Raw genomic sequence first — 57,671 nt, 5'->3', positions numbered from 1 at the left:
ATGCCGTAAACCCAGTTATTTCTGGATTGCAGCGGAGTTTTTCCGATGATCCGGAAATCGTTGCCGACTTTGCTGAATCTTTTATTAATGGCCTGCATAGTGAGAATGTCTTTTCGTGTTTGAAGCATTTTCCCGGACATGGCAGTTCTGTCGGTGACAGCCATAAAGGTTTTACTGATGTCAGTGAGACATGGTCATCAAATGAACTCTATCCATTTAAAAAGCTGATCAAAGACGGTAAAGCGGATATGGTTATGACTGCTCATATTTTCAATAAGAAACTGGACCGTGACTATCCAGCTACATTGTCGCGCAAAGTCATAACCGGGTTGTTGCGCCGTAAATTGGGTTTTGAAGGGATTATTATTACAGATGATATGCAGATGGCAGCAGTAAGCAGTCAGTATGGTTTTAAGGATGCTATAGATAAAGCTGTCCACGCCGGAGCAGACATACTACTTTTCGGAAACAACTTGATATATGAGCCCGCATTAGGAACTAAAGCTGTAAATGTGCTTAAAGAACTTGTTCTGGAGGGGAAGATTACCGAGCAACGTATTAAGCGATCTTATGATCGTATCATGTTCTTCAAAAACCGTCTTAATTAAAATTTACAACCATTCTTTACAGGAAGAATTATATTAAACGTTGTTCCTTTTCTGGGACTTGAGTGTACGTTAAATTTTCCTCTGTGGTTTTGCGTAATTATAAAATAAGATACTGAAAGACCTAGTCCTGTTCCGGAGCCTGGAGATTTGGTCGTGTAAAATGGTTCAAAGACTCGTTTGCGGGTTGTTTCACTCATGCCTGGACCGTTATCAGAAATAGAGCAGAGGATCACGTCTCCACAATTTTTTATCTTTATAGATATTTCTGGTTGTTTTGGCATTTGATCCCATTCAGCCATTGCCTGTGCTGAATTACGCAGGAGATTGAGAAAGACCTGCTCTATCTCGGTTTCAGTGCAGTTGGTGAGACTTAGGTTCTCATCATACTGTTTAATAATTTTAATTTTTTTAAAATCATATTTTTTTCCTAAATCGTAGTCCTGTGTAGCCAGGACTTCTGCTTTATCCATCATTTTACGCAGGTCACATGGAGCCTTGCGGGAGTCACTTTTACGGCTGAATTCAAGCATACCTGAGACAATTTTTGCTGCGCGTATTCCTGATTCTGTGATACCTTCAAGTGTTTTAATTATCTTACGGTCTTCCATGTAGCTATGAATTGAGTTGAGCGTACAACCGGCTTTTTCAGCTGCTTTAATATTAGCAGGGATATCCGGTGACATACGGCGAATAATATTTTGAATTCCTTGAATGATACCACCAAGAGGGTTATTTATTTCATGTGCCATTCCTGCGGCAAGTCCTCCGACAGACATCATCTTTTCAGTCTGAATCATCATCTCTTCAATGCGCACGCGTTCAGTTGAATCGTCAATGCGGACAACAGCACCTTTGAGACCACCTGTGAGGGGATAGATTATTATGTCCTGATAGCTTTCTGGATTTAAAATATCCTGCGTTCGTATACCCGTTTCCGGTATGGCAGTTTCAATCGCTTTGCTGATTCTATCAGAGTATTTGGATATAGATGGAAACGCTTCATCAATATGTGCGCCTACAATTCTGTTCACTGGAACAGCTGACATTTTCTGAGCAGTTATATTAAATTGTGTAACCAGCTTTTCACTGTTAAGCCCGATTATTGCTGATGGCATGGAATCTATAATATTTTTGATGTAATTTCTGGTCTTTTCGAGTTCGGATTCTGCAATGGTTTTAGCCGTTACATCTGTTCCTACTGAAAGAATTTCAACAAGGTTCCCTTTTTTATCATATATAGGGCTATTAGACCAATATACGCATACAATACTTCCATCCTTACATACATTTTGATTTGTACCAGTAGGCCTCTTTTCTATCAGGTCACCGATTGATTTCATTATTATTTCAATCTCGGAATCTCCGTTTGATGTTTTCGGTATAATAGTTCCGACAACTGGTTGCCCCAGTATTTCATTTTCTGGAAAACCGAAAAATGATTGTGCATATTCATTAAAAAATGTGCATGTGCCAGATAAATCTATTCTTAAAATAATACTGCGGGCTGTTTGAACGAGATCATGATATTCCTGCCTGGATTTAGCAATATCCTTTGAGTGTTCAGTTATTTTATCAAGAAGCTCTAGAATGTTATTAGAGAAAAAAGCAGTTGCTGCAATATATTCTCTGTTTTCTGAGAAGGACATTGCAGCTATCTCTGCGTCCCAATCGACTTTTCGTATGTTTTCAGCAGTGTACTCAATAGCTGGTATATGGCTCATATTTTTATCAGGCATTTTTGAGACACGTGCCAGAAGGCGGCCAATGCGTGCAAAGTCATTCTCATTTTCATTCAGGTCGGACGTCAGGAAGGTAGAGCGTTTTAATATTATTGCCAGGCAAATTGCGGTCATGGTTAAGAGTAATATTGCTACGTAGAATTCAGGAGAAATATCTTCGGCCAGATAAATAGTAATCTCGTCAAAACGAGATGGTTTCGCTTTTGCTGTTGCGAATACATGCATGCCTGAAAAAATTAGTCCGTTAATTTTTTTTTCTTTAATGTTGTATTGGTCTTCTGTAAAAAAAAAGTAGTGGTTGTCCTTATCTTTGATGAATAATTCTGTGTCGTGCGGTTGTACTGGCAGAAGGCTTTTAGCCGGAATATCTGCAATAAAGAAACTATAGTCCATGCGCATAACCAGAAAATTTTTCTTTAAAGATTCCTTTTTTCTACCTGGTTCTTTAATTAAATGAACTTCACCGGGAACATAATCCTTTATTACTTTGAGAAGTTCTGTGTTATTAATGTTTTTTTGGTCTATGGGGAAAGGTCTGCTGTTAATAATTTCTCCTTCAGGAAGTACTTTTAATATGGATGTAATTCCATGATCGACAGTAGTACGTGAAGCAATGACATCTTCTAGAAAAATAATACGTTCAGTAAAATAGCTGCCCCATGTTTTTGCTTTTTCATTTACTTCAGCAGATACAGACCAAAAAAACAGACAGAATGATAGAATAGAGCTTACAATAAAAATTATTATAAAAATACAAAGGTAGTTTTTTATTTTGTTGTTTAATTTGTATATACTTCTATTTTTCATTTCAAATCTGCTTTCTCTTTAAACGATATAGTTTACTTCTATAAATTATTCCCTCTACTCTCTATGGGTGATATAATTGTTGGTTAATTATGTAAATAATTGCTTTGCGTATAATTGGTTATGCATAAGCTCATGTATTTTTAACTAAATTTTTTTCTCTCCTCCGGTCTATATTTTTAGCACAGACATTTTGTGGATGATCTACAGGAATCTTTTTCCTCTCACATGGGCAGAAGTTGCCTGCTTTTTGATGTCACAAAACTTCTATTAATTAAAATAAAGTAGTCTTTAGTTTTAAAAACACTGTCTATACATATAGTTATCAATTCTCTTCATAAATAAATAAACGCTAACTAAAAAATAGGCACACCCGTTGCAAAGCTTTTGGCAGAGTTTTTTATAATCAACAGGAGGTGTGAGTCTGGATAGTTTAACCTGATTTCTTTTCAGAGCACTAAAAGGCATTTGGTTTAGGTGCGATTCTCGGAGGTTGGTAATGTGCGGATTAGTTTTCCGTATAAGAATATTTCCCAAATGGGACATGTGAGAATCGCTACTGCTTGGAGACCATGCCTGTAACAGAGTCGCGGACTCGCACTAGAGTCCTGCGTATCGAGAAGATTAAGCGGACCTGCGTGAGTCCATATGCAGGTAGTGTCTTTAACTGCTCTTAAAATGATATGACGGCGATTTTCCGGATTCATTGGCTTAACGCCTTTAGTCTAATTGTTCCGGAGGGTATTTTATGAAGTAGGCCAAAAGCAATTTTTATACTCTAGTTAACCAGTAAAAAATTAATGGTCAGAGTGGAAGGACCCACTCAGGCGAATTTTTCAGATAATTCAAGGAGGAATTATTATGTCGCTCGTAATTAATCACAACATGATGGCAGCTAACGCGTCTCGTAACCTGCAGGAATCATACGGTAACCTTGGTGTGTCGACCCGTCGTCTCTCCTCAGGTCTTCGTGTAGGAACTGCAGCAGATGATGCCGCAGGGCTAGCAATTCGCGAACTTATGCGTGCGGATGTCAAATCCCTTAATCAGGGTATTCGTAACGCTAATGACGCCATCTCAATGATCCAGACTGCTGATGGAGCACTTGGAGTTATTGATGAAAAGTTAATCCGTATGAAAGAGCTTGCAACTCAGGCTTCAACTGGTACCTACAACTCAAGTCAGCGCCTTATTATCGACTCTGAATATCAGGCAATGGCTTCAGAAATTACCCGTATCGCCAATGCAACAGACTTTAACGGTATTCATCTGCTTAACGGTAATATGTCAGGTTCTGTATCTTCTCACGATGGTGGAGGACTGACTTCAACTGGTCCGGTAAAGATTCACTTCGGTACCGGTAACGATTCGGCAGAAGACTATTATTATATCGCAATTAATACATCGACAGCTTCTGCTCTTGGTGTAGGTCTTGCCGCCGGTAACTCCATTTCTACTCAGCAAATGGCACAGGAATCTCTGGACAAGCTGACCAACGCGATCACTTCCAAGGATAAGATCCGTGCTAATCTTGGTGCACTTCAGAACAGATTGGAGAATACTATTACCAACCTCTCAATTCAGGCTGAAAACGTTCAGGCTTCGGAATCACGCATTTCCGACGTAGACGTTGCGACTGAGATGACTGAGTTCACAAGAAATCAGATCCTCACACAGTCCGCAGTCGCTATGCTATCTCAGGCAAACGGAATGCCCAGGATGGCAATGCAGCTCATCGGTGGCTAGCACAGGTGAGTTTATGACAACTCAAAAAAGGGAGGACCGAATTTTCGGCCCTCCCTTTTAATTTATACTTATTGTGAATAGTGTGCTCTATAATATTCTTTTTTTGATGTTAAATTTTCTGTTTTTACTTTTCTGAGAATAAGATGCATTTGTTGGTTGTTGATTCGGCCAATCTTTACTTTTTTGCAGGAATGGCCTATATCTACCGCCTGAATCTGCAAATGCGGATACTGAATTGCTGTTCATATTTTTTGATACTCAAATATAATTTTACCCATATACTCAATTCAATGAACAGCATCTTTGCACGGTTGTGCAGAGGCCTTGCAACTTTCTTGAAACTGCCTTGATTTTCTTGCCGGGATCTCCCGATAAATATTATTTTTCAAGCGGAATTCATTGTGTTGCTTCCATGTTCCGGTGTGGTCCGTCAGATGATTCACACCTAATCAGGTCAGACATGGCTTACGGTGTGAATTTATTCAGCATTTACTTTTAAATGTAGATTTTGCTGAGCAAAGTTTTCCGGTTCCGTTTTTTATTTCTAATAAAAGAACCGCCGCCAAACCGTGTCACAAGCTTATCCACCTGCACAGTCTTTTGGAACCGGAACTGTGCTCATCACCAAAGGAGATCATTTTGTCTGCAAAAACTGTATATTTCATTGAAGGTGACGGTATTGGTCCTGAAGTTTGGGGCGCAGCACGTCCTGTGCTTGATGCTGCTATAGAAAAAGCTTACGGCGAAAAGAAAATTGAATGGAAAGAACTGCTGGCAGGTGAGAAAGCATTTAAGGAAACCGGAAGCTATCTTCCTCAGGAAACTCTGGATGCTCTTGCTGCAGCTGAGCTTGCAATCAAAGGTCCTCTCCAGACTCCAGTAGGAAAAGGTTTCCGCTCTCTTAATGTTACACTTCGTCAGACTTTTGACCTTTATGCCTGTATCCGTCCTATCCGCTATTTTGAAGGTATTGAATCTCCTGTGAAACGCCCTGATCTTGTAGATGTAGTCGTTTTTCGCGAAAATACTGAGGACGTTTACGCCGGAATCGAGTGGAGTTCTGAATCTGCAGAATCCAAACGTGTGATTGATTTTCTCGTTGGCGAGATGGGAGCTAAAATTGATCCTACCGCCGGTATCGGAATTAAACCGATTACCCCTGCAGGGTCCAAGCGTCTTGTTCGTCGTGCTCTTGATTATGCTCTTGATCAGAACCGTGAATCCGTAACTCTGGTTCATAAAGGTAATATCATGAAATATACTGAAGGCGGTTTTCGCCAGTGGGGATATGATGTTGCTGAAGAAGAATATGCTGGAAAAGTTGTAAAAGAAGGTGAAGAAGCTGATGGCAAGGTTATAATTAATGACCGCATTGCCGATGCTATGTTTCAGGAACTTCTTATGCGTCCAGAAAAGTATAGCGTTGTAGCTACTACTAACCTTAATGGTGATTACATTTCTGATGCTCTGGCTGCGCAAGTCGGCGGTTTAGGACTTGCTCCCGGTGTTAATATGGGTGATAAGCTTGCTATTTATGAAGCAACTCACGGAACAGCTCCTACCATTGCAGGTAAAGATATGGCCAACCCCGGAAGTGTAATTCTTTCAGGAGCCATGATGCTTGAAAATAATGGTTGGGGTGATGCCGCTGCTCTTATTAAAAAATCTGTTGAAAAAGCTCTTGCAGCTAAAAAAGTTACCGTTGATCTGGCAAGTCAGATTGCCGGTGCCGAGACTGTTGGCTGTAAAGAGTTCGGCGAAATAATTCTCACTAATTTGTAATTTGGTATTTTGAAAGTACTGTAGTTACTTAAGCAACTTAGGCTGAAAGTTAAAGCCCTTCCTGTGAGATTACGCAGGGAGGGCTTTTTTTGCTCTTTATCTGTAAAAAATTATTCAATTTTAACTTTAATACCATTTTTTCCGTTTCGCAGTTCTATAAAACAGTTTGGATCATCAATCTCCGTTTCATATATGGCAATTTTTGTGAGATCATAAGTGTCAGGAGTCATCCGCAGAAGTAACTTATTCTTATCAAAGGTTTTAAGTAAGTGAACTTTTTCTCCAGGGATTATGCGAAATTGGACAAGGTTTACATTGCTGTCGGCCATGGAGATAGACCCAGCTATGGGATACTGACAATTATTTCTAATTGTAACAGCTTCCGTTGATAGAGTGGTTGAACAGAATATAAGAATAGTAAGAATAATAATGAAATATTTCATGTTACAATTTTATATTTGAAAGAAATATTAAGTTGTTTAGTTAATCTTGAGACTTAACGGATATATTTTTAATACTATCCTATTTTTGAGTGGTATTTATATTATAAAATATGTGCCCGTGTAACAAACTAATGCCATATATTCCTCTAAATCTTCTTGAAATCTTTCACTATTTTACATTCCCAGTTCATACTTTTTGCTGATTAAGTGAGCGTTTACCTATGTTAAGTCTGCTCTAAGATTGTTGACTAAATCAGTATCTCAAGTAAAGTTGGCCTCGCCAAAAGATAAAATAATTTAAATCGGAGTCGATGTATGCGTAACTTAATATTTTTTATTGTTTTTTTACTTTCAGCAATTCCTGCAATTGCTTCTGATAAAAAGCAAGCGCCTCAAATGCCACCAGCTCATGTTGTTGCGGCTAAATCCTTTTCAGGGCAGGTAGCTCCTGAGTCTGCTTACATCGGCTCTGTTTACTTTTCCGAAGTTTCAGACGTTGCCTCTGAAGTCAGCGGAAAGATAGTGAAAGTGAATGTTGAGGAAGGAGATATTGTTAAGAAAGGAGATGTGCTGATTACCCTCGGTTCTGACCTGCTTAATACTGAGATCATCGCTGCAAAGGCCGCATACGCAGAAGTTAAGGCTAATTACGATCTTGCTAAGCGTGACAGCAGCAGGATTACAAAATTATTTCAAAGCGGCTCGGTTCATGAAGGTGAATACGATAATAAACGCTTTAAAGCTCTTGCTATGGAAAGTGAGCTTGCCTCATCCATGGCAAAGTTGCATCGCCTGCAGATTCAGCATTCAAAAAAGACAATCCGTGCTCCTTTTGACGGTGTGGTCATCAATCGTTCGGTGTATCTTGGTGAATGGTTATCCACAGGCTCAGAAATTGTCAAACTCGGTATGAACACCCAATATGATGTTGTGGTTAACGTTCCACAGGATGTTGCACAGGTGGTTAAGCCTGGACTTGAAGTCGGGATTAATATCGGTGGTAAAGATTACAAGGGTGAAGTCTTTGCAGTGATTCCTCGTGGTGATGTAGCCAGTCGTACCTTCCCTATTAAAATAAGAATTGAGGGTAAGAAGGGATTTGCTCAAGGAATGGAAGCCAGAGTTTCTCTGCCATCCGGCATTGCAAGCAATACCGTTGTTGTGCCACGTGACGCTGTAATTACTCTCCGCGGAACAACAATGGTTATTGCTGTTGTAGATGGTAAAGCAAGCCCTATTCCGGTACAGGTTGTCGGTTATAAAGGGATGAATGCCGGAGTTCGTGGAAAAGGTCTTAAAGCTGATATGGACATTGTGGTTAAAGGAAACGAAAGACTTCGCCCCGGACAGTCCGTGGTCATTGATAACAAATAACCAGCTGTTCGGAGTAACTTATGGATTTTGTAAAATTTTCAATCGAAAAGCCTGTATCAATTCTGGTAGGTGTCATTCTACTGGTTCTTTTTGGCGGGCTTGCGCTTTTCGGGCTGCCTTATCAGTTGTCACCTTCTGTAACCGAGCCTGAGATTACAGTTGAAACTTCGTGGACTGGTGCAACTCCATATGAAATCGAGCGTGATATCATTGAGGAACAAGAAAAGGTTCTCAAAGGTGTTACTGGATTGATGGAAATGGAATCTGAGTGTTTTGACAGTTTCGGACGTATTTCACTGCGTTTTAAAATCGGGACTGATATCGATAATGCTCTGCTCAGAGTCTCCAATAAATTAAACGAAGTTAAAAAATATCCGTCGGACTCTGATCGTCCTGTTATTTCAGCAACTGGAGCCGCGACTTCACCTGTCATCTGGATGATCTTGAGGACCCTGCCGGAGAACAAACATAGCATAGATGAATATGCGACTTTTTTTGAGAATGATGTACGCCAGTATCTTGAGCGTGTTGACGGTGTCGCAGATCTTTTTGTCGGCGGCGGTACTGAAAAAGAGATGCATGTCATAATTGCCCCTGAGAAACTGGCAGCTTACAATCTGACTATTGCTAAAGTTGCGGAGGTTTTGAAAAGTGAAAATGCCAACGTTTCCGCCGGAAATCTTGGTGTTGGAAGGCGCGATTATCGTATCCGTACCACTTCTGAGTATAAGACTCCTGAAGACATTGAAAATGTTGTAATTACGTCATCAGGTCAGCAGCGTGTGACTATTGCCGATGTCGGAAAAGTTGTTTCGGGTTTTGAGAAGGCTACTGTGGCTATGCTACATAATGGTAATCCCGGTATCGTTGTCGGGGTTAAGCCTGAACCAGGCGCTAACGTTCTGGACGTAACAAGTGATGTCCGCAAAGTTGTTGAGGAGCTGAATTCCGGAATTTTAGCTAAAGAAGGAACTCATCTTGACTGGGTGTACGATCAGGCTCCGTATATCAACGGCGCAATTGATCTTGTTAAGCAGAATATTATAATCGGTGGTGTTCTAGCTGTAATTGTATTGCTGATATTTCTGCAGTCTTTTTCCGCCACGGTTATTGTTGCTATTGCCATTCCTATTTCTGTAATCGGATCGTTTATTGTTTTCGGCGGACTGGGGAGAAGTCTGAATATTGTCAGTATGTCGGGTATTTCCTTTGCCGTGGGTATGCTGGTGGACAACGCTATTGTTGTACTGGAAAATATCGATCGTCACCGAGCGATGGGGAAAGGCCCGTATAGAGCCGCATATGACGGAACCAGTGAAGTTTGGGGAGCTGTTCTTGCTTCGACTTTGACAACAGTAGCAGTATTTTTACCTGTTGTTTTTATCGAGGAGGAAGCAGGGCAGTTATTCAAAGATATCGCTATTGCGGTTACGTGTGCAATCTCCCTGTCCATGTTTGTTTCTGTCTCGGTTATTCCTATGCTGGCTAAGCAGTTTTATTCTTTCTCCAAAGGTAAGAAGAAAGCTAAGCTTAATGTGCTAAATAAAATGGGAAGCGTTGCGTCTGACTGGATTATGGGATTACTCGAACTTGCCATTCGCAACTGGGCAACTCGTCTTACAACGGTATTTATTCTGGTTGCATCTTCTGCTTTGCTTGTATTTTCTTTTTTCCCGAAAATGGAATATCTGCCACAGGGGAACCGGAACCTGATTCTGTCTATTCTTATTCCGCCGCCGGGCCTGTCGTATGAAGAACGTGATTCTATCGGAGAATATATCTCCGCACAGATAGAACCCCATATGAAAGAAGAAAAAGACGGCTTTCCGAAAGTGGATCAGCTTTTCTATGTATCGGCTCCAGATATCAACTTGTTTGGTGCAATGTCCGCGGATGAAGATCGTCCGGCTAAGCTTATTCCTTTATTTAACCGTATAATGAATTCTATCCCCGGTATGTTCGGAGTAAGTATTCAGGCTTCAATTTTTGAAGCAGGTATAGGTAAGGGGCGTATGGTTGCGGTTGATTTCAGTGGATCTGATCTTGATAAATTAATGGCCGCTGCCGGAACAATGTTCGGCATGGCGCGGCAGGCTATACCGGGTGGGCAGGTTCGTCCTATCCCTTCACTGGAAATGCTGTATCCTGAAGTACGTATTGTGCCTGACCGTGATAGATTGCGGGCAGCAGGCATGTCCAGTCAGGAAATAGGTGAAGCTCTTGATGTTCTTATGGACGGGCGTAAAATCGGTGATTTTAAAGAAGATGGTAAGAAGAAAATTGATCTGAAGCTAATGGCATCTGAGCAAAGAGTGAGTACTCCTGAAGATTTGTACAATTCACTCGTTGCCACTCCGCAAGGATGGGCTGTTCCTGTTTCATCTCTTTCAAATCTTGAAAGGACCTACGGTATTACCCAGATCCGTCATCTTGAGCGACGGAGAACTGTTACGCTGCAGATTACACCTCCTAAATCCATGCCCCTTGAAGAGGCAATGGATATCGTACAGACTAAGCTGATTCCAAAAGTTAAAGAAATGGGACTGATGGATGGTGTTACTGTGCGTATGTCTGGAGCAGCTGATAAGCTTACTCAAACCCGTCACGCCATGCAGTGGAACTTTCTGCTGGCTGTTGTAATTACTTATCTACTCATGGCTGCTTTATTTGGAAACTTCATTTATCCGATAATTATTCTGCTGACCGTTCCGCTTGCAGGGGCTGGAGGTTTTCTTGGCCTGAAACTGGAAAACCTATTCATTGCTCCGCAACCGCTGGATGTTTTGACTATGCTTGGTTTCGTTATTCTAATCGGTGTTGTTGTTAACAATGCGATCCTTATCGTTCACCAATCTCTTAACAATGTGAGAGAGGGGGGGATGGATCACAAAGAGGCCGTGCTTGAAGCGACCCGTTCAAGGCTCCGCCCGATCTATATGTCTGCAACAACATCTGTTTTCGGGATGTTACCTTTGGCAATTGCTCCCGGTCCGGGGTCAGAGCTTTATCGCGGTCTTGGAGCTGTTGTGCTTGGTGGTCTGGCTTTGTCCACAGTCTTTACTGTGTTCATGATTCCTGCTTTGTTGATGTTCTTCATTAAGATGGAGAAAATAGGTGGTAAAGAAGCTGAGGCTTAAAGACAGTAATAGATGATTAGTAAAGCCCCCTATGAACTATGTTCACACTGGGGGCTTTCTTCGTTTTGGAGAACAAACAAGCTTAAGATGTCAGTAAAATGATTTTATAGTAGTCAGTTCATCAATAGTTTTCTAACTGTTCATCTTTACATAATTTTCCAGTCTGTCCATTCCTTCGGCAAGGTTTTCGATTGAGTTTGCATATGATAACCGGATATATCCTTCAGCACCATCGCCGAAATCAATACCGGGAGTAACGCCGATTCCGGCCTGCTCAAGAATATCGAAAGCCAGTTTAAGAGAGCTGCCGTCAAACTTTGCAGCGAGATGTTTCATGTTAACGAGTACGTAGAATGCCCCAGTCGGCTCTACTTTAATATCAAAGCCCATCTCGCGCAGGCGTTTGAGCATATATTTACGGCGTTCATCATAAGTATTTTTGATGCGATTAACATCATCCCAAGATTCAGTCAGCGCTGCAACTCCAGCCCGTTGAGCCATTGAATTGGCAGATATGAAAAAATTCTGACAGAGTTTTTGCAATGGTCGTACATATTTTTCAGGCGATATTATGTACCCAAGTCTCCATCCTGTCATGGCAAATAATTTTGAGAACCCGTTTAGAACAAATGCATGGTCAGTGTATTCAAGAATTGAATGTTCTTTTTCTCCGTATACAAGCCCGTGATAGATTTCGTCTGAAATAATCCACGGTCCCATGCCGGCTATCTCCTTCATGCGTTCAGGTGAAAGAAGGGTTCCTGTCGGATTGGAAGGTGAGTTGATCAGGATTGCTTTAGTTTTGGTATTGATTGCCTTTTTGATTGCTTCAGGTCTGTATTGAAATCCATCCTCTTCGAAAGTGGTGATGCGATTGGCTTCTGCTCCGGCAAAAGAAATGAAGTTGCTGTAACAGGCATAGCAGGGATCAGAGACAATGACATTATCCCCTTTATCCAGAATAAAAGTAAACAGGAGTAGCATTGCCGGAGAAGTTCCCTGAGTGATTATTACCCGATCCGGATCAACATCAACATTATATCTGTCTTTGTGATATTTGCTGATGGCCTCTCTAAGTTCAGGTATTCCAAGACTATGTGTATAATGGGTTTCTCCTTTATCCATAGCTTCACAGCATGCTTTTTTTATGCAGTCCGGAGTGTCAAAGTCAGGCTCACCTATTTCCATATGGATAATGCTGCGGCCCTCTCTTTCCATCTGCTGTGCCTTTTCAAGGACATCCATCACCAGAAAGGGGGTGATCTCACATGCTCTTTTAGATATGCATTCCATGCTGTTCTCCTAATATATAGGGTGGGTATCCACTCTTGATTATTGGTGTAATTTTAAATCTTATATACAACCTGAATACTGGAAGAGCAATAGTTGCCTTTTGTACGCAATTTGGATGCTTGCTCCAGCATAGTTGCTGGGGTAATTAAGGACGCTGCACAATTCAGCAGCAGTACAATTTTAAAAAATGAACAACATGAAAATTCTGATTATAGATAACAATGACAGTTTTACAAACAACCTTATGCACTTGTTTGCTAAGGAGATCAGCAGTGTAGAAATTTTATCCAAATCCTGTGACCATATTCTTTCACAAGATTTTCAGTCATCAGAATTAAACGGGTATGATTTGCTGATTATTTCTCCCGGGCCCGGGTGTCCTGCAGATTATCCAGGATATGAAGCTGTAATCAAGTCCGGTAAACCTGTGCTTGGTGTCTGTCTGGGGATGCAGATAATTAATGAATATTGTGGTGGAAAGACATCTCGGCTGAAAGGCTGTTTTCATGGCAGGACCGAGAAAATCAGTTTTGCAGGATTACAATTAAATGTTGCAAGATATCATTCTCTGTTCTGCTCAGAAATAGGGGATGGACTGGAAGTTATTTCAGAGAATAATGAAGGCATACCTATGGCTGTCAGTCATGGTTCTTTGCCGCTTTTAGGTTATCAGTTTCACCCTGAGTCATTTTTAACTGAGCAGTCCGGAGTATTTATAAAGTATGCCTTCGATTTTTTTAAATTCAGTAAGTTTTGAGAAGTTCAGGGAAATTGCACTGTACTTTGTAAAGAATGGTAATGCAGATGTACTGCTTGGATCTCCTCTGTTTCCTGATTCATGCACAAGTTACATAGGCCTTACTCCAACTAACGAATTGATTTTGGAAGCCGATATACCCGCTGATGAGATTGCTTCGGCGATGCGTAGTTTTTCCTTTTCAGATGCAAACCCCACTATCGGTTACTTCACTTATGAATGCGGCTTTGCCCTGCGCGGAGTTACAAGCAGAAAAGATCGACAATATCCTTCCGGTCACTTGAAAAAATATGCTGCTGTACTAACGCATGATGCTTCAACCGAAACAATGGAAGTTGTCGCCGTAGAAGAGCAGTCTCTTTCAGATATTTTATGTCTGATAAAAAAAATATCTCCTGTTCCGGAAGTAGAACTGCCTGATTTTAAACCGGAATATATTAGCATGTCGTTGGGCAAAGAATCCTACGAGAAAGGTGTTGCTCAAACTCTTGAGTATATTAAAGACGGACTGACCTATCAGTTGAATTTATCAACTCAGTTCACAATTAATGATATTAACTTTGATCCGTTGCTCTGGTTCTTCACACTTAATAAGAGATATCCGGCTCCTTATTACGCTTTATTTAAAAGTTGCGGGAAGTTGATAATCTCAACCTCGCCGGAACTTTTTCTGAAGGTGGAAAATGGGTGTGTTCGATCTGAGCCGATTAAAGGAACTCTGCGTTTTGATGAATACAGTGATGATTTGATAAAGCAATTGACATCATCAGCTAAAGAAGATTCAGAGCTTTCCATGATAGTAGATCTTGTACGTAATGATATTTCAAGAGAATGCAAATATGGTTCTGTTACCGTTGAAAAACATAAGTCTGTCTTCGCAGTAGATAACCTCCTTCAGATGTATAGCGTTGTGCATGGTGAGCTTGCTGACGGTAAAGACTGTATTGATTTATTTCTAAGCGCTTTTCCGGGTGGTTCAATTACGGGATGTCCAAAAAAGAGTTCTATGGAGCTTATTGATATGCTGGAGCCTCATACACGGGGGCCATTTTGTGGAAGCATAGTTATGATTAAGGGACCCAAAGATTTAGTCTCATCCATAGCTATCAGGACAGCTGTTTATGATGAATCTGAAAATAAACTTACTTACTGGGCTGGAAGTGGTATTGTCATTGATTCCGATCCGCGAGAAGAGTTTCTGGAGACAATGGCTAAGGCTGGCAAAATTATAGATCCGGAGGGGATGTGATTTATTTCAGTAAAGGTGAATTATGTGAAGGACCGATTGGTCTTGATCTGTCACAGCCTGCTTTTAGAACCGGATATGGTTTTTTTGAAACCTTAGCCTGGAACGGAAGGAAATGCTGCCATCTGAGTTTGCATTTAAAGCGCGCATATCGGAGTTTTGCACAATATAACATTATCGATGAAAAAATTGATTATGAGAAAGTTATTAACCAAGTCATTGAAGTTAATAATCTGGAGAAAAAATTTGCCCGTTTGAATATTTTTTATCCAGTGGAAAGCGGTAAAACTTTTCCTGTAGTTTGTGCTGTGCCTTTTGAATATCTGCCGGATAGGATTTGGTCTTTATGGCCTAATGATGAAATTTTCATGTCTTCACTGATGCAGCATAAAAGTATGAACCGTATGTCTTATCTCAGCGCATGGGAGAAGGCTGCTGACTATGGATATGATGATGCATTGCTGCTTGATTTTGAAGGTAATATTCTTGAATCATCGGTTGCTTCACTTCTTTTTAAAAAAGGAGATGTCTTTTTTGAACCACAAACAGAGTATAAACTTCCCGGAACTGCACAGGAGGTTCTTGCTGATTTCATAGAAATTAAAGCTCAGCCTATCCCGCTGAACACTATTCAGGAATATGAGCATATATACGCTCTAAATTCATTGGGGGGAGTTATTCCCGTTTCCAGAGTGGGGGCTGTAAAATTCGAAGTAGATGTTGAGTTCGCAGTATGTATGGGCAGAAAAATTTTAGAACTTGATTATTCTTAACTAAACCTTTTTATGGATTATCAAGATTGGCAGCCTGCTGAAGACCAAAAAAATCCCCTCGTTGTTTATCAACGAGAGGATTCTATCTTTAAACAAATTTGGAGTCAGCTTAATATTTGAATCCTATTCTTTCACGAATCTCTTCCATGTTCTGCTGAGCTTTGGCACGTGCTTTAGCAGTTCCTTCTGCAAGAATCTGCCAGACTATATCTGGATTTTCATCCATCTTGCGGCGACGCTCCTGCATAGGTTCAAGGAATTTTGCCATGCTTTCTGCGAGCATCTTTTTACAATCTACGCAGCCGAGAGAAGCATTACGGCAACCTTCCTCAATCTCATCACATTTTGAGCTGTCAGTCATCAGCTTGTGATAAGGATAGAGGTTACATATTTCAGGATCGCCCGGATCTGATTTTCTGAGTCTGTTCTTGTCTGTCAGCATGGACATAACCTTAGGGCGGACTTCATCCATAGCTTCACCGAGAAAAATACCGTTGTTATAGCTCTTGGACATCTTGCGACCGTCAAGTCCAGGCAGCTTAGCGTCTTCAGTAAGCATTGCCTGCGGTTCCGGAAAATATTCGCCATTTATGCTGTTGAAGCGGCGGGCAATTTCACGGGTAAGTTCCAAGTGTGGAAGCTGGTCCTGTCCAACAGGAACAAAAGATGGCTTATACATGAGGATATCAGATGCCATGAGTACCGGATAACCAAGGAATCCGTATGTATTAAGTTCCTTCTGGATAAGTTCCTGACGGATTTCTTTGTAAGTAGGGTTTCTTTCCAGCCAGCCAAGCGGAGTAATCATTGAAAGCATAAGATGCAGTTCAGCATGCTCTTTAACTTGAGACTGATGAAAGATTACACATTTCTCAGGATCAAGTCCTGCCGCCACCCAGTCTTTTACCAGTTCAGGGACGAATCCCTTAATTTTTCGTGGATCAGAGTATTCACTGGTGAGTGCGTGCCAGTCGGCAACAAAGAAATAACATTCATTATCTTCCTGAATATTGATCCAGTTCACCAGAACACCGAAGTAGTGACCGAGGTGAAGGCGGCCGGTAGACCTCATTCCTGAAACTATGCGATTGTTTGTTTTAGTCATTGTGAAAACTTGTAGGTTGATGATTTTAATGAATCAGCAGGTTATAAAATATACTTATGGCCGGACTGATAATTGTACCAAGTAGTCCCAGCATTGCCAGAACAATGACAATAATAAAACCGTACCTGAAAGACATAAATTTATAAGCTGTCTCACGGGGCATGAAGCCTGCAATTATCTTGCTGCCATCCAATGGAGGAATAGGCAAAAGATTGAAAAAGCACAAGGCCAGGTTGATTATAACTCCGGCATTGGCAATCTGCACAGTCGGCTGAAGTACCCTGAGCATAATATTGGAGTAACCGCTGATGTCCAGCGACAGGATTACTTTTACGATAATTGAAAACATTATAGCAAGTGCCATGTTTGCTGCAGGTCCAGCCAGCGCCACAAGCATCATATCCCGTTGGGGATTTTTAAAATACATGGGATTAATAGGAACAGGTTTGGCCCAGCCGATCATGCGGGTCAAAACAAGTGCAATAGTACCCAGTGGATCAAGATGCTTTAAGGGATTTAAGGTAAGCCGTCCGGCTTGTTTTGCCGTTGGATCGCCTAGAAGATATGCAGCAAAGCCGTGTGAGGCTTCATGGCAGGTGATTGCTAGAAGGAATGGAACAGCAAGGATGCTGATTTCTTTTATTGTATTTGCTATGTCGAACATGGGGTATTCACTTGTTCGCTTTTTAGAAGTGATAAATGGCAGGCCAGGAGGGATTCGAACCCCCAGCATTCGGTTTTGGAGACCGACGTTCTAGCCGTTGGAACTACTGGCCTGCATTTATAGGTTTGGGACATCTCTGTCGTCAAATCCAAGTGGTTGCTATCACGAGGTTTTGCGCTTGGCAAGAAAAAAGGAGCTTGTTTTTCACAAACTCCTAAAAAAGTATAAAAAAACTGTTTTCAAATTTTTTAAAAAACTCTTTTAACCGAGAGCCTCAGTCACTTTGGCCTTCAACTGACTTAAATCCACAGATTTAACTACATAGTAGTCTGCTGCAATGGATTTCATGTCATGTTTAAAGCTATCGTAAGCTGTACTCAGTATTACTGGGATTTTTGTGTCTTCCTGACGGATTTCCTGTAGTAAGTCCAGTCCGGAACGGGCAATGCCTAGTTTAATGTCGAGGATGACCAGATCTGGCGTTTCTCTTTTTATAACGGCAAGTATATCTTCTGTACCGTCTGAGGTAGCAACCTGATAGCCACTGGCTTCAAGTTCTTCTCGGTAGAGCATCCTTATATGCTTTTCATCGTCAACAACTAAGATAGTTTTCTGAGTCATATGAAACTCCTTGAAAGTCATGTTTATCTATTTATACTTTAATTCAACAATCAACTTCTGGTCAACATTTATAGAAAATTTTTTGCGTGTATTTGCTGATTAGCAGACAAAGATTGGTTAACTAGTTAAGATTGTATCAAATTAAAAATATACATTGAGTTGTACTCCATCTATTAAGTTTATCCGTTGCTGGCATTAAGCAAAGCTTAATTCTGGTGACCAAGTTTTAATACTCATCATACCATAACATGAAATAATAATATTTTGTTGTAATTTTTTTAGAAATATTTCCATTTTGTTTAACTGAAAAAAAGTTATAAAAATATCCCTTCGTTTAGGTCTGAAAAGCTTGCCCTAAACAGTCTTAAACGTTAAATCCACAGCTCAAAGAGATAAATAATTATATAATTAAAAGGAGTCTGCCCATGGTAACTGTCAGGCTTGAACCGGAAGACAAGATAATTGAGTTTACAAAATTAAACACTGTTTTGCAGTTGCTTAATAAGCTTGGACTCCACCAGACTGATGCTTTGGTCATTAGAGATGGAGAACTGTTGACTCAGGATTGTCGTATTTTTCAAGGTGATGAAATAATTTTAAGAAAAGTAATTTCGGTCGGGTAAATATATGAAGTGTAAGGTTTGTAAAGCCGAGGCAGTAATATCACTGCCCAGTCATAATGCTGCGTTCTGTAAAGAACATTTTGAGAACTTTTTTATGAAGCAGGTTGCTACGGGAATCCGGAGGCGCAAGCTTCTTGAACCAGACGACAAAGTCCTTGTGGCTCTTTCGGGTGGCAAAGATTCTCTCGGGCTTATGTATGCCCTTTCGGAGTTAGGCTACGATGTAACCGGATTGCATATTGATCTTGGGATTTTTGATTCGTCAAAGAAAGCCCGGTCTGTTGTAGAGGATTTTTGTAAAGATAAAGGTTATCCGTTGCGGGTGGTTGAACTTGAGAAAGAAGGCGTTCCCATGCCACTTATCAAGAAACACATCCGTCGACCTATTTGCTCTATATGTGGGAAGTTTAAGAGGCATTATTTTAATAAGATTGCGCTTGATGAAGGGTTTACCGCTCTTGCCACAGGCCATAACCTTGACGATGAAGTTGCCAGACTTTTCGCTAATACCTTACGCTGGGATCAGGGTTATCTTTCTGATCAAGGGCCAGTTCTGCCTGCTGAGAATGGTTTTGCTAAAAAGGTTAAGCCTCTTTTCAGGGTTTCTGAATTTGAATCTGCCAACTTTTCATTTTTAATGGGTATTCCATATCACCACCTGCCATGTCCATACAGCGGCGGAGCGAGCTTCACAGGACATAAGTTGCTCTGGCGTGATCTTGAGTTGCGTAGCCCGGGGTCTAAGAGGTCCTTTTATAAAGGTTTTCTTGATCGTGGTCAGCCTGCTTTTGCAGCAATACATCAGGAAAAGAAAAGTTATGAAGTTGTCCCTTGTACTGAGTGCGGATGTCCTACTTCAGCCGGAGTATGCAATATATGCAGGCTTAAAAAGCAGCTTCGTGAATCCATTGAGGAAAACGGAGAGTGATTAATCCAAAAGTTTCAGTGACCATGCCCTGCTACAATTGTGAGAGCAGTGTAGGGATGGCCATTGAAAGTATTTTAGACCAGTCTTATACTGATCTTGAGCTGATTGCTGTAGACGATGGTTCTGTTGACGGAACTGCTGATGTCTTAAAAGAATACGCAGCAAAAGATTTTCGTTTGAGCCCTGTATTTTTAGACCATCAAGGTGTTGTTGGGGCTGCCAATGCAGCAATTAGTGCAGCTTCAGGTCAATACATTGCCCGTATGGACGCTGATGACTTTGCTTTACCTGCAAGAATTGAGAAACAGGCCCGCCTGCTGGATGAAAATCCGCATGTGGGCCTTACTGCATGTCGTGTAGGGTTTGGCGGAGACCGTGAAGCATGTGCTGGATATGCCCATTATGTAGACTGGATAAATTCTCTTATCGAGATAGATGAAATTTCTTTGAACCGTTTTGTTGAGTTTCCGTTTGCAAATCCATCCATCATGATGCGAAGCAATCTTATTAAAGAGTATGGGCAATTCAGGGATGGTGATTTTCCGGAAGATTATGAGCTGGTTTTGCGCTGGCTTGAAGCCGGAGTTCAGATGCAGAAGGTAGATGAAGAATTATTTATCTGGAATGACCCTCCTGATCGGCTTTCCCGTAATCATCCGAAATATTCTGTAGAATCATTTTATAGTATCAAAAGTGAGTATCTTCATCGCTGGTTAGAACAAAACAGTTCCACACATCCGCGTGTAGGGGTAATAGGTTCAGGCCGAACATCACGTAAACGATTTCATATACTTGAAAGGCATGGCGTTAAAGTTTCTTTTTATGTAGACGTTGATCCACGTAAGGTCGGGCATGTTATCAACGGCTGCAAAGTTCTGCATCGTAATGCTATACCTCCGGCAGGAGATACTTTTTTACTTTCATATGTAGCCAGCAGGGGAGCCAGAGAGGAGGTTGCAGAATTCCTCAACTCGCGTGGTTATGTATTGGGTAAACATTATTTATTAGTCTCTTAATCTGAGATTATAGAAACTTATTTTTTAGTCTTAGAGCTAAAAGAAATGGGTAGATATTGAAATAAAATTTTCAGTATCTACCCATTTCTTTTAGTTAAAAATCTACGAATATGACTAAGCTTTCTTACAAGTAAGTGTTATGTTTAAAATTTACTTTTAATAAAATCAGTGATGGCTTCGATTGCAGTTTTTTTGGTGTGATTTTGAGTCTCGTCAGTTTCCCACCATTGCAGGTCGCTGAATTCCAACGGTATTCTCAGTGTAAGAAATGGAAGAAAGAATTTTATTACATTTTCTTTTGATGCGCCTTTGGCCGTATCGAAATGAAAGAATACCTCAGCAATAAACCATGCCTTATCTTTTTGTGAAGCAGGTGTCGCAGGGCGTATGTACATAAAATCAGGATCTGTTTCAGCATCAAGTTCGCTGTCTTGAAAACGTGCGAACAAGTCGTAGACCTGTTTTCGAATAAGTTTATCGCCGTATACGTCAACAATAAAAGTGAATTTTAAGAATCCGGTTTGCGGATTGAGATTGTGGCGTGAAATTTTCAGGACACCATCTTTGCGATTGGATTCATCGTCATCGAGAAAAAGATCGAACGCGCTGAATCCTATGAAATTATCCTCTCCTCGAATTTCATCAAGCTGTTTTTCGATGCTGGAAGTGCTACTCATGATGGTAAACCTGAATTGTTGATGGGTTGTTATGTTATTTTGCGATACCATCTAACTTTGTGAGCAACAAGTGATGTTGGATTATAAAAAAAATCCTCCATAAATATAATTACGGAGGATTTATTGTTAATTTTTATCTTCGGTTTTATCCTTATCTGAGTCATGATGTTGTCTGGTGTATTCTCCAAGCCCGCTACCAGAATTTTTAACCATGCGGAAAATTGCAAACACAATGACCAGCATAACTATAATAGCTTCGACTCCTTCACCTGTCATGACTCACTCCTTTGGATGGAACCGCCTCGGGCGGGATTGCTAACTAATGTGAATGACCAGTTAAACTTTTACCTCTTATTAAAGCAGATACCTTGGGAATAGCAATAAAGGCAAGCAGTATAAGTGCGCTGACAGTGTAAAATAGACCATGTACATCTTCTGCACCGCTTTGAACCCAGTCAGTAATTGACATTCCAAGTGAATAATAGAGCCAGTTTACAAATACACCGAGTACCAACGAACAAATTATGATTGTACCTAGGTATATAAATGCTGATCTCTTCCCGAGCAGCTTGGCAACAACTGTAAATGAGGCTGCGTTGGTGGCAGGCCCGGCAAGCAAAAAGACAAGAGCTGCTCCCGGGGAAAGGCCTTTGAGTGCCAGAGCAGCTGCAATCGGTGTTGATGCTGTTGCGCATACGTAAAGCGGGACGGCTGCTGCAAGCATAATCAGCAGAGGAAGAAATCCATCTCCAAGATTCTTTTCTATGAAACCGTCTGGAATTAGTGCACCAAAAATTCCTGCTAAAATTACTCCTCCCAAAAACCATATCCCAATATCCTGCAATAAATTGCCAAAGGAATATTGCATTCCTGCAGTAAGTTTTCCGGTAAATGTTTCAGGTAAGCTTGAGCTTTCTTCTCCGCATCCACATCCGCAGGATGATTCTGAACAACTCTGCTCAGTATCATCCGAACATTGGCAGGAAAGGTTTGAGTCGTTGCATCCACACTCATGCCCATGGTCATGTGATATTAGTATCGGTTCTGGAATAGAGGGGGTTTTTGTTCCATTTGTTTTTTCATATCGATCAACTAATACACCGGCTATAACTGCAGTAATGAAAGCAGCAAAAGGTCTGAAGAATGTCATTACCGGATCAAGAAGAGCATAGGTTACGGCAATTGAATCAACACCTGTCTCCGGAGTTGATATGAGAAATGAAGTTGTTGCTCCTTTGCTTGCTCCTTGTTGCTTGAGCTGGGCAGCAGCAGGTATTACTCCGCAACTGCAAAGTGGAATCGGGACACCCAGAAGTGAAGCTTTAAACACGTCTGAAGTTTTTCCTGAACCTAGATTTTTGCTGATAAACTCAGGCCCAACAAAAGCTTTTAAGAGTCCTGCTACAAAAAAACCGAAAAGCATAAAAGGTGCAGACTGTAGCAGCACTTCCCATGATTCTTGCGCAATACTTATTAATATATTCAGCATACTATCGATCCTTATCCTTTGGACAGCCATTTCCATGCATATGGTCCAGAGCTGTTTTTATTATTGTTTCAACATGTTTATCGTTTAAGCTGTAAACAGCCTTACGGCCTTCTTTTTCAAAACGGACCATTCGTGCTGTTCTTAGAATTCTTAGCTGATGTGAAACAGCTGAATGGCTCATGCCAAGCAGTTCTGCTAGATCGCAGACGCATAATTCCTTGATTGAGAGTGCATGCAGTATTGTTATCCGTACAGGCTCACCTAGAATTTTGAACGTAGAAGCTAAATCTTCCATTATCTCTCGCGAACAACATTCTTTTCTTACAAGTCCGACTACATTCACATCCGGGTTATGAAAATCACAGCAGTCATCGTTTTTATGCATACTGACCTCTTAAGTATTAATATATGATCAACTGTTCATGTATTAATGACGTGCAAAATTAAGTCAATATTTTTTTGAATGTAAAATTGTGCGTAATTCAGCAAAATGTTAAGTAGAATATGAATAAATAATATATTCTTGGTTTGAAATAATATATATAATTGTCACATGAAGATATGTAGTCAATCTATAATATTTGGGGGTAGGAATTGGCTTCGGAAGAAATGACGAAATATAAAATTGAGATTGATCCTGATCTGTTGGATTTAGCTCCTGTATTAATGGATTCGCTAAATAATGAACTGGAAGACATGCTTGGCTCTATCTTAAAAAGTGATTTTGAACTGGTAATTGAAAAAGCTCATTCGTCCAGAGGGGCTGCACTTACATTTGGTTTCGAGCTTTATGCCTATAAAATGCTGCAGATAAAAAAAGAGGCTCTGAATGAAGATAAAGAAGCCCTACTGAAGATCTGTAAAGGGCTTGAGGTAATGCTTGATTGTGTCGAGTTCACTGTAGCAAAGTAATGCACATTTTGTTTACTATTTTTGATCGTTAAGCAGATTGAGTAAAAAATTACGTGTTCTAACTGATATCCCTGGACAGCCGCTTTCTCTAGGTCCAGCAACATTCATGACTGTTATTTTTTCTGCCTTTATCCATGCTGAAACAGTCCTGCCAGCATGATCAGAGTCAAGAGATACTACGGCTACAGGTTTTTCATGTTTTTTTGCCAGACGGATAGTCAGGGCAGTGCCTTTAGATTCACAGTCCCCTGGAAAAATGAGTGTTCCATCAGAATCAAGTACATTTTTTTCAGTACGTTTCCAATATTGAAAGTCATTCAGCTCATATAGGTTATATTTGTCAGGGATAGGACCGTCTTCAGCTTTTCTGCCTTTCGGGCACCAACCCCGATGGGGAATACCCGAAGCTATTGCGGCATCAAGCGCGCCGCGGTCAACACCGGTCTGGCCCCCGGATATTATAGTGAAACCTTGTGGCAGTTTAGTGCGGTTACTTTCAAATACCATATTCTCAATATCCAAAAGTTCTCCACAGCTGGGACAGCGCATAAGGTTGTAACTTGAGATTAAGGCTGAAATTTCTTCAAATGCGTCTATCGGTCCTGTCCACAGACATTTCATGCACGATTTATATTTATTGCTTCCGTATCTTTCTGGTCTTTCCATATGCTAGTTAATATCAGTTATCTGGTAAAATAACAATCTGTATATCAGGAGTTTGTGATAATCTGTCCAGATCAAGCGTGGGACTTAATTCCGCCGTAATGAAAATTGTTCCTTTAAAACCTGAATTTACTCTTCTCCATAGCTCTGAAGGTGGACAATAGTTGATTTTACCAGGACAAATTACCAGCAGGTTTTCAGATGGAGGATTATTTTCCTGTCCCAGTACCATGCATGGGTCAGTCATAACTAAGTCTTCCTGCAGTAGCCCGTGTATAGTCTCAACCAGTCTTTTTTCATCAATTGGTTTAATTAGTGACGCATCTCCTCCTGCTTTTTGTCCTTCTGCCAGAGCACTGATAACAATAACAGGAATATGCCGTGTTGAGGGATTCTCACGAAGAGCTTTAATTGCCTGATCTCCATTCATAATAGGCATTTTGAGGTCCATTGTTATCAGATTGGGCATACTTTTTTTTGCTGTTTCCACAGCTTCCTGTCCGTTTGATACGGTTATTATTCTGTATCCCTCATCTTCTAGCACTTGAGCTAAATATTCATTAAGTGACGGATCATCATCTGCAACCATAATCAGTGGACTGTCCGGGCTGCCGAAGCGTTTTTTGATCGGATTTGTCGTTATTATAGGACCAGATGTGTCAGGAGATTCAGCGGATGAATCAACTGCAAGTGTGAAGTGGAAAGAGCTGCCTTCGCCCAGTTTACTTTCTACCCAGATTCGTCCTTTATGGTGCTCGACTATCTGTTCGCAGATAGGCAGCCCTAATCCTGTTCCTTGGGGTTTACCAGTAAGTGTATCTCCGGCCTGTTTAAAGCGCATGAAAATCTTTTTCTGGTCTTCCGGTGAAATACCGCTTCCCGTATCACATACACTCACTAATATTTCATTTTCGTTCGCATGGGCAGAGCAGCTTATAGAACCTGATTGAGTGAATTTTACAGCGTTTGATATCAGGTTTACCAGAACTTGAAGAATTCTGTCTCTATCACCGTAAATTGTTGGAATATTTTCATCAATATCAATTGTTAATTGAAGTCGTTTGGACTCCCAAAGAGGTGTTGTCGTCTGGACTGAGGTCTTGATAACTTCATGTAAGTCGACAGGAGCCTTTCTCCAGTCGATTTTTCCTGATTCCATTTTAGCTATATCAAGAACATCATTAATCAGCTCAGTTAATCTTTGCCCCTCTGACACAATAATTCCGATATTATCCTGTACTTGAGACATTGCCCGCTTAGTCTTCGGGTCAGGAGTATTGCAGGTCGGGAAAATCGATTTATCGAGTTTCTTGCGAATAATTTTGGCAAAGCCCAGAATAGATGTCATCGGTGTTCGCAACTCATGGGAAACTGTTGATATAAAGTCTGTTTTAAGGTTATCAACTTCCTTTTCGTAAGTTATATCGCGTACTAGAATTATGGCCCCGAGGCATATATTAAAACTATCTTCAGACTCCCATTTATGGATGGGGGTAGCTACAGCTTTTACAGTACGGTTATGACCAAGCTTTATTTCTGAAGAGTAGACTTCGTGTTTACATCCTTTGACCAAATTGAAAAGATCAATCATTTCAGTAGGAAAAAAATCTTTTATATCGTGACCTTTTATGTTTTTTTTGTGCAGATTAAAAAGTTCTGACAGTGCTGGGTTGGTTAAAGATATTTTGCCGGAAAAATCGACCACAAGCAGACCGTCGGCAAGACTGTCCATGATAACTTCCATATAGGTCAGTGTATCTTGTAAATCACTTGTGGCGTTGCTGACTGCCTTTTCAAGTCCAGAAATAAGTGTTGTCAGCTCATTGGCCATATTTTTCATAGTCCCGGCTAATAGGCCTATTTCATCTTTTGAAGTGATTGCTATATTGGCAGTGAAATCGTGATCTGAAAGTTTTTTTGCATATTCAGTAAGCTGGTTAAGAGGTTCCGAGATACGTTTAACCATAATATAAAGAATAAAAACACTTACCCAGAAAATAAAAAACATTACTATTTGTAGTTTTCCAATAGCGATCCATACGTATTTATTTATTATTTCCTTATCCATTCCAACGTGAACATATCCGGCCATTCCTGCAAGAATAGGATTTGTTATATCAATCACCTCGCCAAAGTCAGGTATATATAATTCGCGTACGACCATTGATTCCGGATGGAGATTGCTGCTTGTAAGAACTAAAGGCACGCGGGGTACAAATGTATGGGAGATAATTTCTCCGTTAGCATTCTGCACGTATACATAAGCTGCCCCGTCACTGGTTTTAAACTGGTCTATCATTGATTGAATGGTCGATGAATCTCTGTTTAGAAGTATTTCAACGCTCGAGCTGGCAAGACTGTTGGCTATGGCCTTGCCTTTGCTGATGTATTCGGTCTCCATGTGATTATGCAGGGTTACAGCCGATACAAATGACATAGAAAATGAAATCACACCAAAAAGAATGAAATTAACGATCATTGTCTTTTGAAAAATTTTAGACATTCTCATTTTGATTTTCATTTTTTCCACCTTTCCCAACTGGTGAGGGGAACAAATTTTCCATTTGCAACAGTTGTATAGTATACTTCATCAAGTCCCTGATGTTTGCCCCTTCCGAAACTGACCGGCGAGCCTATCCCAATATCAAGATTGCGGATTGCCATAGTCGCTGCGTAGATATTGCCACGATATTGGTCGGTTTCAAGGCGTTCAAGAATCTTGGTCATAACTTTTGCATTGAGATAGCCTTCGAAGCTGATAAAACTGAACGGTAGTTGAACATAGCTTTCATCAAATTCTTCAGGAATGACTGGAATATGATTTGTCATGATTTCACGGTATTCTCTGACTGCAGGTAGAGAAGTGTCTTCGTAGCTGGGTACAGTCTGTGCTGTAATTAAGTTCTCGGTATAATTTTTATCTTTTTCTTTTTCAGCTTCTTGTAATAAATTAAGCATGCTTTCACAGCCTACAAATGATAGATTGCATATGGGGATTGTCATTCCTGCATCTCTGGCATCTCTGACAAAAGCAGCGCAAGCTTCATAAGTTCCGACAGATATAATAACATCAGGTTTTGCTTCAGCTAGAATTTCTACCTGTTTCTTCATAGAATCTGAAAATGAAGTTCCGCGTTTATATGTTGCCTCGGCAGCAATCTTTAATCCTTTTTCTTTTAAAGCCTTGCGTATCCCGTCCCAGCCGCTGCGTCCGTATGCATCTGCCTGGTAAAAGATAGCAACACGTGTTCTGCCGATCATATACAGATTATGTATCAGTCCCCATGTTTCCTGCCGGTATGATGAACGCAGATTGAATACAAATTCTTCGTATGGAAATTCTCTTTGTGGTTGTGCACCTGTAAATGGAAAGAAAAGGTATATTGGTTTTTTCGAATTGAAGTGTTTTATTACTGGAAGAACTCTGGTTACAGTAGGAGTTCCTACATAGTTAAAAAGGCAGGTAACATGATCGTTTTCAACAAGCTTTATTGTATTGCGGATGGCTGGAAGCGGGTTGTAGCCGTCATCATAACATTTGATCATTACTTTTCGGCCACCTATTCCTCCATTGGCATTGATATGATCAAAATAGGATTGTGATCCTCGGTAAAGCTCTATTCCAAGTGCTTTGCTGGGGCCGCTAAATGCAGCAGACATACCTAAAATATATGGCTCAGGAGCTTTTGCAAAACCTGTAGAACACAGTAGGAAGATAAAAATAACGGATAAGATGTTCAGACGGAATATATTCATACCGGAAACCCCGAGGTAGGTTGTCAGCCTTATACTTTTCAGAATCGGTTTCAGAGGTTTTTCCCGTTCTCTTGCCGAATCCAGTTTAGCCAGGCTAGTTCAGGTTGTTTCGAGGAATCTTACAGAACCTCGGAGATACAGGGCGGTCAAGATCTATTGAATCCGCTCCTGTTTCTATTTCAGAAATTTTATAAATAAACAGGTTAACCAGTCTGGGATCTAATTTACCTTCAGCTGCTTCTGTTTCAAGAATTTTAAGTGCTCTGGATCTGGACGTTGCAGGCTTATAGTGGCGCTCTTGAGTAATAGCATCATAGATATCTACGATGGCAAGAATACGGCTTTGGATTAAAATTGTGTCACCTTTAAGCCCTGCAGGATAGCCGGATCCGTCAATACGTTCATGGTGCTGCCCTATTATTGTCAGAAGAAGGGAAAGGTCATCCTGAAAAGGGATGTGTTCCAGAATTCTCTTACTCTCTGCGGGATGGCGTTCAATTTCCATGCGTTCTTCACTGGTCAGATTCCCTCTGCGAACAACAAGACATTTACGCTCATCTGGTTGAATCATGTGTATGGTTGAGCCATTAACTTTAAACTTTATATCGCTGATGTTGTTAACAAAATCTAGATCTTCCTGTGCAGGGTTGAGCGACAGATTTATCTGCTTAAGACGTTTATAGTCATTTTCCCATTCCATTTTATTATGAATTCCAAAAAGTTTAAGACGCATACCGATTACGTCCAACATAGATTTTGGCAGGCGTGTCTTTTTAGTTAGAACTTCTTCTTTAATGCCAATTTTTCCTATATCGTGCAGGATTCCTGAATAGAAAATCTCTCGCAGCTGTTCATCAGTGAAACTTATTTCTGAGAAAACAGTTTCATCTGCTGAGACTTGTTGTGCAAATGAAACAGCAAGATGTGCTACTCGATCAGAATGACCGGCTGTGAATGGATCTCTGGCATCGATAGCTTCAGCAAGAGCTTTGAGCAGGGCATCCATTAAAATTCTTATCGATTCAAAATGGTAAGCATTGCTGATTGAAATTCCTGCAACTGAAGACAATGTTGCTGCATGCCTTAAGTGCGCGGCGTTAAATGCATTTATATTGCAGGAAGTCAGCACCAGTACTCCCTCGCATACGTTCGGTGAAGGGATGGGCATGATGAGCAGGGACTTAATGGTATCCGGCAGATTTTGATTGCACCTGCTATCAATCTTTATATCATTAATAATTTCACCACGCAGATTGGATATAACCTCCTCAAAGAGTGAACATCCCACCAGCAGTTCAAAAATTTCAGGATCGGAGGCTCCGAAACTGTCAAATATGGAAAACCCTGCTTCCTCAGGAAGGTATACAACTCCCATATCAGCGGGGAGGGGAGAGGTTCTGCATTCATTTGTCAGTGCGCGAATAACATCCTTCAGGCGCAGTGAGTTATTGAGTTCCACAATTGAACGGTGAAGTAGTGACAACTCACGATATTTAGAAAGTGTTTCCTCTCCGATAAGTCTGCGCGCATATTCTGATTCAATATAATTAGAAATAGAAAAAGCCGTGAGCTCAAGAACTGCATTTATTGTCGTAAGTTCAGTTTGGGAAATATTATCACATCCAGGGATGAAAACACCGAGTGAAAGATTTGCACCAGTTGGATTTTTTACGGGGACACGGATGGTGGTACTGATAGAATTATTTAAATGATCGGCGCAAAAAAGAGGGGTTTCGTCAATATAAGCGCACAGCACCGAATTCTCTGGGAGTAGCGGTGCTGTCTTTTCGAAGAATGCTTTTAATTTCCTCGGCTTGATGAATCTTTTTAACCGATTTTCCGGTTTAAAACTGGCATTCATTGTGCTATCGTCAGTCCTCAATTCTAAGAATATTTTTGGCCACTTCTAGAATTTCATCTGGATCAAACGGTTTAGTCATATATCGTTCCGCTCCTATTTCCAGGCCATGTTTGCGGTCAGACTCCTGCCCTTTAGCCGTAAGCAGAATTATTTTAATTTCAGATAGGCTCTCATCTTCACGCACAGCCTGACAAACTTCATATCCATTCATATACGGCATCATTATGTCCAAAAAAACAAGCTCAGGGCGTTCTTGTCTTATCGTATCGAGCCCTTCTTCACCATTTTCAGCGGTAAACAGCTCAACTCCATAGTCATCCTCAAGTTCTTCAAGAGTCTGTTCTAGAAGCATCCTGATGTGAACTTCATCATCCACGACTAGAATTTTTCCGGGCATGAAATCTCCTTTTATTGTCAAACTGTGCTCATATTTACATGTTGTCTTCACACATCGCAAGAATTAAGGTAGGGAAAAAATACATAAATTGTAGAATGAAGTGTATCTTTCTGTTATTATAAAGATATAGATAATAACGACATTCTTTTAATAGTATAATTTCGTATGAACAATATAAACTTTATGATCATTTCATCAATATATTTTAGTATTATCATCAGCTCATCATCAGGTAATATATGCTAATTCAGGCTAAGGTAGACTCAAGGTTTCTGGGAACCATTCAAAATTCATTTTACGGGATGCCGGATATACCCGGACCAGTAAGGATGTTTCTTACACTCCTTGCTTGCGGGGTGGCTCTTTTAATTGTGTGCTACCTTATTAGGGTATACGGCCTTGTTCCAATTCTCTTTTCTTATCTTAAGGCTCAAAAAAAGATGCTTTTTTCTCAATTAGTAAAAAGTAAAGAATCTGTAGCAGGTCCAAGTAAATTAAAGATTAAATCTGCAGGGCCCTGGAAAGCATCTACGGATCAGGATGTTCTTGAGAGACTTGTTTTGACTCGTGCGCAAATAGATATTTTGGGTGAAAGGTCTGAACAAAGGACTTTGGCTGCGGTGGCAAATGTATCGGGGACTGAATCAGTTGATGTTGTTGTTTCATTTGATGATGTCGTCACCCCTTCGTTACTTAAATCGGGAGTCAAGGTGAAGTGTATCTTTAGTGATATGCTGAAAGATAATAAAAAAATCAATGCGTTTGTAGGTAAAGTGAAAAGTTACTCGGAAGATAAGGGCGCAGTGATTACAAGAACATCTTCTTTCGGATATATCCGGCGCAGAGTTTTCGCACGTAGAAAAGTTGCTGATCAGCGTTATATAAAGATTAAAATCTGGCGGTTGGAAGGTGATGATTATGATATTGACTATATTTTAGACAATAGTGCTCCTGAAATTATTATAGACAACAGACAAAATATCTCAGAAAATTTAAAAAATCCGCATGTTATTGATATTTCTAAAGGTGGAATAGCTATATATGGAAAAGTCCAAACAGGCGGAAGTCTTATTTCACGCAGTGATAAAATTTTATTGTGTATGCTGATTTATATGCCTAAACGAAAAACTTTTGAACCTCATCTTATATATGCTGAGGTCCGTGCAGCGAGGTCTGCTGGAAATGGGATGAGTCGTTTAAGCATTCAATTTTTACGCAGCCTTAAAATACCTCCACGCAAGCGAAGTACTTTGTTCAAAGGGCAGACTGTCATGGCAATGAATTTAGCCAACCCCGGGAATAGTAGATAATGAAAAAGTTCATATTGGTTTTAGCTTTGTTCTTAATTACCGCTTGCGATAGATCCGTATCCATACCTGTTCATGAAGATGATAATCCCGGTGTTTTTGATGATAAAATAATACTAGGTTCTTCACTTGCTTTGGAAGGGCATGCAAGTTTTCTAGGAACCCAGACTCTGCATGGTGCTCTTGCGTATATAAAGTATATCAATGAGCAGGGAGGAATTTACGGTAGAAATATTGAGATTATTGCTTATGACGATTCATATGACCCCCCTAAATGCTTGGTAAATACGCAAAAATTGATCATTGAAGATAAAGTCTTTGCGTTATTCTGCTATGTGGGGACCCCCACAACAGTTAAAATAATTCCTCTGGTCGATGATGCAAAAATTCCATTGTTAGGCATGTTTACCGGAGCTGATGCTTTACGCAGACCTTTCAAGCGTTATGTGATAAATATCCGGCCGTCTTACTATCAGGAAACTAAAGAAGCTGTCCGGCATATGATACAGGATCTGGGTATCAATAAGATTGCTGTTTTCTACCAGTATGATGCTTTCGGGTTTGATGGATTAACCGGGACAGAATTGGCTCTTAAAGAGTATGATCTTGAACCTGTAGCCAGAGGTTCTTATACGCGAGGTTCTTTGGACATACAGGAAGGTGTTGAAAAAATAAAATACTCAGGTGCACAGGCTGTCTTTATGATTGGAACCAGTGGGCCATGCATTAAATTCATGAACAAACTTAGAAAAGAGGGCATTCACCCCGTTTACTATACAGTCTCGTTTATGGGGGCACGGGATTTTTCTCAACTTCCTGAAAATATTAAAGAGTTAGTGATAATGTCTCAGGTTGTTCCTCCTTTCAGCAAGAATGATGACCTTTCCAAGTCTGAGGCTGCAAATTATATAAAGTTATTGAAAAGATATTATCCCGATGACACACCTGATTTTGTAGGTCTTGAAGGTTTTTTTAACGCCAGAATCCTTGTAGAGGGGCTAAAGCGTAGTGGAAAAGATCTGACCAGAGATAAATTTCTCACTGCTATTGAATCTTTGAATAAATTTGAAATAGCACCTGGAATTACTGTTTCATATGGAGTAAACGATCATCAGGGTATGGAAAAGGTTTACTTTACCCGGCTGCATGATAGACGTTTTGAGCTTATCCGCAATTGGGCAGAGCTCAAAAGGATGGTCAATTGATGAAGCGCTTTACCATAAAGAAATTTGTTGATCGTTTTTCAGGTTTTTCTCTCAAAAATAAAATTTTCTTTTCTACTCTTGGCGTAATACTTATTATCAGTGCCATTATAGCTCTTCTTGCGCGATGGATTTTAGTTTCTTCGCTAACCAAGGAACTCGAATTGCGCGGAGTTGCGATTGCTTATTCAATAGCAGAACGTGGTGCAGGATATATTCTTGATAGAGACTATCCGCAGTTGCTCAGCCTTACTTTTGAGGAAGCCAAGCTTCGTGAACGGCAGCACCTTATTACCTATATTTATGTGCTCGATAAAGAGAATCAAGTCCTATGTCATACTTTCACAAGACCTTTCCCGGGTGACCTTGATAAAGCTAACCCTATTCCTGAGGGAAGTGATAAATCTGTTCGTTTGATAAATCTGGGGAAGACTTCAGCTTATGATATTGCCGTACCTATTAAAGAGGGGTTGTACCGTATAGGGACAGTTCATGTGGGGCTTAATAAGATCCATATTGATCAGCTTGTTTCTACACTCCGGTTTACATTTCTAGGATTTATTTCTTTTGTAGTGGTGATCATTTTTGTAATCAGTCACAGATTGGCGGAGTATATTACTAAACCTGTGAGTAAGCTTACAAGACTGTCTGATGAATTGTCGCGTGGTAACTTCAATTTCAGTATTGATGTTTTATCCAGTGGTTCTGAATGGAATGCTTCGAGTTGTCCGGCCTATTATAATACTGATTTTCCCTGCTGGCATTTCGATCTTTCCAGTAACAACACAGATAATGAAGTCGGTGGTCGCGAAAGTCTGCAGCAATGTCAGGATTGCCATTTTTATTCTAAAAGACAGGGTGATGAAGTTGTTCAACTGGCCGATAGTTTTCGCAATATGGTCTGGTCCATAAAACTTTATAGGCGCAGGCTTCGAGAATCAGAGGAAAAATACAAGTCACTCTTTGACAGCGGACCAGACCCGATTCTTGTTGTTTCCTGTGCTGATTTTAAAATTATAGATGCCAATCCGAGGGTTACTGAACTTTACGGTTATTCGCTCAAAGAGCTGATAGGAGAAAAATTTATAAAACTTGGGCCCGAATCAAATAAGGAATGTATTAAAGCTTTTGAAGAATACGGAGGGCCGTCCGGTTGCATTTATTACCCAAAAATTCTGCATTATAAAAAAAGCGGTAAGCCTGTATATGTAAATATGCATGCGTGCCCGATTACTTACCGAAGCGAACCTTCTATTATTGTCGCAGTCAACGATATTACTGAAATTATCGAAAAAGATGCTCAGCTTGTACAGGCTGCAAAGATGAAATCTCTGGGTGAAATGTCGGCCGGGGTAGCGCATGAAGTTAACCAACCTCTTAATGCAATTAAAATGGGCAGTGAATATCTTGCTCTCATGGCGGAGCAGAATCGGGATTTGCCCGCAGCTCAGCTTGAGAAAGTTGCTCGTGAGGTCAGTAATCAAGTTGACCGGGCTGCGGAAATCATATCAGCCTTACGTGCATTCGGTCGCAAATCAGGATTTAAAACTGAAAAGGTCGATATAAATGCACCTGTACGCAGTGTTCTAACTTTGGTTACCAGACAATTTGAATTACAGAATGTTAATTTTGAACTTGATCTTACAGAAAATATGTCACGAATTATTGCGCAGGATAACCGATTGCAGCAGGTCTTTTTTAATCTGGTTAATAATGCTCGTGATGCAATTGCAGAAAAGAGAGAAAATACAGGAATAGATAGTGAAGATTTTATTAAAATAACTACTTATCAGAGAGCGGACAACGTATATATCCGTGTTTCGGATACTGGAGCTGGAATTACTGATGAGGTGCGTGATAAAATATTCGAACCGTTCTTTAGTACCAAAGAAGTAGGATATGGAATGGGGTTGGGACTGGCAATTACTTATGGCATAGTACGTGATTGTAAGGGTAGTATAGAAATAGATAGCCAGCAAGGAGTGGGGACTTCATTCACTCTTGTTTTTCCTGCAGCAAAAGAAGAGAGTTAAACTCTGAATTTATAGAGAATATATATGGGGTAAAGTGTGAGTAAAATTCTTGTAATAGACGATGAAAGAGCTACATTAAACATGTTCGAAATGCTTCTTACAGCTTATGGACATGAAGTCTTGACCGCTGAGAACGGTGAAATAGGAATCGAAATTTTTGATGCAAGAAAGCCTGATCTCGTTATGACTGACATTAAAATGCCGGGAATGGACGGACTTGAGGTACTCAGTAGAATTAAAGCCATATCACCTGACTCAGAAGTAATAGTTATCACGGGACACGGAGATATGGATCTTGCCATCAAAGCCTTGAATCTCGATGCCACTGATTTTCTCAACAAGCCTGTAAAGCGTGAAGACTTGGAAAAAGCTTTGCGCCTTTCAGATGATCGGCGTTTATTTGCACGTAAAAAACAGGATGACGTTCGGCTTATTTTTGAGGATAAGCTCGCAGTTATAGAAGTTGCCGGCAATCTTACTTCTAAATCCGAAGGATTGTTAATTGATATTTTTGATGAAGCAATGGACACTTCAAAAATGAATATTCTCATTATCTTTCAAGAGAAAGCTTCTATTAACGGGGCCGCAATCGATACACTCTATAACGTAATAGAAAAAGCTAAAGCCAAAGGCTGCAATATTATTATCACAGGGTTGTCGGGGAATTTCCGTTGCGTACTTGATTCAATGGGGATCAGCAAAATGGCTTCCATATATGATAACGAGGAGTCCGCTAGAAAAAAACTATGCTGATAGGCCTCAGATCATCCTGTTACTGTTAATTATATGATCGATATGTTTTTTTGTTTCTGTGAAGCTGATATCTTTTCACCGCTGCATTGTGTTCTTTCAGCGATTTGCTGAAGTAATGCGCTCCATTACCTTTGGCGACAAAATATAAATAAGAATGTTTTTCGGGATTAATGGCTGCTTTTATCGACTCAAGTCCCGGAGAGCATATTGGGCCGGGAGGCAATCCCCTGTGCTGGTATGAGTTGTAGGGATTAGATTTATCGCTGATGTGTTTCTTACGAATGTTACCGTCAAACGTTTCACCAAGCCCATATATGATAGTTGGATCGCACTGGAGCAGATAGCCTTTTTGAAGGCGGTTCGCGAATACTCCTGCTATTGTACGTCTTTCAGATACATCTCCGGTTTCTTTTTCAATAAGAGAAGCCAGAATAATCGTCTTGTGTATTTCATCCGGATCAGGAAGTTTGCCATTCCATGCTTTTTGAGCAGCTTTACGAAATTCTTTGAGCATAGTTTCCACAAGAACCTTCCCTGAATCTTTTTTGGGAGCGGTCAGTAAATATGTCTCAGGAAACAGATAACCTTCAGCACTTTTTGCGGGTATGTGATATTTTGCAAGCAGATTTGGATCAGAAACGGCAGCTTTAAACTGGGCATAATCAGTTAATTTTGATTTTGCAGCAACATCTGCCGTTGCCCACCACGTAAGCCCTTCGCGGACTGAAAACTTGTGCATTATGCCTGAAGTCGTTGTCAGGGTTTCGAGGATTTGCGGGGCAGTCATGTTTGTGTAGAGATTAAATTCTCCGGCCCTGACTTTATTTTCCTTGCCCTGTACCTGTGCATATTCTCGAAATTGTTTGGAATCGCTGATTAAGCCTTCTTTGGAAAGATTAGTTGATACGGTCCAGAGAGCTTCTCCCGGTTCAACTGTAAAAAGAATCTGACGCCCTTCAATCTCTGGCGGGATATTTAGAAAGCTCCATGACTTGTACATGAACCATGAAGCGACCAGCATCATGGCGATACAGCCAACTGCCAGTGCAGGCATTACGTAGTGTAAAATTATTTTCTTGCCAGCCACGTTTCCAGAATTATTTTTGCGGCTTGGCTGTCCAGATTCTTCTTTCGTTTTTTGTCCCAAAGTCCTGACTCCTTGAGTTCTTCTTCTGCTGCAATTGAGCTTAGTCTTTCATCCACAAGATGAATGGGTAAGTCAACCCTTCTTTCAAGTGATGCAGCAAAGTTGCGCACTTGTCTGGTGGTAAGTGTGTCTTCTCCGTCAAGAGAAAGAGGAAGGCCGATGATTATTTCACCGACCTTCTCATTTTCAATTATTTCAATTAACTCTGAAAACATGGCATCGCGGGTTGTTTTCTGCATAACCTTTAGTGGAAAAGAGAACATCTTTTCCGGGTCGGTTATGGCAAGCCCGATGCGTTTGGTTCCAAAGTCTATTCCTAGTGCTTTCATATTTATATAATTACCAGTTCATCCTGACGTTGCGCTTTTTCAAGTTCTTTCTTGAATTCTTTGCGCCATTTGGGACCGCCGATTACTTCAGCGAGATATTCTACAGTGTGCAAAACACGGTTATGCTTTTTAAGAGTATGAACATTACGCTTAATTCCAACTTTACAGGATGGACATCCTACGAGAATAGGTGTTTTTTTATCACATCCCCGCAAGTCCTTTTTAAGCTGTTCACCTTTACGATCACGAAGTTTGTTATATATTTCCGGACTGGTGATAGAGCCTAGGCCCGATTCTCCGCAGCAGCCGGGAGAAAGAGTGACCTTGCTTCCAAGCATTCCGGCAATAGCTTTTCTGTATGCTTCAGGCGCTTTTGATTTATTCACGTCTGTCCATTCAGTATGGCATGATGCGTGGTATATAATTTCCTGATCAGTAGCAAGGTCTGTCAGGTTTATATTTCCGGGATTAGTCAGCAAATATTGAACAGCATCGCTGCGCTTCAAATGACCGCCCATTTCCTGACTGAAATCATATGATTCCAATGATTCACGACAGGTTCCACAGGCTGTGATTATGGTAGACACATTAAGGCCCACTATTGATGCTTTTGCTATGCGGTATTGAATATCGCTGATGTTCCGATGTCGATTGGTGTTGTATGATTCGACGCACCCGCTTGCCAGCAACGGATATCCGCAGCATAGATGTTTGGATGGCATTACCACATTTACGCCGGACTTAAGCAGCAGATATAGTGTGGCCATACCTATGTCTCGGGAGAACAGGCTTGCACCGCAACCGGGGAAGTAAAAAACACTGTCCGGCGCAGGGGTACTGTGCATAAACATAGACCCCTTATCCAGATTAATGCTTTCGGATAGATTTTTATAATCCATTGCCGGAGTTTTACTATGTATTATGGGAGAATCCATACGTCTACGCCAGTGACCGGGGATAAAGCCTATTGCTTTAGATTGTATCGCAGCTGATAGTGACAGGAATTTAGCTGCCTTAGGCAGTCTGCTTTCCGGATCTTTGGCAATGAAGCCTAGAGCTGCACTCTTGATAGGATGTCCACTGGTTCCCTTATATTCAAGAAAGCTTCTAATCTGGAGTGCTGCTCCTGCCGAATCAATCTTGATAGGGCATACAGAAGTACAACGACCACAGGCTGTGCAGTGCTCCATGAGTTTGCGCAGTTTGGTCATAAGATCTGGGGAAGGTTCACCTCGCTGGACCTGTGAATAGTATATAGCTTCAATAAGTGCTCCCAGTGCAATATTCTTGTTTCTGGGGTGGTACATGAGTCCTTTCTCAGGATAATACATTGGGCAAACCTGTTTGCATTTTCCGCAACGGGTACAGGTCTGAATGTTTTTAAGCAGATCCATCAAGTGTTCTTTGTCCTTGATGGCTGTTTTGTTCAGGTCGTTAATGAGCCTGTTGAACGAGAATGTGTATGCCGGAGAAGGAAGTTTTCTACGGGTCAGTTTCCCTGGATTAAGGATGTTAAGAGGGTCAACCTTCAGTTTGTATTTGCGGATTGCTTCAATTTTAGCATCGGAGAGGTAATCAATCTTAGTGATACCGATCCCATGTTCACCTGAAACTTCACCTTTAAGCTCAAGAACTTTTTTGAAAACATCGTCTACTGCTTCGTGTGCACTGTGCAGCATATCCTGATCGTTTGAGTTGACTGGAATATTTACATGGCAGTTACCATCGCCAGCATGCATGTGGTTGGCAATGACGATGCGCTGTTCTTTAAGCTTTTTCAGTATATTCTCTATTTTGGAATCCAGTTTAGGGAATTCATCACGTAATTCCTGAAAAATATAGCGAATCTGCCCTTCGAGTTCCTGATCACTGAGATCCTTTCCAGATGTTTTGCCTTTAAGAATATCTGTAGTGCGCTCAAGAGCCAGTTCAACCTTTGGCTCTTCGATAGGAAAGCCATGGAGATCTTTTACTGCCAATAGAGAACGGCGGTAAATTTTTGCAAGATAAATGAGGTTTAAATCTTCAAGAAAATCAGAAAAATCAGGAATTACTTCAAGGGGAATTACGATATCTTCGTTAACCTTAAAGCCTGAAGTCCGTTTAGCGATGGCAGAAAGTTTATGTCTGTCTTCCCAGAAGTGTTCAGCTTCTTTCTCATCGCGGGCAGCGAAGATATCTACTCCATCATAGGGCTGGGCAATGGACATAATTGTATCAACCGCACTTTGCAACGCAGCTTCATCATCTGAGTCCAATTGTAAAATCAATACGGAGATAGGTTCACCTTCGTATTTTTCTGATTTTTTTTCATATTTGATTGCCTGAACGTATTTGGGACCGAACTCCTCCAGTGCGGAAATTTTTACGAGATCGCCTTCTTCACGGATAGTATCCCGCAGAGAAACAACATCTTTAATGACCATCATCGCATTGCGCATGGAGCGTCCATAAAACTCAAGGCACAGAACCCGGGAGTTGGACGGTTTTGGGTAAAGGGCGAAGCATGCTTCGGTGATGATACCGTCAACACCTTCTTTTTGAACTCCTGGAAGTCCGCCTAAATACTTGTTGGTTACGTCCTTTCCAAGTCCTGTCGTGCGAATTTCATTTGCAGTAAGCTCTATTGTATCAACTAAGCTTCCTTTACCATCAATTATTTCAAAGGTTGCGTTTTCATTAGCAAATATTTTGTGACCGGGATGTTCTTTGCGTCTGACTTCAATCAGATCCCCTTTAGGCATGACCATTTTATAACTGAGAATATTATCAATAGTGCAACCATATTCAAAGGCGAAAGGGCCGCCGGAGTTTTCAGAAATATTTCCACCCAGAGAAGAACCTGCTTTAGATGCAGGATCAACAGTAAACAGCAGATTCTTTTTTTCAGCAGCCTTAATGGCATCAAGAGTAATAACACCGGCTTGCGCACAGAGGCTCATTGTTCCCGGATCAACACTGATGATTTTTTTAAAGCGGCCCAGTGAAAGAACTGCAGTGCGGTCAAGAGCAGGAATTGCCCCACCGGTTGCTCCTGTTCCACCTCCACGGGGAATAAGTCCGAATTGCATCTCATTTGCGAGGCGTACAATAGCTCTGATATGTTCAGTCTTTTCAGGGAAAAGTACAGCAATTGGAAGTTCAATACGTAAATCTGTTGCATCTGTGGCCGACTGGACAAGGGTATGCGGCTTAAGTCCGATACACTCTTCGGGTAGAATCTCTTTAATTTTTTCGATGAATCTTATTTTGAATTCCTGATCTGCATCTTGTTTGAGCCAGAAATTTTCAACTGCACGGGTTAACCGCTGCGGGTATTCACCTGATAGGGTTGGTCGGGCCAGAGTCAGAGTTCTGGAGACTGATTTACGAACCAGTTCCGGGTCAATAAACGGGTTATAACGCACAAGAAAGAGTTCCGCAGCAATGCTTTCAGCGAGAGTGCGAACATCTTCAGGCCAGCCTTTAAAATCGAAAGGATCAAGGCCGAGTACTCTTGAAAGAAGAGCTTCGGCTGGAATAGAAATATGAGGACCTAGTTGAGGCATAATATCTTACCGTGAATATTTTGTGTGTTAAGGAGCAGAACAGCCCCTTGTGAAGAAAAAAAGGCAATATAGAGATCACCTTGACGAAAATCAAGTAACTATTTTGTAATTTCGTGATTCTTCACGATATTTATACTTACATCCAAATCTTAAGATGCTGTTTTCACTGCTTATTTCTTGTAAATTGATATGTTAAGAAATGCAAAATAGATATTAAAAACACTCTCATATTAAACAGACTGTTTTTCTATTGTGAAAAGGCTCTTGGAAATCAGTGTTGACACCAAAGATACTAATGACGGAGCTATTGATTGTAAAGAGGTGTTGTGTTTTATGCTTGACAGAACTGATACATTTAACAGAATATTTTTGCTTTAAAAATAGACCTACTGCAGTCTTCTTTGCGATATTCGTAATTATTTGTCTCTAAATTATATAATGAGGAAAAGAGAGGGTTTAAAAATGATAGGTGATGATTTTGTTGACTTAAAATTATTTATTACCGGGCCAATTCTTCTTCGTGAAGAAGTTCGCAGAGCAGGACTGCTGCCTGAATTCGGTCATCGGGATTCTGAAAATCCAAAACGTTTTGAGCCTATAATGAGAAACCTTCTGGCTATTGCCGGTAATCCTAAAGGATATACTCCGATTATTTTTAATGGTTCAGGTACGAATGTTCTGGAAGCTTCCATTCGTTCTCTCGTTTCTGATTCTGATAAAGTGCTGAATGTCTCTGTAGGTGCTTTTGGTGATCTTTATCATACGCTTGCTGTTGTTAATGGAAAGAACGCTGTTCAGCTTAAGTTTGCTCATGGAAAAGCTATTGATATGCAAGAATTGGAAGTTGCACTTAAAGAGCATAAGCCGGATGTTGTGACTTTTACTCATAATGAAACTGCAACAGGTGTCATAAATGATGTCGTTCAGGTTTGTGAATTGATACGTGCAAATGGTGCATTACCCATAGTCGACGGAGTTTCTATTTTTGGTGGAGCTCCTAGTATGATCAGTGAAGCAAAACCGCTAATGTATTGTACCTCAACTCAGAAGTCACTGGGATTGCCTGCCGGTTTCGGTATAGGTTTTGTGAGTGAGGAAGCAATGGAGAAAGCCGCAACGGTTGAAAATCGTGGTTACACAACTGATATCATTGCTCAGATGGGAAAGGCTAAAATTAATCAGACTTTGACCACACCAAACGGAACACTTGCCAATCAGATGTGTGTGCAGCTTGACTATATTGTAAATAGTGAAACCGTAGCAGGGCGTTTTAAGAGGCATGAAGACATGCGGACTATAGCGCATAAATGGTCTGAAATAATGGATGGATATGAGCTTTTTGCTCAGGAGGGATTCCGTTCACCAAGTCTTACAACCTTTAAGACTCCTTCATATATGACAATTGATAAGCTTAAAGAGGTGAAAGAGCTGATGCGTGAGCATGGCTATCTTTTTGATCCCGGTTACGGAAAAATTAATAAAGAACTTGCTGATCAGGGTGAGTCTCCTATTTTTCGTGTCGGGCATATGGCAGATATTATGCCTGAAATGCTTACAGAGTATCTTGAAGTGCTTGGCGAGGTTTTGAATACTTTCAATTAGTTCTTAAGTTCAATCTATTTAAAATCCTTGAAGTCCGAACTCAAATATCCGAGTTCGGACTTTTTATTTTAGAACTAAAAATACAGGAAATTGTTTTTATAGCGAAAATTAATCTTCCCTATAAAGATAATAAAAAAGTTTAATAAAAACCGAGTGATAACTCAGTATAAGTGTTTTGTGAAAAAAAGTGCATTGTATGTATATGTCTTATTTATTGAATATGTATAATAAAATTAACTCATTAAATAAACTTAACTATGTGCTTGTGAAAAAATGGACGGGTTGACATTGAACTTGGAAACAGTATATTTTACGAAATACTGAGTGCTCAGTCGGTTTTTTGTAAATCAGGAGAAGTGATGACCAAGATGTCTAAGAAAAAAGCAGCAATACTGGAGGCTGCTACCATGCTTTTCGCCAACAAGGGATTTGCCGATACTTCTATGCACGAACTATCAGATATGACCGGGGCTGCGGAAGGAACTATTTTTTATCATTTCAAGAGCAAAGAACAGCTTCTGTTTGCAATCCTTGAGGCAACAAAGGTGCGCATTTTAGAAGAGTTTGATGCTCACATGGAAAATCATGAACAAGGTACAGGCCTTGAGATGATGGAAGAAGTGGTCGCGTTTTATCTTCTTCTTGCCGGACGTATGGAACATCAGTTCTTACTTCTACATCGGCTTTTTTTGTATCAGTTTGCAGAAAGCAGACCGGAGTTCCGGGAAAACCTCGAAGCAATTTATAATTGTCTGGTCATTCTTTTTGAGCAGGCAATCCATAAAGGGCTTGAGGACGGCTCGATTGGCAACGTCAGCCCGAGGAAGAGTGCACTCATTATCTTTACTATGGTAGATGGGTTAGTGAGATTTAAAAATTTTAATCTTTATGATGCGGGCGCACTGTTTAATGACCTTATAGAGTCTGTCCGTAGAATGTTGAAACCTAACTAGAGGTACTTATCTCATGCTTACTAAAATTTTTCCTTTTTTGGGCTGGTTCAAAAAGTACAGCGGAACGGCTTTTAGAGCGGATATTCTTTCCGGTCTGACCGTTGCTCTTGTGCTTATCCCACAGTCCATGGCGTATGCACAGCTTGCGGGGATGCCTGCATACTACGGTCTTTACGCCTCACTGCTTCCGCCTATGGTTGCAGCCCTTTTCGGCTCAAGCCGCCAGCTTGCAACGGGGCCTGTGGCAGTTGTATCTCTTATGACAGCTGCGTCTCTTGAGCCGCTCGCCACAGCAGGCAGTGAAGGATATATTGCATATGCATTGCTTCTGGCATTGCTGGTCGGTATATTTCAGTTCCTGCTTGGTGTCCTACGTCTTGGTCTAGTTGTAAATTTCCTTTCACATCCAGTTGTAAACGGATTTACCAACGCAGCTGCGATCATTATCGCATCTTCACAGCTGTCCAAGATGTTTGGTGTGTACGTTGATAAAGCAGACCTGCATTTTGAAACTATAATGCGGGTTATTCATGGTGCAATGCATTATACCCATCTGCCAACTCTAGGAATGGGGGCACTGGCTTTTGCCATTATGGTGGGGCTCAAGAAGATCAATCCGAAAATTCCGAATGTGCTTTGCGCCGTTGTAATCACCACACTCCTGTCATGGTCTATCGGCTTCAATCACGATGCGAGAGTAAATATCTCAGCTATTCAGGATAACGAAGCTCAGGCTCTTATTAAAGACTTTAATAAAACTGTTGTTGATATAGATAATCTTGGAGTTAAGCGTACTGAAATTGCCGGACTGGAAGATAAAGCAAAAGCAGATAAAAACCAGGTCGGTTATTTAGATGCAGAGCATGATCTTGCTGTAGTTAACTATCAGGTTAAATTACTTAAGCATAAATCCCATGAATATCGGGCAAAACTGCGAAGCTTACTTTTTAATGGTGTTGAGCAGGAAGGCGGTGATCTTGTTTTCTTTATCAAGGATAGCGCTCCTGAAGGAATGAAAACAGATGGTCGCATCTGGCGTTTAAGCATCGGTAATAAAGTTCTTAATACTGAATCCTTAAAAATGATGGGCGGAGGCGCTGTTGTTGGAAATGTTCCTTCCGGTTTTCCTGAAATTGCTGTGCCTTCTCTTGATTTTAAAGTAATAATAAAGTTGTTTCCGTTTGCTGTGATTATTTCCCTGCTGGGATTTATGGAGGCCATATCAATTGCGAAAGCTATGGCAGCAAAGACCGGCCAGAGACTTGATCCTAATCAGGAACTTATCGGTCAGGGGCTTGCAAATATGCTTGGTGCATGCGGGTCATCGTATCCTGCTTCAGGGTCCTTCTCCCGTTCAGCCGTTAACCTGCAGGCCGGAGCTGTCACTGGTCTTTCCAGTGTTTTTACTTCAGCTATCGTCGCTGTTACTTTGATGTTTTTTACACCGCTTCTATATCACCTGCCTCAGGCTGTGCTTGCTGCGGTTATCATGATGGCTGTTATCGGTCTGATTAACGCATCTGGGTTTATTCATGCATGGAAAGCGCAGAAGTATGATGGAGCTATTTCCATTATTTCTTTTATTGCAACTTTGGCATTTGCACCTCACCTCGATAAGGGGATTATGATAGGTGTCGCTCTTTCACTTGGTGTATTTTTGTATAAAAGTATGCGTCCGCGTGTTGCTGCTTTATCAAAGGATGAAAATCAGGTTCTGCGTGATGCCAGTGTTCATGGTCTTCGTGTATGTAGTCATATTGCTGTAGTTCGTTTCGGAGGACCTTTGTTCTTTGCAAACGCAAGCTTTCTTGAAGATCAGATTACAGACCGTATTATTAAGTGCCCTGAATTGAAGCATATTATTCTGGTTTGCAACGGTATCAACGATATTGATGCGTCAGGCGAAGAAGCTCTTTCTCTAATCATCGATACTGTGCGGAGCGGCGGTCGGGATATATCTCTTTCCGGTGTAAATGAAGCGGTGATGGATGTGCTTGAGCGCACTCATCTTCTTGAAAAAATTGGAAGAGATCATGTTTTTGCTGATACTGATACAGCTCTTTGCAAGACTCACGCTCAGGCTCATCAGGATGGTTCTGAGATTGATTGTCCCCTCACAACTTACTGCCGAATCAACGGTAACGCATAGTGGAGGTTTATAATGTCTGATCTATTTATATTCAGCGGCCTGTTCTGTCAGGCGGACGCAGTTGCAAAACGTATAATTGATGATATTGATTTAAAGCTTGTTACTGACAATGATCTGGTAGCTGACGCGGCTTCTCTCAGTGGAATGAGCGGAAGTACTATTGCCCGGGTATTTAGTCATAAGACATCAATCTTTAATAAATTCAGTCATGAGAAGGAACGTTCAATCGCATGGCTCAGGCTTGCACTTGCCAAAAAGCTGGCAGAAGGAAGACCATTGCTGGTTTCCGGTTTTGTAAGTCAGCTCCTGTCTCAGGAAATTGATCATGTTCTTAAAGTCTGCATAATAGATGATGTACATAAAAGGGTGGAAAGCGCTCTCAATAATAATGGCTTGCCGGAGAAAGATGCATCCAAAGCTATTTTACACAGTGATGAAGAGAAAACTGTATGGGTTCGCGAAATTACCGGAAGTACTGATCCCTGGAACAGCAGCTTGTACGACATGATAATTCCGGTCGGCAAAATTGGCATTGATGAATCTGTGGCTCTGATTAAAGAGCAGCTCAGTAACTCGGCGGTTGAAGTTACCGAGGCTTCTAAAAAAGCAGTTCAGAATTTTCTGCTGGCCGCGACTGTAGAAACAGCTCTGGCAGTTAAAGGACATCACGTTGAAGTCACAGCTGAAAGTGGAACAGTTTACATCGCGATCAATAAAAAAGTCATTATGGTCGAGCGTCTTGAAAAAGAACTTCGCGAAATGGCAGAACCTATTGAAGGTGTAAAAAAGGTAGAATTCAAGTTTGGTAAGGAGTATTATGAGGCAGATATATATCGCCGCATGGACTTTGAACTTCCTTCACGTGTCCTTCTGGTTGATGATGAACGAGAGTTTGTGAAGACTCTTTCAGAGCGGCTTATGCTTCGCGACCTAGGTTCTGCTGTGGTTTATGACGGCGAGTCCGCTATGAATGTTGTCCATAATGATGAGCCTGAAGTTATGATTCTTGACCTTAAAATGCCTGGAATAGACGGCATAGAGGTTTTGCGCAGAGTTAAGACCAAATGTCCAAAAATTGAAGTTATTATTCTTACTGGACATGGTTCGGAACAGGATCGGAAGACTTGCATGGAGCTGGGAGCGTTTGCATATCTTAATAAGCCTGTCGATATTGATGTTCTGAGTACTGCTCTTAAGGATGCTTACGAAAAAGTGCGTAATTCTTAAATCATAAATTCCTCGGAGCTGGGTCATGTCGATTAAAGGAATATTCAAGCCTGAATTCTGGGATGCAGATGCACAGGCAGCCGGACCGTATAAACGTCTTTTTGACTATAAGCGTATCTGGCAGCTGTGTTTTGCTATTCTTGTTATGGTTTCACTTATTCCGATTCTTATCATGGCTTCCATCGACTTCAGTGTCACCCGGGGGGCTATAAAATCCGAAAATACACTCCGTGCGGCGCGAACAACTTCCAATACCCGACGGTCTGTTTCATTCTTTGTGGAGGAACGGAAATCTGCTTTGCAGCTTTTGGTTGAAATGGAGAATTTCCGCTCCTCCTATAACAAAGAGAATCTCATCAGTATGCTTAAATCATTGAAAAACAGCTTTGGCGGTTTTATTGATCTGGGCGTGATTGATGAGAATGGTAAACAAGTTGCCTATGTAGGACCTTATAAGCTGGAAGGCCGGGAATATTGCGGTCAGGACTGGTTCAGGCAGGCTGTGGATAAAGGGGTATATGTAAGTGAAGTTTTTCTTGGTTTTCGTGACAGCCCTCATTTTGTAATTGCTGTAAAACATTTCATTGGTAATGATAAATCTAAGTACAGAATTTTGAGGGCTACTTTGGATACCAGACAGTTCAATGATATTTTCTCTGCTTTGGATTTACCACAGGGTGAGGATGTCTTTCTTGTAAACAGGGAAGGCGTGCTGCAAACACCGACCAGATGGAATGGCGATCTTTTTTCCAAAGTCAGCTTTGACCTTCCTGAAAAGTCTTTTCGTACAAAAGTACAGCAAATCACCGATCATAACGGGGAAACTGTTATGGTGGGTTATGCCTATATTGAGAATACACCATTTGTGCTTCTTTTCGTGAAGACTAAAAAAGAATTTATGGGAGCGTGGCAAAGATCACGTGATACAGTCACATGGCTTACAGGTGTAAGTATTGCCGTCATTCTTGTTGTTATGTGGGCAGTTGCTTCATATCTTGTGGAACGGATTTATATTGCAGATATGACACGGTCCAAGGCTTTGCAGCAGATGGAGCATCATAACCGTATGGCGTCTATCGGGCGTCTTGCAGCAGGTGTTGCCCATGAAATTAACAATCCTCTGGCAATTATCAATGAAAAAGCAGGGTTGCTCAAGGATCTATTTACATTCAGTAAAGCTTATGAAGCAGATGAAAGACTTATCGGGCTTGTGGATTCGGTTATAGATTCAGTTGAGCGGTGTGGCAGAATAACCAAAAGGCTGCTTGGATTTTCAAGACAGAGTGATATTGAATTCAGGCCTATTTATCCTCAAAAAGTAATCGAGACCGTGCTGAGTTTTCTCAATAAGGAAGCTGAATACCGTTGTATTGATATTCATGTATCGGTTATGGAAGGTATTTACGAAGTTGTAACCGATCGCGGAAAGCTTGAGCAGGTTTTACTCAATCTGATAAGCAATGCATTTCAGGCTATGAAAGATGGCGGAGCGTTGCAGATTGAGGTTGCCCGCAAGGATAAGAACAATTTGATTTTTACTGTTCGTGATAATGGATGCGGAATTCCTGAGTCTGATTTGAAACGAATATTTGAACCATTCTACTCAACAAAAAAGCAATCTGGCGGAACCGGGCTTGGACTGTCCATTACTTATGGTTTAGTACAAGATCTTGGCGGGGCTATGTCTGTTAAGAGTGAACTTGGCAAAGGTACTGAGTTCAGCTTTACATTGCCATCCTCACCGAGATCCAAGGGAGACAAGTAGGAATATGAAAATTTTGCTGGTGGATGATGAGGCGGAATTGGTCTCGGCTCTTGCTGAGCGCCTGAGCTTTAGAGGATTTGAAGCACAATGGGTTTCTTCAGGTGATGAAGCTGTTCAAAAAGTGCATGAAAACGATTATGATCTTGCAGTTCTTGATGTGAAAATGCCACGCATGAGCGGGCTCGAACTTCGTGAGAAGTTAAAGAAAATACGGCCTGCCATGAAATATATATTTCTTTCCGGCCATGGGTCAGAAGATGATTATAGAGCCGGAGCTGCTGAAGCAGTATGTTACCTGGTTAAGCCTGTGAAGATTGAAGAACTGGTTGAAAAAATTAATCAGGCTTTGGGAAGGGAATAGATTTCTTTAAGGAGTATTCCAATGGAATCAACCACGCCTCAGAAAGATCGTGACGGACTTTGTTTTTTCGGGCAGATCAGTGCAGCCATATCGCATGATCTGAAAAATGTTCTGGCAATAATTAATGAAGATGCCGGGCTTATGCAGGATTATTTACTAATGGCTAATCAGGGTATGGAGATTAACCCTGACAAGTTGGGTGAAATAGCCGGAAAAATACTTATTCAGATTAAAAGAGGGGACTCCATCATTAAAAATATGAACAGGTTTGCTCACAGTGTAGACCTGCCGGAGTGCGAAGTTGATTACCGCGAACTTACCTTGCTTGTAGTTTCCCTGTTAACCAGAATTGCGTCACGTAAATCTGTGACTATTTCTATTGCTGAGAGTGATCCTGTCAAAGGAAAGGGTGATCCATTTGTCATACAGATGCTTATTGCCAAGTGTCTTGAGATCTGCATAGACAGTGCTGGAAAAGATAATGAACTGAATATTGAGTTCAGTAATGAAGCAGGAAATAGCGCCATAAAAATTATAGGGTTGAGTAATCCTGTTCCTGCTGACCAGCTATCTGGTCTTGAAAAAAATGCCGTAAATGTGGGAGCTTCTTTGGGGTTTAGCCCGCAGGACAAAATTTTAATTATTAAATTTTAATTACTTTTAAACTGCACCTGATGATGCAGGCGGAGAGAAATCATGGCAGAAAAAGTACTCCTCGTTGATGATGAGAAAGAATTTGTTGAAGGTCTGGCTGAACGTATGGAATTGCGTGGAATGAATGTGACAGCATGTACCAATCCGCAAGAAGCACTGGATAAAGTAGATGCTGAATCTTTTGATGCAATCGTACTTGATTTACAAATGCCGGGAATAGACGGCATTGAAGCTCTCAAACATATTAAAAAGACAAGACCGGAAATGCAGGTGATTCTGCTCAGCGGTCACGCAACCGTTGAAAAAGGTATTGAAGCCATGAAGCTTGGAGCTATGGATTTTGTTGAAAAACCGGCAGATATTAATGTTCTTACCGATAAGATCAAAAAAGCTCAGGCTAAAAAAATGATTATAGTCGAAGAAAAAACAAAAGAAAAAGTTGAAGAGATAATAAAACAAAAAGGCTGGTAAGCAAAATCAGGTTGAAGACTTGAAAGTGACGTTCTATATGCTGGTCACATTTAGAGTCGAAGATAATAGTTAGATAAGTAAAAAATTAGTGAATTTCAAAGAGTTTTTCCTCTTTGAGCCCTGCTCCCACAGATTCCTGTAGTGAGCTGAAAGTAGAAGGTGGTAGATTTTGACACAATGTCAAACTACCACCTTTTGTTTTTCTATTGAAACCTTATCCATTATGCTTTTAGGCTATCCATTTTTGAGCAACATCTGTCCATAGACAGCCTGTCCCAGTGAAATACAACCGTCGTTTGGTGGTAGATAGCGATGTACCAGCGGATTAAGACCACGCTTTTTCAGTTCTATGGGCAGTTCAACAGCAATGGTCTGGTTTTGCATGACACCTCCACTCAGTCCAATAGTTTTAATCCCTGTTTGAGTGGCAAGAAGTATACTGCAATCAGCTAGTCCGTGAATAAGACCTTGGTGGAATTTTCGGCTGACCACAGCTGCGCTGATTCCGTTCAGATAATCATGGAAAGCCTGCTTGAAAAGTTCAGAAGTTTGGATCTGAATAGTTCCGTTTGTTTCATCAAGAGGGCAGTCATATTTTGACTGTACTGTCTGATCCTGAACTTTTTCGAGAATTATTGCAGCCTGTCCTTCGTATGAAATTGTGCTGCAAAGTCCGAGCATAGCTGAGACTGCATCAAAAAGACGTCCGCAACTGCTGGTTGCTGGGCAGTTGATGTTTTTACCTAAAATCTGTTCAAACATTTTAAGTCCGGATAGAGATTCTTCAGGGACATAAATTTTAGTTGGATCAAGGCCGAGGTCCTTGGCGGCGGCATATGCAATACGCCATGGTTCGCGGACGGCAGCTTCTCCACCCGGTAGCCGCAGATATGTGAAATGTGCCAGCCGTTTGTGGACTAAGTTTTTATTGTCCACCATGAGACATTCTCCGCCCCAGATAGTACGGTCATCACCAAGACCTGTTCCGTCGAGAGCTAAACCTAGAGCTGGGCCGCAATGTCTGTTTTCAGCAAGGACTGAATAAATATGTGCATAGTGATGTTGCAGTGAGACTGCCTTGATAGACTCGTTTTGTGAAATTTCCTGAGCAAGAATAGTCGTTAGATAATCAGGATGCAGGTCATGAACAATAAGTTCAGGTTTAATCTTGAGGATTGATTGCAGATGTATCCTGATTTCTCTCCAGAAATTGGATGTCTCCAGATTTTGCATATCCCCTATATGCTGGCTTGTGAAAGCTTGATCGCCTTTGGTAAAACAAAGTGTGTTTTTTAGTTCTGGTCCTGTCCCTAGAACGCAAGGACCTGTTTGCTCCAGAAATACTGGGGATGGAGTGAACCCTCTGCCCCGGCGCATGAAAATAGTACGATTTTCATTTTGTCCAGTAAACTCAGGAACTGAACGTGTGACGGAATCATCGACACGGATTAGAATATCACGGTTATGGAAAAGGAAAATATCTGCGATGTGGGACAGTCTTTTTAAAGCCTCGCGGTTACCTATGCAAATAGGAGCACTGCTCATATTACCAGAGGTCATTACAAGAGCCGCAGGGGCAGCTAAATTTGTTTGCGCTGAAAAATATTTAAGGAGAACTTGATGTAACGGAGTGTATGGAACCATCAAACCTATAAAATCAGTGTCCGGAGCTATTTCAGGAGCCAGAGAATAATTTGCTCCTTTAAAAGCAAGAACAATAGGGCGTTGTATACCTTCTAGCAGCTCTATATCATTATCAGTCAGTTCTGATAGTTTCCGTGCTTCGTCAACATCACGTACCATCACAGCAAGAGGTTTATCCGGACGGTTTTTGCGTTTGCGTAAAGTTTTAACTGCTTTAGAATTAGAGGCGTCGCAGACCAGATGAAAGCCTCCGAGCCCTTTGACTGCTGCAATTTCCCCTGCAGCAAGATGTTTTGCCAGATCATGAAGGGCAGTAGGGGAGCCAGCAATCTTTTGACCTTTATTGTCGGTCAGCCACACTTCGGGTCCGCACTTGGCGCATGCATTCGGCTGCGCATGAAATCTACGGTCAAGTGGATTTTCGTATTCTTTTTTACACTCAGGACACAGAGGAAAGCATGACATTGATGTGACCGGTCGGTCGTAGGGTATAGAACGGGTGATTGTGTATCGTGGTCCGCAATTGGTACAGTTCGTAAATGGATATTCATAGCGGCGGTTTTGCGGATTATTCATATCAGCAAAACAGTCAGGACAGGTTGCTACGTCCGGGCTGATGAGCACGCAGTGTCCTTCACCTGCTGTTGAGGCCAGAATGCAAAATTGTTTTTCATCTTTAACAATTTCTATGTCAGTTTTTTTTAGAGAAACTATTTTTGCCAGACGTGGCAGATCGTCAATAAGTGACTGATCAAAGTTATCAAGATTAGTCTTACCACCCTGAATTTCAATGAGTACTCCTTCCGGACTGTTCAGTACTGTACCTGAAAGGTTATGCCTTAGTGCTGTTTTATAAATAAAAGGTCTGAAACCGACTCCTTGTACCTGTCCGGTAACAGTAAGAAGTCTGCGTGAAATATTATTTGCGGTCATCGCCGTAATCTCTTTTGTGTATGGTAAGCTGAACGTGATAATTTTACTTAAATCTGCTGAAAAAACTTTTTACTCTTCCTTTAACAAATCGTACAGCCTCAAATTCCATAGGATTAAGCTTCTCAGGAACAATAAAATCTTTGGTATCGAAATCGTCCGGTGGTTCGATAACATATTTGATATGGTCGGGGTGATATCCGAAAATTTTCTGTCGTGCGCATTCTTTCCATAGCAGGATTTTTTTAGGGCTTAAGCCTAGAAGCATGTATATAGCTGTATCCAACGCATATTGATTGCATGATCCTGCCAGAAGGTTCATGGAATATGGCTTACCACTGATAGGGCCGGTTACATGCATGGGGTAAATTGCATCCATCAGACTGAATGATACAGGCATAGTCTTGTTGACTTCTATAATCATTTTTTCCATCAATCCGGGATTTTCACCGAATCTGGTATGGGCATATGCCTTACGGAACCCGACCACAGTTCCAAACATGTTTTTGACTGCTCCGGTGACACCAAACTGAGCATGAGCCTTGAATTTGGGGACATTGATGATCATATCTGATTCAAGCGCATCACGGGAAATACCTATAGTTTCGCCGAAGGATAATTTAAGTTTAACCGGATGCCCCAGAGATTTCGGTTTAAGCCCAAGTGATGCCAATCCCGAAGTCATACCGATCGCTTTTGAAACCTGAGATGCTGTTCCATATCCGGGAGAGTCGGCAACTGTTATTTCAGCACCGCAATCTTTAAGATAACGGCATACAGACAGTGTTATATTGGGGTGAGTGCAAGCGAGTTTGTTTTTAGAAGAAACCAGATTAGGTTTCACCAGAACCTTAGTTCCCAGAGGAACTTTGAATCCACATTCTTCCATAACCATACCGACAGCAGTGTCAAGAATTGTGGATTCATATTCAAGGATACGGAAAAAAGCGACTGCTTCTCTGGTCTTTTTTATATTCATCAAGTCTTATCCTTAGGCTTGGCTTTACGTTTCTTCTGTGCAGCTGGTTTTTCAGACTGCAGGACAGCAGTATTTTTCTTTGATTTTTTCTGATCTACCGGAACTATTTTATGGTTAGTGTTTTCATTCTTTAGGTTAGTCGTTACTTTCTTGTTTGCCTTTTGTGAAGTATTTGCTTTTTGAGTTGTGGGAACTGTTTGGGATGCATCCGGTCTTTTTCTAGCTGACGTTTTTTGGGTTCCTGAATCAGTCGTGGAAGATGGTTGAGCCTTTCGCTTGGCTAGAACAGCTTTTTTGTCCGCAGCTGAATTTGTCGGTAGTTTTCTTTTCGCACCGGTTTTTATTGCAGCTGAATCTGTTTTTTTCTCCGGTCGATCAACTCTTTTTGACTTTTCAGTCTTCTTATCGGTCGGTGTGAGTACTTTTTTTATACTAGTTTTTTTTCTTTTTTCGTCAGCACCTTTTTGAGCTACGGTATTTTTTTTCTTTTTTTGCAACGTTTCATCAGATTCTTTTGTAATTTTTTTCTTACTTTTCTTTCTGGAAGCAATAATACCGTCGACTTCCAGCAAGGCTTCCTGATTAGTTCGTGTACCTTTTACTTTTTTGATTTTGGCTGCTTGAGCTTTTTGCTTAATTTTCTTTTTTTTCAGAATTAGTGCTTTTTCTCTATCGGACATTTCCCGACCGAGAGATATACGAATTTTTTTCATAAAATTATCAGAAGCAAGTGTGCCGAAGAATAGAAAATTTGATGCATCCCAAAGTATTGCAAAAAGGAGAATTCCAATTGTTCCAAGTGTTAGATAGGCTAAGCCGGATGTCTCGCTGACAGGAAAGGCTTCGCGTAAATTATAAGCCGGAATCAAAAGTCTGGCCCGGATTTTATTAATTAGTTTTTCCTGAACTTTCATTCGCTGAGATGCCATTGCGATTGAAAGTTTCTTTAAAATTCTGTCCATCATATACATGGAATATGTGACAGGCATAGAATACCGTTGCTGCAGTTTATCAAATTCATGATGATAGAGCAGATTGATATCATTCATAAAAAATTTCAGCGTATATCCAAGATCTCCTTGAATATTAACCGAACGACCTTTTGGCGTTACTGTCAGCTTATTGCGCAGGAAAATTGAGATTGCGGCCCGAGTCTTTTCATTACTGCTGAATTCCAGAGTTACATTAAAATTTTTGCCGAGGTTGGAATTATTTTCTTCCGCGATTTTTTTGAAAGGAGGCTTTATACCTTTGCGCAGTGAATTGAATGTGTCCTCCATCGCTTGAAAACCAGTTTGACCATTCAATACAGGAAGACTCATTGTGCCAAGTATAAGCATGCTGCAGGTAAAAAGAATTGCTGAGGTAACTAGTGTTTTGGTGGAATATATCATGCGGTTATTCCTTTTTTTCCGGAGGATTGAGTGACCCTATCAGGCTGTTGAAAAAAGAGAATAGCATCCATCCGCTGAAAATCAGTGCTCCTATAAGCAGGATATACATAGCACTTTGATCTAAGGTGGCGGTAAGACTGGATGATATCCCAGCACCTGATTTTCTGAGTAATCCGGGAAGTGCAAGCATTCGGTTGATTATGACCGAGATCAGCAGCAGGACAATGAGTCCCTTTGTGCGGTATGGCTGGATATGTTTTAAAGCTTTTCCGCCCATGTGCAATCCAGTAGTGGTTCCGAATATTAATCCTGCAATACAATATATGTTTACAAAACCGTTCAGACCGTATGTTCCCATAGTCAGTATACCTGATGACAGAGCCAGTCTTGCCAGATCCGTTCCTGCTACAAGTGCTGCCACACATCCAAATCCTTTTGTCAAAACGGTAAAACTAAGAATTACCCCCCCTGAGCCAGTCAGAGCCATGAAGAATCCACCTGCAAGCGAGAGCAGTACGGCAGGTATTACCGGAATCCGTTCATATTTATTTTCTTTTTCCAGTTTTAAATCTGACTGATCTTCTCGCCTCATTTCTTCTCGGCTAAGATCATCTGATTCTTCACTAATTGTTCCTGGGAATTTAATATACGGAGGAAATTTCATAGTGCGAATCGAGCGTGCTATTTCCCAAGGTTTTTCATCTGGATATAATTCATCCTCAAATTGTGGTTCATTTTTAATTTCATGCTGTTGTGGAGTTTCAGATTGATCAGATTCAGTCTTCTCAGTTTCAGCTTTATCATCATCGTGTTCAGTTTTGCTGGAATCGGTCTGGACGGCAGTATCCCGTTCATTTTTACTCTGTTCTTCTTTAAGTATCTTGATAGCATATTCATGGGCTGCATCACGAAATTCAGGGACAATTATGAAAGAGTAAACTAAAAGCCACAGAATGATCATAGCTGATATGAAAACATCACTTCCTGCAGGGTCGGAGAAAAAGACAGCTTTACTGACTGAATACCCTGCGTAACCTCCTAACGTTGTGCCAATGGTCAGGTATACGGCCATAAGATAATTAATACGTTTGTTGAATCCCATACGCACTGATTGAATAGTGCTGAATATGAAAAGGCGGAATATTTCAGATCCAATAGCATATATGCCGGATATTCCGGCAGTCATGAGCGCAGGAACGACAATCAGTCCGCCTCCGGCACCAATAGCTGAGCTTAAAAGTCCGGCTACAAGTCCTATGGCTGAGGAAAGCCAAAAGCCCGGTCCTCCATGCGGCAATATATATGGATTATTAACATTACCGATAATATTCGGTACCTTAAATGCTGGAGCAGCAAAAATCAGAGTGGGGGTCAGCAGAATTAATACTGCGTAAAATAGAATGGAAAAGTGGCGTGCGGAAATATTTTTCATTTGATTCCATGCCTGATTAATTAATTATTTTATTTAGATATAAGAACAAAAAGAATTTTTATCAACCGTATATGGAATAAACGATTATAAACAATAAAATTCAATTTAAGACAGATATGAAATAAGCTTACTTGCACTCGCTGTTCTTAAGTAGTAGAAGTTTTAACCCTGATGATAATATGGTTTAGAATACATAAGTTTCAGTGTCTTACGAAGTGGAGTTGGTATGAATAGTAAATTGGTTTCCATGAAAGATGTTTCACTCACTCTTGATCGCGGTCCGGTACTTGAAAAGATTGACTGGGATATCCGTGACGGAGAACATTGGGCTGTACTTGGGCCAAATGGTGCAGGAAAAACAACTCTGATGATGATTTTGGCTGGCGAGGTCTGGCCGGATGATGATTTGAAACGGGAATATTATGTTGAGGGTGAGAAAACCTGCAGTCCTCTTGAACCCCTTGAACGTTACCGTATGATTTCACCTGAACATCAGGATATATTTCTTAAACTCGCATGGGATGTAACCGGTGAGGAGGTTGTTCTTGCCGGAAAAGACAACACTCCTTTTCTCTACAGGTTGGCAGACGAGGATGAATACGAAAAAGTACGTGATTTGATGCAGTCTCTGGGGATGCTTGATTTAGCCAAACGTAGCATGGTGTCCATGTCACGTGGTGAGGGACGTAAAATTTTGATTGCCAGGGCTCTTATGGCTGAGCCGGAAATGCTCATTTTAGATGAATTTCTTGAAGGGATTGATCAGCAGTCACGTGCCCAGCTTATTCAGGCAATTGACGCCGCAGCTAAATCCGGAACGACTGTTGTCTGCTCGGCGCACCGTAAAGAGGAACTGCCTTCCTGCGTCAATAAAACTTTATATATTCGTGACGGGAAAATAGACCACTGTGAGGATGGGCATGGAAAAGGAATTTCATGCACGCTCAGTTCTATGCAGCATAAGACTCCTCCGGCTGTTAATAAAGCTGATGCCGGAAAACTTTTATTTGGCCTTGTAGATTCGAGTGTGGTTTTTCTAGGGAAGACAGTTCTGCATAATATTGACTGGGAGATGAAGGGTGGAGAGAACTGGGCTGTATTAGGTTGTAACGGAGCAGGAAAATCAACACTGCTTCGTCTTCTTTATGGTGATGCCGCTGCTTATGCTGCTGAAGAAAGTATGAAGCGTCTTCCTGAAAAAGGTGATAATCTGCGTGCTGTCCGAGGGCGCATGGGCATGGTTTCTGCTTCCATGCAGGCTTCGTTCGGAGAAGCGGTAGGTAAACCTATTCCTATTTTTGATTTGGTTATTTCCGGATTTTTCTCTTCAGTAGGTTTATTTGATGAAATCAATGATGAGATGCGTGAAAAAACATG

47 protein-coding genes, 1 tRNA gene and 1 pseudogene (2 of these 49 running past the window's edge) are annotated in these 57,671 nt (G+C 41.0%); 26 read left to right on the top strand and 23 right to left on the bottom strand.

Annotation, left to right across the window (positions count from 1 at the left end):
- Positions 1-608, top strand: the 3' portion of a protein-coding gene (locus tag H589_RS0107960; RefSeq protein WP_027721535.1) for a glycoside hydrolase family 3 protein. 505 nt of this gene lie to the left of the window's left edge; the window shows 608 of its 1,113 coding nt (coding positions 506-1,113); its start codon lies off the left edge, out of view; its stop codon occupies positions 606-608.
- Here the strand turns inward: H589_RS0107960 and H589_RS19395 are convergent.
- A complete protein-coding gene (locus H589_RS19395) occupies positions 605-3,154 on the bottom strand; it encodes a PAS domain-containing sensor histidine kinase (RefSeq protein WP_035075469.1) in 2,550 nt (849 codons plus the stop codon). The two genes, H589_RS0107960 and H589_RS19395, sit on opposite strands and share 4 nt — an antisense overlap.
- Positions 3,155-4,012: 858 nt before the next feature.
- On the opposite strand from H589_RS19395, the gene H589_RS0107950 reads away from it, so the two are divergent.
- On the top strand, positions 4,013-4,897 hold the full coding sequence (locus H589_RS0107950) for a flagellin N-terminal helical domain-containing protein (protein ID WP_027721534.1): 885 nt from the start codon (positions 4,013-4,015) through the stop codon (positions 4,895-4,897).
- A 639-nt stretch (positions 4,898-5,536) separates the two neighbouring features.
- Positions 5,537-6,679: an NADP-dependent isocitrate dehydrogenase gene (icd, locus tag H589_RS0107940; RefSeq protein ID WP_027721532.1), complete on the top strand. Its 1,143-nt coding sequence runs from the start codon at positions 5,537-5,539 to the stop codon at positions 6,677-6,679.
- 110 nt (positions 6,680-6,789) lie between these two features.
- Here the strand turns inward: icd and H589_RS0107935 are convergent, their stop codons facing one another.
- Complete coding sequence (locus H589_RS0107935) at positions 6,790-7,008, bottom strand: hypothetical protein (RefSeq protein WP_027721531.1); 219 nt, start codon at positions 7,006-7,008, stop codon at positions 6,790-6,792.
- A 429-nt stretch (positions 7,009-7,437) separates the two neighbouring features.
- Here H589_RS0107935 and H589_RS0107930 point away from each other — a divergent pair, with 429 nt between their 5' ends.
- Both H589_RS0107930 and H589_RS0107925 read left to right on the top strand, forming a co-directional pair.
- Positions 7,438-8,496 (top strand): efflux RND transporter periplasmic adaptor subunit, encoded by a 1,059-nt coding sequence (locus tag H589_RS0107930; RefSeq protein WP_027721530.1) that lies wholly within the window; start codon positions 7,438-7,440, stop codon positions 8,494-8,496.
- 20 nt (positions 8,497-8,516) lie between these two features.
- Positions 8,517-11,633: an efflux RND transporter permease subunit gene (locus tag H589_RS0107925; RefSeq protein WP_027721529.1), complete on the top strand. Its 3,117-nt coding sequence runs from the start codon at positions 8,517-8,519 to the stop codon at positions 11,631-11,633.
- 132 nt (positions 11,634-11,765) lie between these two features.
- On the opposite strand, the gene H589_RS0107920 is transcribed toward H589_RS0107925, so the two are convergent.
- Positions 11,766-12,926, bottom strand: coding sequence for a pyridoxal phosphate-dependent aminotransferase (locus H589_RS0107920; RefSeq protein ID WP_027721528.1), 1,161 nt, complete (start codon positions 12,924-12,926; stop codon positions 11,766-11,768).
- 187 nt (positions 12,927-13,113) lie between these two features.
- On the opposite strand from H589_RS0107920, the gene H589_RS0107915 reads away from it, so the two are divergent.
- The 3 genes from H589_RS0107915 to H589_RS0107905 are packed head-to-tail and all read left to right on the top strand — an operon-like array spanning position 13,114 to position 15,702.
- The gene (locus H589_RS0107915) at positions 13,114-13,683 is read left to right on the top strand and encodes an aminodeoxychorismate/anthranilate synthase component II (RefSeq protein ID WP_245577071.1); all 570 of its coding nucleotides are present in this window, start codon (positions 13,114-13,116) and stop codon (positions 13,681-13,683) included.
- Positions 13,649-14,932, top strand: coding sequence for a chorismate-binding protein (locus tag H589_RS0107910; RefSeq protein ID WP_027721526.1), 1,284 nt, complete (start codon positions 13,649-13,651; stop codon positions 14,930-14,932). The genes H589_RS0107915 and H589_RS0107910 overlap by 35 nt, the downstream gene beginning before the upstream one ends.
- Positions 14,929-15,702: an aminotransferase class IV gene (locus H589_RS0107905; protein ID WP_027721525.1), complete on the top strand. Its 774-nt coding sequence runs from the start codon at positions 14,929-14,931 to the stop codon at positions 15,700-15,702. Before H589_RS0107910 ends, H589_RS0107905 begins: the two co-directional genes overlap by 4 nt.
- Before the next feature lie 109 nt (positions 15,703-15,811).
- Here H589_RS0107905 and trpS read toward each other — a convergent pair whose 3' ends face one another.
- The 4 genes from trpS to H589_RS0107885 all read right to left on the bottom strand — a co-directional run bounded on the left by trpS (position 15,812) and on the right by H589_RS0107885 (position 18,092).
- A complete protein-coding gene (gene trpS / locus H589_RS0107900) occupies positions 15,812-16,807 on the bottom strand; it encodes a tryptophan--tRNA ligase (RefSeq protein WP_027721524.1) in 996 nt (331 codons plus the stop codon).
- Between the two features lie 25 nt (positions 16,808-16,832).
- Positions 16,833-17,471, bottom strand: a complete 639-nt coding sequence (locus tag H589_RS0107895; protein WP_027721523.1) for a site-2 protease family protein — start codon at positions 17,469-17,471, stop codon at positions 16,833-16,835.
- 36 nt (positions 17,472-17,507) lie between these two features.
- Positions 17,508-17,584: transfer RNA gene (locus H589_RS0107890), tRNA-Trp, on the bottom strand.
- Between the two features lie 148 nt (positions 17,585-17,732).
- The gene (locus H589_RS0107885; RefSeq protein WP_027721522.1) at positions 17,733-18,092 is read right to left on the bottom strand and encodes a response regulator; all 360 of its coding nucleotides are present in this window, start codon (positions 18,090-18,092) and stop codon (positions 17,733-17,735) included.
- 425 nt (positions 18,093-18,517) lie between these two features.
- On the opposite strand from H589_RS0107885, the gene H589_RS0107880 reads away from it, so the two are divergent.
- From H589_RS0107880 to H589_RS0107870, 3 genes are read left to right on the top strand one after another with little or no spacing between them, the layout of a single operon-like run.
- Positions 18,518-18,715: a ubiquitin family protein gene (locus tag H589_RS0107880; protein WP_027721521.1), complete on the top strand. Its 198-nt coding sequence runs from the start codon at positions 18,518-18,520 to the stop codon at positions 18,713-18,715.
- A gap of 4 nt (positions 18,716-18,719) precedes the next feature.
- A complete protein-coding gene (locus tag H589_RS0107875; protein WP_027721520.1) occupies positions 18,720-19,643 on the top strand; it encodes a PP-loop family protein in 924 nt (307 codons plus the stop codon).
- Positions 19,640-20,659, top strand: coding sequence for a glycosyltransferase (locus H589_RS0107870; protein WP_027721519.1), 1,020 nt, complete (start codon positions 19,640-19,642; stop codon positions 20,657-20,659). The genes H589_RS0107875 and H589_RS0107870 overlap by 4 nt, the downstream gene beginning before the upstream one ends.
- Positions 20,660-20,802: 143 nt before the next feature.
- On the opposite strand, the gene H589_RS0107865 is transcribed toward H589_RS0107870, so the two are convergent.
- The 4 genes from H589_RS0107865 to H589_RS0107850 all read right to left on the bottom strand — a co-directional run bounded on the left by H589_RS0107865 (position 20,803) and on the right by H589_RS0107850 (position 23,210).
- Complete coding sequence (locus H589_RS0107865) at positions 20,803-21,336, bottom strand: hypothetical protein (RefSeq protein WP_035075464.1); 534 nt, start codon at positions 21,334-21,336, stop codon at positions 20,803-20,805.
- Between the two features lie 126 nt (positions 21,337-21,462).
- Positions 21,463-21,612, bottom strand: a complete 150-nt coding sequence (locus H589_RS20775; protein ID WP_156891683.1) for a hypothetical protein — start codon at positions 21,610-21,612, stop codon at positions 21,463-21,465.
- Between the two features lie 43 nt (positions 21,613-21,655).
- Positions 21,656-22,822 (bottom strand): SO_0444 family Cu/Zn efflux transporter, encoded by a 1,167-nt coding sequence (locus H589_RS0107855; protein ID WP_035075598.1) that lies wholly within the window; start codon positions 22,820-22,822, stop codon positions 21,656-21,658.
- Positions 22,823-22,826: 4 nt separating this feature from the next.
- Positions 22,827-23,210: an ArsR/SmtB family transcription factor gene (locus H589_RS0107850; protein ID WP_027721516.1), complete on the bottom strand. Its 384-nt coding sequence runs from the start codon at positions 23,208-23,210 to the stop codon at positions 22,827-22,829.
- Positions 23,211-23,434: 224 nt separating this feature from the next.
- On the opposite strand from H589_RS0107850, the gene H589_RS0107845 reads away from it, so the two are divergent.
- Positions 23,435-23,737 (top strand): hypothetical protein, encoded by a 303-nt coding sequence (locus tag H589_RS0107845; RefSeq protein WP_156891681.1) that lies wholly within the window; start codon positions 23,435-23,437, stop codon positions 23,735-23,737.
- Positions 23,738-23,752: 15 nt separating this feature from the next.
- Here H589_RS0107845 and H589_RS0107840 read toward each other — a convergent pair whose 3' ends face one another.
- The 5 genes from H589_RS0107840 to H589_RS0107820 form a co-directional block, all read right to left on the bottom strand.
- Positions 23,753-24,403 (bottom strand): putative molybdenum carrier protein, encoded by a 651-nt coding sequence (locus H589_RS0107840; RefSeq protein ID WP_211225335.1) that lies wholly within the window; start codon positions 24,401-24,403, stop codon positions 23,753-23,755.
- 13 nt (positions 24,404-24,416) lie between these two features.
- Positions 24,417-26,921, bottom strand: coding sequence for an ATP-binding protein (locus tag H589_RS0107835; protein WP_027721513.1), 2,505 nt, complete (start codon positions 26,919-26,921; stop codon positions 24,417-24,419).
- A complete protein-coding gene (locus H589_RS0107830) occupies positions 26,918-28,156 on the bottom strand; it encodes an ABC transporter substrate-binding protein (RefSeq protein ID WP_027721512.1) in 1,239 nt (412 codons plus the stop codon). Before H589_RS0107830 ends, H589_RS0107835 begins: the two co-directional genes overlap by 4 nt.
- A 94-nt stretch (positions 28,157-28,250) precedes the next feature.
- The gene (locus H589_RS0107825) at positions 28,251-30,017 is read right to left on the bottom strand and encodes an HD domain-containing phosphohydrolase (protein ID WP_027721511.1); all 1,767 of its coding nucleotides are present in this window, start codon (positions 30,015-30,017) and stop codon (positions 28,251-28,253) included.
- 10 nt (positions 30,018-30,027) lie between these two features.
- Positions 30,028-30,414: a response regulator transcription factor gene (locus tag H589_RS0107820; protein ID WP_027721510.1), complete on the bottom strand. Its 387-nt coding sequence runs from the start codon at positions 30,412-30,414 to the stop codon at positions 30,028-30,030.
- A 239-nt stretch (positions 30,415-30,653) separates the two neighbouring features.
- Between H589_RS0107820 and H589_RS0107815 the strand changes: the two genes are divergently transcribed.
- From H589_RS0107815 to H589_RS0107800, 4 genes are read left to right on the top strand one after another with little or no spacing between them, the layout of a single operon-like run.
- Entirely contained in the window at positions 30,654-31,724 is a 1,071-nt protein-coding gene (locus H589_RS0107815; protein ID WP_027721509.1) for a hypothetical protein, read from the top strand.
- Complete coding sequence (locus H589_RS0107810) at positions 31,724-32,926, top strand: ABC transporter substrate-binding protein (protein ID WP_027721508.1); 1,203 nt, start codon at positions 31,724-31,726, stop codon at positions 32,924-32,926. The genes H589_RS0107815 and H589_RS0107810 overlap by 1 nt, the downstream gene beginning before the upstream one ends.
- Positions 32,926-34,956, top strand: a complete 2,031-nt coding sequence (locus tag H589_RS0107805; protein ID WP_027721507.1) for an ATP-binding protein — start codon at positions 32,926-32,928, stop codon at positions 34,954-34,956. The genes H589_RS0107810 and H589_RS0107805 overlap by 1 nt, the downstream gene beginning before the upstream one ends.
- Before the next feature lie 36 nt (positions 34,957-34,992).
- Positions 34,993-35,709, top strand: a complete 717-nt coding sequence (locus H589_RS0107800) for a response regulator (RefSeq protein ID WP_027721506.1) — start codon at positions 34,993-34,995, stop codon at positions 35,707-35,709.
- Between the two features lie 25 nt (positions 35,710-35,734).
- Here the strand turns inward: H589_RS0107800 and mltG are convergent, their stop codons facing one another.
- Genes mltG through H589_RS0107785 form a run of 3 tightly spaced genes read right to left on the bottom strand, consistent with a single transcriptional unit; the run spans position 35,735 to position 40,733 of the window.
- Positions 35,735-36,856: an endolytic transglycosylase MltG gene (mltG, locus tag H589_RS0107795; protein WP_245577070.1), complete on the bottom strand. Its 1,122-nt coding sequence runs from the start codon at positions 36,854-36,856 to the stop codon at positions 35,735-35,737.
- Positions 36,778-37,185: a Holliday junction resolvase RuvX gene (gene ruvX, locus H589_RS0107790; RefSeq protein ID WP_027721504.1), complete on the bottom strand. Its 408-nt coding sequence runs from the start codon at positions 37,183-37,185 to the stop codon at positions 36,778-36,780. Before ruvX ends, mltG begins: the two co-directional genes overlap by 79 nt.
- 2 nt (positions 37,186-37,187) lie before the next feature.
- The gene (locus tag H589_RS0107785) at positions 37,188-40,733 is read right to left on the bottom strand and encodes an FAD-binding and (Fe-S)-binding domain-containing protein (RefSeq protein ID WP_027721503.1); all 3,546 of its coding nucleotides are present in this window, start codon (positions 40,731-40,733) and stop codon (positions 37,188-37,190) included.
- Between the two features lie 462 nt (positions 40,734-41,195).
- Between H589_RS0107785 and H589_RS0107780 the strand changes: the two genes are divergently transcribed.
- The 8 genes from H589_RS0107780 to H589_RS0107745 all read left to right on the top strand — a co-directional run bounded on the left by H589_RS0107780 (position 41,196) and on the right by H589_RS0107745 (position 49,915).
- Positions 41,196-42,335 (top strand): pyridoxal-phosphate-dependent aminotransferase family protein, encoded by a 1,140-nt coding sequence (locus H589_RS0107780; protein WP_027721502.1) that lies wholly within the window; start codon positions 41,196-41,198, stop codon positions 42,333-42,335.
- Between the two features lie 359 nt (positions 42,336-42,694).
- Positions 42,695-43,288 (top strand): TetR/AcrR family transcriptional regulator, encoded by a 594-nt coding sequence (locus H589_RS0107775; RefSeq protein ID WP_027721501.1) that lies wholly within the window; start codon positions 42,695-42,697, stop codon positions 43,286-43,288.
- Positions 43,289-43,301: 13 nt separating this feature from the next.
- Positions 43,302-45,437: a SulP family inorganic anion transporter gene (locus H589_RS0107770; protein WP_027721500.1), complete on the top strand. Its 2,136-nt coding sequence runs from the start codon at positions 43,302-43,304 to the stop codon at positions 45,435-45,437.
- A 12-nt stretch (positions 45,438-45,449) separates the two neighbouring features.
- Positions 45,450-46,664 (top strand): response regulator, encoded by a 1,215-nt coding sequence (locus tag H589_RS0107765; protein WP_027721499.1) that lies wholly within the window; start codon positions 45,450-45,452, stop codon positions 46,662-46,664.
- Between the two features lie 25 nt (positions 46,665-46,689).
- The gene (locus H589_RS0107760; RefSeq protein ID WP_027721498.1) at positions 46,690-48,429 is read left to right on the top strand and encodes a sensor histidine kinase; all 1,740 of its coding nucleotides are present in this window, start codon (positions 46,690-46,692) and stop codon (positions 48,427-48,429) included.
- Positions 48,430-48,433: 4 nt separating this feature from the next.
- Entirely contained in the window at positions 48,434-48,790 is a 357-nt protein-coding gene (locus H589_RS0107755) for a response regulator (protein ID WP_027721497.1), read from the top strand.
- Positions 48,791-48,811: 21 nt separating this feature from the next.
- Positions 48,812-49,444, top strand: coding sequence for an ATP-binding protein (locus H589_RS0107750; protein ID WP_027721496.1), 633 nt, complete (start codon positions 48,812-48,814; stop codon positions 49,442-49,444).
- A 42-nt stretch (positions 49,445-49,486) separates the two neighbouring features.
- Complete coding sequence (locus tag H589_RS0107745) at positions 49,487-49,915, top strand: response regulator (RefSeq protein ID WP_027721495.1); 429 nt, start codon at positions 49,487-49,489, stop codon at positions 49,913-49,915.
- A gap of 234 nt (positions 49,916-50,149) precedes the next feature.
- Here H589_RS0107745 and hypF read toward each other — a convergent pair whose 3' ends face one another.
- Genes hypF through H589_RS0107725 form a run of 4 tightly spaced genes read right to left on the bottom strand, consistent with a single transcriptional unit; the run spans position 50,150 to position 56,294 of the window.
- The gene (gene hypF, locus H589_RS0107740; protein ID WP_027721494.1) at positions 50,150-52,492 is read right to left on the bottom strand and encodes a carbamoyltransferase HypF; all 2,343 of its coding nucleotides are present in this window, start codon (positions 52,490-52,492) and stop codon (positions 50,150-50,152) included.
- Between the two features lie 43 nt (positions 52,493-52,535).
- Positions 52,536-53,468: a DUF362 domain-containing protein gene (locus tag H589_RS0107735; protein WP_027721493.1), complete on the bottom strand. Its 933-nt coding sequence runs from the start codon at positions 53,466-53,468 to the stop codon at positions 52,536-52,538.
- Positions 53,468-54,862, bottom strand: coding sequence for a hypothetical protein (locus H589_RS0107730; protein WP_027721492.1), 1,395 nt, complete (start codon positions 54,860-54,862; stop codon positions 53,468-53,470). The genes H589_RS0107735 and H589_RS0107730 overlap by 1 nt, the downstream gene beginning before the upstream one ends.
- 4 nt (positions 54,863-54,866) lie before the next feature.
- Positions 54,867-56,294, bottom strand: coding sequence for a sulfite exporter TauE/SafE family protein (locus H589_RS0107725; protein ID WP_027721491.1), 1,428 nt, complete (start codon positions 56,292-56,294; stop codon positions 54,867-54,869).
- A gap of 226 nt (positions 56,295-56,520) precedes the next feature.
- Here H589_RS0107725 and H589_RS21235 point away from each other — a divergent pair.
- Positions 56,521-57,027 (top strand): annotated as a pseudogene (locus tag H589_RS21235) (ATP-binding cassette domain-containing protein); the annotation flags it as partial.
- A protein-coding gene (locus tag H589_RS0107720) for an ATP-binding cassette domain-containing protein (protein WP_425411454.1) crosses the window boundary here: on the top strand, positions 57,007-57,671 show its 5' portion. Its footprint extends 340 nt past the window's final position; the window shows 665 of its 1,005 coding nt (coding positions 1-665); its start codon is at positions 57,007-57,009; its stop codon lies beyond the right edge, outside the window. The pseudogene H589_RS21235 and the gene H589_RS0107720, both read left to right, overlap by 21 nt.

This window comes from Maridesulfovibrio zosterae DSM 11974 (assembly GCF_000425265.1).
Lineage (GTDB): Bacteria > Desulfobacterota > Desulfovibrionia > Desulfovibrionales > Desulfovibrionaceae > Maridesulfovibrio > Maridesulfovibrio zosterae.
This window is presented reverse-complemented; position numbering and strand designations above follow the sequence as displayed.

Coding starts and splice junctions, on each gene's coding strand:
- H589_RS19395 (WP_035075469.1), bottom strand. CDS start 3,154: ATGAAAAATAGAAGTATATACAAATTAAACAACAAAATAAAAAACTAC.
- H589_RS0107950 (WP_027721534.1), top strand. CDS start 4,013: ATGTCGCTCGTAATTAATCACAACATGATGGCAGCTAACGCGTCTCGT.
- H589_RS0107935 (WP_027721531.1), bottom strand. CDS start 7,008: ATGGCCGACAGCAATGTAAACCTTGTCCAATTTCGCATAATCCCTGGA.
- H589_RS0107930 (WP_027721530.1), top strand. CDS start 7,438: ATGCGTAACTTAATATTTTTTATTGTTTTTTTACTTTCAGCAATTCCT.
- H589_RS0107925 (WP_027721529.1), top strand. CDS start 8,517: ATGGATTTTGTAAAATTTTCAATCGAAAAGCCTGTATCAATTCTGGTA.
- H589_RS0107920 (WP_027721528.1), bottom strand. CDS start 12,926: ATGGAATGCATATCTAAAAGAGCATGTGAGATCACCCCCTTTCTGGTG.
- H589_RS0107915 (WP_245577071.1), top strand. CDS start 13,114: ATGAACAACATGAAAATTCTGATTATAGATAACAATGACAGTTTTACA.
- H589_RS0107910 (WP_027721526.1), top strand. CDS start 13,649: ATGCCTTCGATTTTTTTAAATTCAGTAAGTTTTGAGAAGTTCAGGGAA.
- trpS (WP_027721524.1), bottom strand. CDS start 16,807: ATGACTAAAACAAACAATCGCATAGTTTCAGGAATGAGGTCTACCGGC.
- H589_RS0107895 (WP_027721523.1), bottom strand. CDS start 17,471: ATGTTCGACATAGCAAATACAATAAAAGAAATCAGCATCCTTGCTGTT.
- H589_RS0107885 (WP_027721522.1), bottom strand. CDS start 18,092: ATGACTCAGAAAACTATCTTAGTTGTTGACGATGAAAAGCATATAAGG.
- H589_RS0107880 (WP_027721521.1), top strand. CDS start 18,518: ATGGTAACTGTCAGGCTTGAACCGGAAGACAAGATAATTGAGTTTACA.
- H589_RS0107875 (WP_027721520.1), top strand. CDS start 18,720: ATGAAGTGTAAGGTTTGTAAAGCCGAGGCAGTAATATCACTGCCCAGT.
- H589_RS0107865 (WP_035075464.1), bottom strand. CDS start 21,336: ATGAGTAGCACTTCCAGCATCGAAAAACAGCTTGATGAAATTCGAGGA.
- H589_RS20775 (WP_156891683.1), bottom strand. CDS start 21,612: ATGACAGGTGAAGGAGTCGAAGCTATTATAGTTATGCTGGTCATTGTG.
- H589_RS0107850 (WP_027721516.1), bottom strand. CDS start 23,210: ATGCATAAAAACGATGACTGCTGTGATTTTCATAACCCGGATGTGAAT.
- H589_RS0107845 (WP_156891681.1), top strand. CDS start 23,435: ATGACGAAATATAAAATTGAGATTGATCCTGATCTGTTGGATTTAGCT.
- H589_RS0107840 (WP_211225335.1), bottom strand. CDS start 24,403: ATGGAAAGACCAGAAAGATACGGAAGCAATAAATATAAATCGTGCATG.
- H589_RS0107835 (WP_027721513.1), bottom strand. CDS start 26,921: ATGAAAATCAAAATGAGAATGTCTAAAATTTTTCAAAAGACAATGATC.
- H589_RS0107830 (WP_027721512.1), bottom strand. CDS start 28,156: ATGAATATATTCCGTCTGAACATCTTATCCGTTATTTTTATCTTCCTA.
- H589_RS0107825 (WP_027721511.1), bottom strand. CDS start 30,017: ATGAATGCCAGTTTTAAACCGGAAAATCGGTTAAAAAGATTCATCAAG.
- H589_RS0107820 (WP_027721510.1), bottom strand. CDS start 30,414: ATGCCCGGAAAAATTCTAGTCGTGGATGATGAAGTTCACATCAGGATG.
- H589_RS0107815 (WP_027721509.1), top strand. CDS start 30,654: ATGCTAATTCAGGCTAAGGTAGACTCAAGGTTTCTGGGAACCATTCAA.
- H589_RS0107810 (WP_027721508.1), top strand. CDS start 31,724: ATGAAAAAGTTCATATTGGTTTTAGCTTTGTTCTTAATTACCGCTTGC.
- H589_RS0107805 (WP_027721507.1), top strand. CDS start 32,926: ATGAAGCGCTTTACCATAAAGAAATTTGTTGATCGTTTTTCAGGTTTT.
- ruvX (WP_027721504.1), bottom strand. CDS start 37,185: ATGAAAGCACTAGGAATAGACTTTGGAACCAAACGCATCGGGCTTGCC.
- H589_RS0107785 (WP_027721503.1), bottom strand. CDS start 40,733: ATGCCTCAACTAGGTCCTCATATTTCTATTCCAGCCGAAGCTCTTCTT.
- H589_RS0107780 (WP_027721502.1), top strand. CDS start 41,196: ATGATAGGTGATGATTTTGTTGACTTAAAATTATTTATTACCGGGCCA.
- H589_RS0107775 (WP_027721501.1), top strand. CDS start 42,695: ATGACCAAGATGTCTAAGAAAAAAGCAGCAATACTGGAGGCTGCTACC.
- H589_RS0107770 (WP_027721500.1), top strand. CDS start 43,302: ATGCTTACTAAAATTTTTCCTTTTTTGGGCTGGTTCAAAAAGTACAGC.
- H589_RS0107765 (WP_027721499.1), top strand. CDS start 45,450: ATGTCTGATCTATTTATATTCAGCGGCCTGTTCTGTCAGGCGGACGCA.
- H589_RS0107760 (WP_027721498.1), top strand. CDS start 46,690: ATGTCGATTAAAGGAATATTCAAGCCTGAATTCTGGGATGCAGATGCA.
- H589_RS0107755 (WP_027721497.1), top strand. CDS start 48,434: ATGAAAATTTTGCTGGTGGATGATGAGGCGGAATTGGTCTCGGCTCTT.
- H589_RS0107750 (WP_027721496.1), top strand. CDS start 48,812: ATGGAATCAACCACGCCTCAGAAAGATCGTGACGGACTTTGTTTTTTC.
- H589_RS0107745 (WP_027721495.1), top strand. CDS start 49,487: ATGGCAGAAAAAGTACTCCTCGTTGATGATGAGAAAGAATTTGTTGAA.
- hypF (WP_027721494.1), bottom strand. CDS start 52,492: ATGACCGCAAATAATATTTCACGCAGACTTCTTACTGTTACCGGACAG.
- H589_RS0107735 (WP_027721493.1), bottom strand. CDS start 53,468: ATGAATATAAAAAAGACCAGAGAAGCAGTCGCTTTTTTCCGTATCCTT.
- H589_RS0107730 (WP_027721492.1), bottom strand. CDS start 54,862: ATGATATATTCCACCAAAACACTAGTTACCTCAGCAATTCTTTTTACC.
- H589_RS0107725 (WP_027721491.1), bottom strand. CDS start 56,294: ATGAAAAATATTTCCGCACGCCACTTTTCCATTCTATTTTACGCAGTA.